The sequence below is a fragment of the Mucilaginibacter gossypii genome, from assembly GCF_017569325.2.
Lineage (GTDB): Bacteria > Bacteroidota > Bacteroidia > Sphingobacteriales > Sphingobacteriaceae > Mucilaginibacter > Mucilaginibacter gossypii.
In genome coordinates, this window is record NZ_CP071878.2 from 1,726,804 (window position 1) to 1,784,474 (window position 57,671).

Sequence of the window (57,671 nt, forward strand, 5' to 3'; positions counted from 1 at the left end):
CAATGGATGTTTGGTTCCCGGTTCAGATGGATCACATGATGGTTAATGAGGCCTACCGCGTATGGCATGGCGCGCCTTTCCTTGATGATGCCTTGCAGGCTCCTCCAAACCACCAGCATTTTGATACGTACCAGATGGGGCCAACTACTGATACCAAATATAAACCGCTTGAACGGATCCCCGGGCTTAATGTTGGCGGTTGGTTTGACGCCGGCGATTTTGATGTTGAAACGCCATCGCACTGCAGCGTTGTGCTGAATTTTGTTGAAGCCTGGGAGAATTTTAAAATCGATCGCGACGAAACATATGTAGATTACCCAACCCGATATGTAGATATACACCGCCCCGACGGAAAGCCTGATCTTTTACAGCAAATTGAACATGGTACGCTTAACCTGGTGGCGCAGGTCGTGAACATTGGCCACCCGGCGCGCGGAATCATAGTGCCTAATTTGCACCAGTATCATCACCTCGGCGACGCCGTTAACGAAACAGATAACCTGCCTTATAACGCCTCGCTGAAGCCCTACCAAACCGACGGTAAATCAAGTGGTACCATGGATGACAGATGGGCGTTCACTACAAGGAATATAGCACTGGACTACCAGGCTACCGCCGCCCTTGCCGCTGCCAGCAGGGCGTTAAAAGGGTACAATGATACGCTCTCTGCTAAAAGTTTGCAAAGTGCCTTGAAACTCTGGCACGAAGATGACAGCCTCAAAATGCACATGGACTCGGCTGCCCGGGCACGTAATAGGTTCCTTGCCGGTAACGAAATGCTTGCCGCGCTCCAATTGTATATCACAACCAAAGATCAGCAGTATGCAGACCATTTCAAAAAGCTGATTATGCCAATGCTTGATCGCTTTCCCGGCTTTGTTATGATAAGCGCGTTGCATGCTTACCATTACATGGATAAAGATTACCAGGATAAAATTGCAGTCTACATGCAAAAGTACAAGGCGTCATGCGATGAGTACGATAAACAGAACCCCTACGGTGTGCCGGTTACTCCGGGAGGCTGGGGTGGTAGCGGGCAGGTTATTAACTACGCCATTACCAACTATTACGCAAATAAGTATTTCCCTAATATAATCGGTCCGGAATATGTTTACAAAGGCTTGAATTATATCTTTGGATGTCATCCTTATTCCAACCTTTCGTTTGTATCGGCGGTAGGTGTACGTTCAAAAAAAGTAACCTACGGTAATAACCGGGCCGACTTCAGGTTTATTGCCGGTGGCGTAGTGCCCGGTATCCTGCTGCTTAAACCCGATTTTCCGGAGAATAAGGAAGACTGGCCGTTTTTCTGGGGGGAGAATGAAGTTACAATAGCCGGCTGTGCGCAGTACATAGTTTTGTCAGGAGCTGTTAATCAGTTAGGTCAGCATAATTAACAAGTTAAAGGAGCATTATTTCAATTAAACAATCACTTCCCCGATTTCGAATAGAAGGGATCGGGGGGGGGGATTTAGGTCAACCCGTTTATTACCAAGAAGCCCTGCCGGCAAAATGCCGGCAGGGCTTCTTGGTGTATGGCCATGTGAATGTAATTGGTATTTACTCTTTAAAAAGCAAAGGCGCAAGTTCGTAAAGACTACGGCGCCAGGTCAGGAACTCATGTGCGGTGTTTTCAGAAATGTAAGATACCGCGTCATATCCCGCACCTTTTAAAGCAACCACGGCATTTTTAACGCCATCGGGCCGTTCCTTGCTGCCGCAGCTTATGAATATTAGTTTAGGTTTGGCTTTGTCTTTAAGCTCATCCGGCGAATAAGTTCCGCCGCTAAGCAGGGCATAATACGCAAAAAGCTCGGGCTTGTTTAGTGTTATCATATGCGTTTCCATACCGCCCATTGATAATCCCCCCATCGCACGGTGAACCCTGTCTGCACGTGTGCGGAAGCTTGCATCAACATAGGGGATAAGCTCGTCAGTTAAAACTGTTTGAAAGTAGTCAATCTTAAAACTTTTAAATGCGCCAGGGCCGGGCTTCACGTCGTTGGTCATGCCGTAAGTCATTACAATAATGAATGGCTGTATTTTACCGGTTGCAATTAAGTTATCCATAATCAGGTTGGCATGGCCCTGGTTGCTCCATGCGGTTTCATCTTCGCCCCAGCCATGCTGCAGATATAGCACCGGATATTTTTTGATTTATCCTTTTCGTACCCTGGTGGCGTGTAAACAAAAGCCCTGCGCTGGGTATCGGTGCTTTTTGAAGGAAAAAGGATCTGCTGTACATTGCCATGCGGAACATCTTTAAGCGCATAAAAATCCTGGTCGTGTGCGGGGATCTCAATGCCGCTTTCCCAACGTGTGGATCCATAAAAATTTAATGTGCCCGGATCGTTAAATACCCCGCCATCGATGGTTAAATGGTAGTAGTGAAATCCTTCATCCATCGGTCCTTCTGTAGTGCCGGTCCAGAAGCCGTCAGCTCCTTTTGTGAGCTTAGTGCCCCCACGCCCGCCAAGACCAAGGCTAACTTTTATACTGTCGGACTGTGGAGCCTTAATACGAAAGCGCGCGTAGCCTTGCGAGTTTACCTGAGGGTACTCTTGTCCCGGCTGGTTAAAAGTTGATGGTTTGAAATCTTCGGCAATTGAAGCTGTTTGTGCCATGCAGAGACTGGAGGCACATGTAACGGCCAACAAGGCAAGTAAACATTTTGGTTTCATAATAGAATATTGAGGTTTATAAATTGTGGATATAGTAAAGTGCCAGGCTGTTTTGATCCGGTAAATACACGGAATATGATAAATGATTAAATTGTGATTAATTGTTATTGTTACACATATTAAGTAGTTGTTTTGTTTTGACTTTAACCGGAGCCAGTTTTCATTATTTATGAAAAGTTGATCCGGGATGAAATATTTAAAAATAATTTATAATGGCTCTCCTGTTGTTTTGGGCGGCTTTTTCTTATTATAAAAGTATTTTTATGTTAAAAAAAAGGCACGCAGTTTTTAGCATAATTTTACAACATTTGTCGATAGCAGGTCGGGCAATATCGTTGCCGCAAATTGGTCGATATGTACTTTTGTACAATAATTACCGGTTCAATTGAACAAGTGTGTTATTTCTTTGAACAAATGTTTGCCTGTTTCATCATCATAAAATGTAGATTTGGATAATGATGTTTGTTCGAAGACGTCAATCACACCAATTTTGAAACCATAGTTCATCAACAATTTTTTCCTGCGGATTACGCTCCGGAAAAAAGTAACCAGTTTGTTATGATGCATTCTGTACCCGATTTGTGTATGCGCAAAAAAATTAATTCAGTGCTGGCAGGCACGGTGCGCGTTATACTCACCTTAGTCGTTTTGGCCAACATCAGTGTCCTGGCAAATGCTCAAAAGCCTAACCTGAAATTTACCGCATTGACCACCAGGCAGGGGTTAATGGGTAACGCCGTAAACGCCATCGTAAAAGATAATAACGGGATGATGTGGGTAGGCACCTCCGAAAGCTTGAACAGATATGACGGAAGGAAGTTTAAAGTTTATACATTGGGTGCCAAAAGACAGGTAGAGCCAGGTTCCTACGAAATAAGCAGTATCAGTATAGACCGTGCCGGTACGCTATGGGTAGGCACTATCGGTTTTGGTTTATATTATTACGATAAGGTGGCGGATGATTTCAAAAGCTTTAGTTCGCCCTTAAAAGGACAGCGTTTAAGCCAGGGTGTTATTACCGCCGTTTGTGCAAACGATAAAAATGAGATTTGGGTGGGAACGGTAAACGGCCTTGATGTGATCAGTCCCGATCGTAAGCATATCAGCCATTTTGAAACCGGGACAGGCAAACCAGGGCTGATACCGGTTAAAAGCATGGGCTATATTTTTGAGGATAGTTACGGCAGGATGTGGGTTTGCACCAATTTAGGTTTGTATTTATATGATGATACACATAAAGATTTTAAAGCCTTCCGTCATCAAAAAAACGATTCCCGTAGTTTACCCTCGGATGTTGTAATGACAGTTTCACAGGATAAAGTGGGCAATTTGTGGGTAGGTACAGCAAATGGATTAAGCCGCCTGGATAAGGATGGTGAACACTTTGTTAATTACTGCTATAATGATAAAGATGAGCAATCATTATGTGGTGACATAGTTTACAGCATTGCCGCTGATGATAAAGACCACATCTGGGTTGGTACCGAAGGCGGTTTGAATGTTATGGATATCCACACCGGTAAATCCATCCGTTACCGTCATGATCCGCGAGATCCGTACAGTCTTAACAGTAAATCTATCCGCAGCATTTATATCGACCCTAAAGGCATTTATTGGGTGGGTACCTATATGGGCGGCATCAATAAATACGACAAAAACCTCACATTGTTTAATTATGTGCAACCAACCGAGTTAGACCCTTATGGTTTACGCGCGCCAATCGTATCATCTTTCGCGCAAAAAAATGACAATGAACTATACGTGGGAACGGACGGCGGCGGCCTTAGTATTTTCAACAACAAAACCAACCGTTTTACTCATATCGCAATCCAGCCTAAGGAAAAAATAAATTCGGCAGGCCTGCCTGTTTTGGCTATGTTGTTGGATCAAAAAAAACAACTTTGGATAGGAACATTCGGCCACGGGCTTTTTAAACTCAATACCGCAAACAATGGCTATACACAATTCACCAGCGGTACCGGAAAGCTAAATATCAGTCAAAATAACATTTTCTGCTTTAAGGAAGACCGCTTTGGTAATGTATGGATAGGTACTAACGGTGCAGGTATCGATATTTTTGACGCCAAGGTTGATAGCTTCCGGCGGTTTAAACCCGCTTTAGTGTCCGTAAAAGGCTATAAAATGCCATCAAATGGCTACATCAGGGCTTTTGAAGAGGATAACGACGGTAAGATGTGGATCGGGTCATATGGTACGGGTATCGCTATTTATAACCCGGCTACCAAAGTGTTCGACACACTTAATCCAATCAATACAGGTCTGCCTATAGCAGAGGTGTTGTCTTTAAAACGCGATACTAACGGCAATATGTGGATAGGTACCAATGGCGATGGCCTTTTCTTTTATGATCATCGGTTAAAAAAAATAACCCCGTTTAAATACAATAACCAGTTACCAAACGGTGTAATTTGTAAAATTTTGCAGGATAAAACCAATAATATATGGTTCAGTACAAACCAGGGTATCGGAAGAATTGATCCTGCTGATCAGAAACTTTATATTTATTGTAACGATAACGGACTTCAAAACAATGTTTTTTTAAACGGGTCGGGTATTATTGCCGCAGATGGCACGCTTTACTTTGGCGGGGTAGACGGGTTCAATTATTTTAAGGGGTCAGATGTAAGGCTTAATAAAAACCTGCCGCCGGTTGTGTTTACTACGCTAAGTATAGATAATAAACGTATTTCGCCCAACCGTGACAACCCTTTGCCTGTTAATATCAGTGAGACAAGAGAAATAACCATTAAGTATAAACAAGACATCTCCATAAACTTTGTGGCGCTTAATTATACACTTCCACAGCAAAATCGGTATTCGTACATTTTAGAGGGATTTAGCAATACCTGGAAAAATGCAGGAACATCCACAACGGCCAGTTATACCAACCTTGATCCGGGAGAATACACATTCAGGGTACGGGCATCCAATAATGATGGAAAATGGAATGATACCGGTACATCCTTGAAAATTATAGTGAAGCCGCCTTTTTGGAGGACTGTATATGCTTATGTGCTTTATGTTTTGCTGGCCTTTGGCGTGTTGTTGCTCATCCGCAGGCAGGGGGTTAAAAAGCTTAAAAAGAAATTGCACGATGAGCAGGAACGTAAAGCAGCTGAAGCCCGTCACGAGCTGGATGAGATGAAAATTAAGTTTTTAACCAACCTGAGCCATGAATTCCGGACACCGATATCTTTGATAATGGCGCCTGTTGATAAGCTTTTGGAGCAGCCTAACAGCGGGCCTGTTACCGAACAATTAGGCGTTATTAAAAGAAACTCGCGCAGGTTGCTTAACCTGGTTAACCAACTACTCGATTTTAGGAAACTTGAAGAGAATGAGCTTAAGTTGAATTTGGTTGAAGGGGAATTTATTTCTTTTGTTCGCGAAGTAGCGGATTCGTTTTATGACCTGGCCAATAGAAAAAAAATTGTTACAGTATTTAAAACTGCCGGTGAAAGGTTATTTGTAAAATTTGATCATGATAAGGTGGAGCGAATATTATTTAACCTGCTATCCAACGCATTTAAATTTACGATGCCTGGCGGGCAAATTACTGTTGAAGTTACCGCCCCTGTTATATCAGAAGACGGCAATTCATACCGCTTGGGTATTTCGGTTGCGGATACAGGTACCGGTATAGCAGCCGAGCAGGTTAGGCATGTTTTTGACAGGTTTTATCAGGCAGATGCCCAGCCTGCCATACTTAACCAGGGAAGCGGGATAGGCTTATCGATAACACGCGAGCTTGTGCAGTTGCATGGCGGCGAGATTGGTGTGAAAAGTGAATTAGGCAAAGGCTCAATTTTCTCCTTATCAATTTCGTTGCCTGTAATTAATCTTTCAGAGACAGCAATGCATGGGCAAAATACGCCCGAGGCTGCCCCAATCGTTATCGACGATGACAAGAACAGTAAACCGAAGACGGCGATTGCCACTGGTGTTAACCAGCTGCATGTCCTGGTTATTGAAGATAATGATGAAATGAGGCAATACTTGTCAGAAAGCCTGGCTGCAACTTACAAAGTTTCGGAGGCAGCTAATGGCCGTGAAGGGTGGCATAAAGCACTTGCCGTACATCCCGACCTCATAGTTAGTGATATCAGCATGCCTTATATGGATGGGATCCAGCTAAGTTGTAAACTTAGGGCTGATAAAAGGACCAGCCATATCCCAATTATATTATTAACGGCGATGACCAGCCAGAAGGAGCAACTCGCAGGGCTGGAGTTGGGCGTGAACGATTACCTGACCAAACCTTTCAACTTCGATATCCTGAATATCAAAATTAAAAACCTGCTTCATCTAAATAAGTCGCTTAAAGAAACCTATCAGAAGAAGATAAAAGTTATCCCGGCAGACATGGATATCGAATCCTCGTCAGAACGGTTCATTAAAGATGTGGTGATGTATATTGAGAAAAACATCAACAACCCTAAGTTTTCCGTCGAGGAGATCAGCCATCATTTTAGTATGAGCAGGGGATCATTTTATAGTAAGATCACCGAACTAACCGGTGAGCCGCCTGTGGAATTTATCCGCTCCATAAAACTGGACAAAGCAGCTATACTGCTCGAAAAAACCGATTTGACCATTGCAGAGATAGCATACTCCATCGGTTTTTCGACGCCGCATTATTTTACCAAATCATTCAAGGCAAAATATAATGTTCTGCCTTCCGAGTACCGGGTGAAAAAAGTAGATGTCAAAAGCGTTGCTTAAGCAAGCTTTCATTTTACCGGATAGAAAAATATCGATACTACCTGCCGGCATTCCCTGTTGCTTTAACAGGTACGGGATTGGTGGTGGCCGGTGCCTTGTAACCCAACAGATTGAGCATTTGTAATCCATATCGTGTGCCTAAAATTCGATAGCCATCAGCAGTGAAGTGCAGCTTATCTGATGCAGCCGGGCAGCCACTTGAATTAATCACATATGCGTTGGGGATAACTTCAGGAAGCTTATCAATTATGTGGTTCATAGCAGCGCACTTGCCGCCCTGATCTTCATTAACAAGTTGGCCAGCCAGCAAGGGAGCTTTTTTGGCCTTCAGGTGAAGATCTTTTAATAGCATATCATAAATGCCTTTCACTTTCAGTGTCCAAAGCGTATCATTCGGGTTAGATTCGCCCTGGTGCAGCAAGATGCCTTTAATCACGCCGGATTTTTGTGCCAGTTTAGCCATCTCGACCAAATGGCCATAGGGATTGCCTCCATATTCGTTAATCATGTTCACCATCCAGGAAGGTGCGGTGGCTGCATAGTCTTTATAACTGTCTTTTTGGAACAATTCAATTTTACAACCAGCTACCGATACGTTCACAATACCGACTGTTACATCATGAGGTAGAGTGGCTATTAGGGTGCGGCCAAAGTAGTCGGCAGGGGTGAGGCCGGTATTGCAGCGTGCCAATGGTGGTACGGCGGTATACCAGCTCCCTTTGGCGCGTTTAAGGTTAGGGCAGTCAACAGTTTCCAGTACTTGTAAACGCGGATCAACTACGGTATCCTGTGGTTGTATGCGTGCGTTACCTTCCATATTTGATTGGCCGAAGCACAAAAAAATATAAAACTTTTTGTTTTGGGCAGATGCATCACCAACAAATAATACGACGATTGCCAACAGGGCAAGAGAAAAGATCCTTAGATTCATTTGATGTTCTTTTAGGTTTCGCGGCAGTCAAAATTGGCGGCCGGCTTGCCGATAAAAATAGGTCAACCTATAGTCATACTATTACAACAATTGTTGAAGTTGTTATAACAGTTGTTTAGGGCATTTTGCAATAGTCTACAATGAACAGCAATAAGTTGGAAATGGGGGAGCGATTGTGCGTTTAGTAAACCAATGTGTTAACCTTTTCAACATGCGTGTCAGTTAAAGTTTACAACCCTTAATACATTTGATTGTTCGAGATGTACTAATCGTGAACTCCATAACCTTAACAAAGTTTACTGGTATGATCAACAATTATTTGTAGCATTTGCCTTAATGCGCAAATACTTTATCGGTGTACTTACAAGATATAATACCTCACCCTTATTACTTTTCTTTTTTTAAAATTGGTTGTAAGGACAGCGCGAGGCTGTCCTTATTTGTTTCCTGTAAGCTGGTATGCTGTAAATATTTATTATTTCTATCGCTATAAATCAATAAAATTTATTGTTTTAACAATATCTAAATATCGTATTTCGGGCACGCTCCGCAATCGATTGTTGTTGGCGGTATTTTTGTCTGCAAATTAACAAACCGGTGCCGGTTTCTGTTAACGAAAAGCATTTGTCTTTAACTCATTTTGGTTTTTATTTTGTATTTAAGTATTTGATAACCAATAATTTGTTATTTTTATTAATCCCAAAAACCGACGTTGGGAAGTGCTATATATCATGCCGGAAAAATGTTTTAACATTGAAAGGAAACCCTGTTATAGGGAACTTGCTTAAACAAATGTTGTAAGATTAAGATAAATACTGCGCTACCTGCCCAACCGCGAAAGATAATTTTACCCCTGTTATTACAACCTGCTTTTTGCCGGCTGTAACAATTAGTACTGTTGGCATTACAACGTACAGATTACCAATTATAAACATGTTGACCAATAATGGGCATTCGTGGCATTTGTTGTTTGCTGCCCGGTTCGACGTGGGATACCGTTTGAAATTGAAAACTAATAACACCGACATACCAATTATCAATCAATCAATTAACTAACAAGAAAAATTATGGAAAGACAAAAAAGAGATTTTCAGGTCCTGGATAAGTACGGAACAGCTAACAGATAGGTTTCGTCGTTCATTTAAATCTGGTAGTTACCATAAGGTGACACCAGGATAATTTTAGGCATATGAGCTTAAACGATGCAGGTAAATGTTGTGCTGAGCGCAAATCAGGCCAACGTTTTCCCAATCGAATCGAAAATTTAAAACCTTAATAACATGAAGTATTCTTTACAAAAAATTTATAATAACAAGTGGCATTACGCAACGCTCATCTTAACCGGATGTGCGCTCGCAATGCCATCGGTGTCAATTGCGCATAACCGTGGTTCGGCAGGTTCATTGAACGGCATTACCATTAATGAAAATGGCGCTTTGAAAATGAAGCCTGCATTCAACGTTTCGGGCAAAGTTACTGATGATGATAACCAACCCCTGCCCGGCGTAGCGGTTTCCATAAAAGGCACAACTCAAGGCGTAACAACTGACGCCGGCGGTAATTTTAAAATAGCAGTGCCCGGCAATTCAGCGGTGCTCGTGTTCAAGTTAATCGGTTTTGCCCAGCAAGAGATCACGGTTACCAATGGTACTGAGCTAAAAGTGCAAATGAAAAAAGATACCAAGAACCTGGAGGAAGTTGTTGTGGTTGGATACGGATCGCAAAAACGTGCCAAAGTTACCGGGGCGGTTTCATCAGTTAGCGGGAAAACCCTGGCCTCTGTACCTGTTGGTGGTATCGAAGCGCTACAAGGCCGTATCTCTGGTCTTACTGTTACCAACAATGGCGGTCCGGGAACCGGGGCTATTATATCGTTGCGCGGCATCAGTTCTGTAAATTTCGGATCTGATCCTTTATATATTGTTGATGGTTACCCGGGCAGCCTCACGGGCGTTGATATTAAAGACATTCAAAGTATCGACGTGTTGAAGGATGCCAGCGCCGCTGCGATCTATGGTTCGCGCGGTACCAACGGTGTTATCATCATCACCACTAAAAAAGGTAACAATAATAGCCGTACGGAGGTTACTATCGACTCATATTACGGTATACAAAACGTTATCAAGAAATATGACCTGCTTAACACCCAGCAATACCTGCAATACGAGCGCGCCCTTAACGGGTCTGCTGGAATAGCTTTACCGCCGCGCCTGCAGCCAGATAACTTTAATAAGCCGATTTACGCAGGTAGTTCTCAAACCTTTGCCCAAACCAATACAAACTGGCAGGATGCTTATTTTAGAAGCAACGCGCCAATACAGCAGCATAATGTGGCGTTGAGCGGCGGCAATGCGGTATCCCGATTTTACACCTCGGCCAATTACTTCGATCAGCAGGGTATTGCCCAGGGACTAAGTGCCTACCACAAGGCTTTCCGTGCTAATTCCGATCATACCATCAGTAAGTTCCTTTCATTTGGCGAAACATTCAACGTTATTGAAAACCATCAGCGCTATGGCGTTGACGCGGGTAACCGTACCGCTATTACCAATGTGGTGAGGATGCAGCCGTATCTGCCTATTTACAATCCCAACAACGCAGGAGGGTTTATGGGGCCGCAAAATAGCTTCGACGGATCGGATCCTACCAATCCAATTGAAGCTGCCAAACTTATCGATAATACCAACCACGGCTTCACTATCCATGGTAACGCTTATGCAACGCTTAAGTTTACCCCATGGCTTAACTTTAAATCAATTTATGGTATTGACTACAATACCAACCAAAACAATACTTACACGCCTATTTACGATGACGGTGGTACTTCAAAATCCACAACAGCAGTTATTAACTACGGTAGGAGTACCAGCACAACTCAACTGTATTCACAACAGCTTACCTTCGATAAAACATTCGGCAACAAGCACCATGTTAACGCCGTTTTAGTTTACGAGGCCCAGAGCTCGCGCGGCGATAACCAGGTATCTTCTGGTAATCAAAATACCAACACGGTAAGAACACTAAATGGCGCGACTAATCTTTACACTAATTACACTTATGGTACAAATCTCCTCGTATCGGAGGTAGCCCGTGTAGGGTACGACTTTGAAGGCAAATATTTGATATCTGGTTCTATCCGACGGGATGGTTTATCTGTATTTGCACCGGGACACAAGCACGAAAGCTTTCCTGCGGCGTCATTAGGCTGGAAGGTAGACCAGGAAAATTTCATGAAGGGAATCAAATCAATATCTTCATTAAAGCTTAGGGCGGGTTATGGTGTAACGGGTATTAATGGTACCGTACTGGGCAACTATCCTTATCTGCAGCCTATATCATCTAATATTGCTACCTATCCGTTCAACGGTTCATTGGCCGATCTTGGAAATGCATCATTTTACAGTGGTTTAAGTAACCTCGATCTGTCATGGGAGACAACCAAGCAAACAAATATCGGTTTGGATCTGGGTTTATTCCAGGAAGCGTTTACCCTATCTGCCGAGGTTTATAACAGGCAAACCGATAACCTCTTATTGACAGTACCTACACCGCCCAGCTATGGCTTTGGCGGGGCTGGTACATTAGCAAACGTAGGTTCGATGCGGAACCGCGGCTTTGAAGTTACTTTAGGCTATCATAAAACAAGCGGTGAGTTTAAATACGATATTAACGGAACCTTTGCCTTGAACAGAAACAAGGTTTTAACGCTTAATACTGCAAATGCCTCAATTACCGCCGGTGGCGATGCGGATTATGGTGGCGGTAACCCTCTAACCAATACGGTGGTCGGGCAACCGGTACAGTCATTTTACGGCCTTATTGTTGACGGAATTTTTCAAAACGCGGCCGAGGTTTCTAATTCGCCCACGCAAACAGGGGCGGCTCCGGGTGATATCAAATTCAGGGACGTAAACCATGATGGTGTTATCAATGATGCCGATCGTACCTTTATAGGTAGCTATCTGCCCAAATTTACCTATTCATTAAACTACAGCGCATCATATAAAAATTTCGACGTGGTGGTATTTTTCCAGGGTGTTTACGGCAATAAAATATTTAATGCCGAAAGGATTATCCTGGAAGGTATGCCAAGGCTTTTCAACGCGGGCACGAATGTTTTAAACGCGTGGACGCCTACAAATACCGGTACAAATATTCCGCGTGCCTTTTCCGGCGACCCGAACGGAAACAAAAGGCCTTCAACAAGATGGATTGAAAGTGGCTCATACCTCCGCGTTAAAAACATGCAGCTTGGCTATAATTTCCCCACGTCATGGTTAAGGGCAAAAACAGATAACGCGCTTAACAGGCTCAGGATTTATGTGGCTTCAACAAACCTTTTGACATTTACAAAATACAAAGGTCTCGATCCCGAAATAGGCTCACGTAACGGCACCCTCACCAACGGTATTGATTATGGCCAGTATCCGCAGCCAAGAGTAGTTCAGTTGGGTTTGCAGGCAACCTTTTAATGATTAATTTAAAAAGATACAGCGATGAAAAATAAAAAAATATTCGTGTGGTCGGCCCTTACAGCTATCATAGTAACGGCTACGGTTAATTCCTGTAAAAAGGGATCCCTCAACACCAGCGACCCTAATAACGTAACAACCAATCAGTACTATAAAACCAGCGACCAGCTAACCAAAGGCGTGAATGCTATATATGTTGCTATTCATTCGCTGGGGCTGGTATCAAGGGAATGGTTCTTTATTCACGATCTCAGAAGCGATGAGGTTGCAAGCGGCGGCGGACAGCTTGAAGCGCCCAGGGGCCAGATGCTTAATGGCAATGCAGACCCTGCCAACTCAGTATTGAACTCGGTGTGGAATGCCTGGTACACAGCAATATTCAGAGCGAATGTAGTTATTCAAAACGGACCAGCTGTAACCGATAATGGACCGTTGCGCGACAGACTGGTTGGCGAAGCTAAATTTTTGCGTGCATGGGCTTACTTTGACCTGGTTTCGCAATGGGGAGGAGTGCCGCTTCTTACGACACCCGTTAAAACTGCCAGCGATTTTCAACCCCGCGCGTCTGAATCTGAAGTTTATTCACTAATCATAAAGGACCTTCAGGATGCGGCCGCCGTTCTACCTGAAAAATCAGGTACTGACAAGGGACGGGCGACTGCCTCTGCAGCAAATGCCATGCTGGGCCGCGTACTGATGCAAAACGGCGACTATGCAGGTGCAAAGGCTGCGCTCTTAAAAATTCCTACAACCGGAGTAAACGGCTATACGCTTACCAGCAGATATCTTGATAACTTTGAAGAAGAGACCGAATTCAATAGCGAATCCATCTTCGAGATCGTTTTTGTTGACAAAGGTGACGGCGGGTTTAACTGGGGCGGCGATAGCCCTACTGAAGCACAATCTACTGTGCGCAACCAGGAGTATAACCCAATTGCCTGGAGAAACCTTATTCCTTCAAATAAATTAATTAATGAGTTTGAAAATACGGCTACAGGTGCTGCCAAATCTGATCCCCGTTTTCACTACACCTGTTACCAATCGGGCGACACTTATAATAAAGGTGCGTCGGTACTAACTGACGGCGACCAGAACGGCAACTCGTCAGTGATGAACGGCGTAACCAAAAAGATCAGTTTCCGTAAGTTTATGATCATTTACAAGGAAGGTTTGCCGGCAGCAGGTTTCCACCCGGGAGGCAATAATCAACGCATTATTCGTTATGCCGAGGTTTTATTGATGCTGGCCGAATGTGAAAATGAGCTGGGTAATACTGCCGCCGCAGTTAATTATCTTAATATGATACGGGCCCGTGCAGATGTTGCGATGCCGCCTTATCCAACTGCACAATATCCGGTTGGCTCAAAAGCTGATGTTGTAAAAGCAATTATGCACGAAAAAATGGTAGAAATGGGTTGCGAAGAAATAAGAAATATCGACATTCTTCGCTGGAGGAAAAAGCAATACTTTACAACCGATCCCTTCCCTTATTTCAAGAAAGGCCGGGATGAATTATTGCCAATTCCTCAGGCCGAGCTGGATAATAACCCTAAGGTAAACGGACATCAAAACCCTGGCTATTAATACTTAACTTGCTTATATAGCAGTTAAAAAGTATAAAGTTCGGACTTGTTAAAAGAGATAGGTTGCGCATAGCAGCCTATCTTTTCCATATAAACCAATTTATAAATGAAGAAATTTTACCCGGCTTTATTGCTCGTTGGTGTTGTTCTTTTTTCATGCGCTAAAAAGAAAACAGCACTGTTCGAATTGATACCGTCTTCACATTCGGGCGTTACTTTCAATAATTTAATTACCGAGAACGATTCAATCAACCCGATTGATAATGCCAATGTTTATAACGGCGGCGGAGTTGGCATAGGCGATTTCAATAACGATGGCTTACAGGATATTTACTTTTCGGGTAACATGGTATCAAACAAGCTGTACCTAAATCGCGGCGACTTTAAGTTTGATGATATTACAGATAAAGCCGGAGTTAATGGTTTAGGAAAATGGGGCAGAGGGGTTGCTGTTATCGATATTAATAATGATGGCCTTCAGGATATTTATGTATGCAATTCGCTGCTGCAAGATAGCGTCAAAAGGCAAAATTTGCTTTACATAAACCAGGGGACAGATAAAAAGGGGATACCGCACTTTAAGGAAGAAGGCAAAGAATATGGCCTTAATATACACGCATATTCTACTATGGCAACCTTTTTTGATTACAATAATGATGGCAAGCTGGATATGTATCTTACCGTTAATAGGCCTGGGGACGGCTATTATGCAAACCAGTTTCGCCCGATAATCGCGGACGGCAGCGGTAAGAGTACAGGGAGGTTATATGAAAGCAAATGGGATGCCCAGCTTAAACACCCGGTGTTTAGCGATGTATCCAAAAAAGCCGGTATATCCATTGAAGGCTATGGGCACGCGGCAACTATTGTGGATATAAACAAAGACGGTTGGAAGGACATTTACGTTACCAACGATTTTATATCGCCCAATATTCTCTACATCAATAATGGTGATGGTACATTCACCAATAGATCTAAAGAATACTTTAAGCACACCTCGATGAACTCGATGGGGCAGGACATTGAAGATTTGAATAACGATGGTTTGGCCGATGTATTTGAACTGGACATGTCACCACCGGATAATTACCGGAAAAAAATGATGTCGATGCCGGAAAGCTACCAGTCGTATGAGTTATTTAATCATTATGCATACCAATATCAATATGCACGTAACACCTTGCAGATAAACCAGGGGCCGGGATTGGGGCAGAATGATTCTATCAAGAACCCCATATTCAGTGAAACCGGGTTCTTGAGCGGAGTTACAGAGACCGACTGGAGCTGGACGCCTTTGATAACGGATTTCAACAATGATGGTTACCGTGATATCATTGTAACCAATGGATTTCCGAAGGATGTTACTGATCATGACTTTATCGTTTACCGAAACAATCCTTATTCCACAGCCTCAAAAAAAACTGTTATTGACCAGATTCCTACGGTCAAGATCCATAATTATGCTTTTCAAAATAATGGTGACCTAAACTTTGGTGATGTTTCCAACCAATGGGGATTGGATTTACCGACTTTTTCAAACGGTGCCGCTTATGCTGATCTGGACAATGACGGGGCAATGGATATGGTGATCAATAACATTAATGACCAGGCTCTTATCTATAAAAACAATAGCCGCGCACTTACCTCCAAACCATCAAATTACTTGCAGGTAAAATTGAATGGCAACAACTTTAACAGGGATGGCATTGGTGCCTGGGTAGATATCTATTATGCAGGCAAGCAACACCAGGTATACGAGAACAATCCTTATCGTGGATATTTATCTTCTATCCAAAACGTCGCGCACTTTGGCCTCGGCAAAGTCAATAAGCTCGACTCTGTAGTAGTGAGATGGCCGAATAATTATAAGCAGGTATTAAAAAATGTAAGCGCTAACCAAACGCTGAAAGTAAATATCAATGATGCGCGTCAGCCTTATAGTTGGGTTATACCCCAAAAAAACAGGGGGGCACTGTTTACTGAAGTTACAGGCACGGCAGGTATTAGTTACAGGCACAAGGAGGATGATTTTCCGGATTTTACCATCCAGAAATTATTGCCCCATAAATTTTCAGCGTACGCTCCGGCGCTTGCAGCCGAAGATATTGATGGCAACGGGCTTGATGATATCATTATTGGCGGTAACAAGAAATTTCCCGCCCAGGTTTTCCTGCAGCAGGCTAACGGTAAATTTAATCAGCGAAATTTAATTAATGGAAAACCGGATAGCACAAATTATAAGGATGAAAGTTTATTGTTCTTTGATGCCGATGGCGATGGGAAGCCAGATCTGTATATGGCCAGCGGGGGATATGAAAGCGCGCCGGGTTCAAAAAACTATGCAGACCGCATCTACCTTAACAATGGCCGTGGACGTTTTAGCGAACAAAAAGGTGCCTTGCCCGGTAATTTTACAAGTAAGCTATGTGTCAGGGCATTTGATTATAATAAAGATGGCAAGCTCGATTTACTGGTAACCGGCCGGGTTGATCCATGGCATTATCCCAACCCCGTATCCTGTTTTATCTTACGTAACGACAGTAAACCTGGAAAGTTGCAATTTACAGATGCAACGGCATCAGTTGCGCCTTGTTTGAAAAACCTCGGGTTAACCTGTGATGCCCTGGTTACAGATTATGATAATGATGGCTGGCCCGACCTAATTATCGCCGGCGAGTGGATGCCTATAACTTTTATCAAAAATGTTCGTGGCAAATTTGTCAATTCCACGGCGGCATCGGGTATTGCTGATAACATCGGATGGTGGAATTCTATCGCGGCCGGCGATTTCAGGCATTGCGGTAAGATAGACTATATTGTTGGCAACCTGGGAAAGAATAGTTTTTTCAAAGCCAGCGATAAAGAGCCTGTATATATCACGGCAGGCGATTTTGATAAACGTAAAACCACCGATGCCTTTCCATCCCTCTTTCTTCCCGACACTGATGGGGTGAAACGTGAATTTCCATCTTTTGTTCGCGACGATGCTATTAAGCAAATGATCAGTCTCCGAAAAAAGTTTGTGAATTACCGCTCTTTTGGCCAAGCAACGTTGCAGGATTTGTTATCGCCAGAACAACTGAAAAATGCCTTGCGGTTAAAAGCCAATACGCTTACTTCATGTTATCTCGAAAATTTAGGAAACGGGAAATTTAAAATGTACCCTCTGCCAAACTATGCGCAGGTTTCTGCCATTAACGGAATGGTAGTGGATGATTTTGACGGTGATGGCAATTTAGACGTAGCCATTAACGGGAATGATTACGGCACAAATGTTTCGGTAGGCCGGTACGATGCCTTAAACGGATTGCTTTTAAAAGGCGATGGTAAAGGGAGATTTAAGCCATTAACGATTTTGCAAAGCGGGATCTGTTTTCCCGGCGATGGAAAAGCCCTGGTAAAACTTAAGGGGAAAGATAACCGGTATTATCTCGCTGCCAGTGAGCATAACGGCAGTTTGAAGTTATTAAAGCTTAACATACCGGCTAAAACTATCAAAATTGAGCCGCAGGACGCGTATGCGGAAGTATCTGCAAAAGACGGTTCGGTTACCAAGCAGGAGTTTTATTACGGCTCGTCTTTTTTATCACAATCGGCAAGGTTTCTGAAAATAAGCCCGGACGTACAGAAAGTTAAGATTGTATCTAACGATGGCCGGTGTAGGGAAATTAAGCTTTAATAATCCGCTTGTGGTATTCAAAATGTAATACCTTCAATATTGATCGGGATCTTAAGAGAAAATAATGCGTAGCTAATTTTACAGAAGGAATGCCGAAGAATGTAATTATCAATTTTGCTTTGAATTTGACCCGTGGAAAAGCGTCGTTAAATATTTATGCAAAATTTTTGCTTTTGATACCGGCCATGTCATTTGTTATCTCATGCCGCGATTCATCGGAGAGTAAAATGATCCGGATCATTGCCGGTCTGAACCAAAAGGATTACAACAGCCGCAATCCGTTTTGTCCCGAAGCGAAAGTGGCGCAGTGCGATAGCTTACTTAAACTGCCGGGCAGGGAAAATGATTTTTATTTTTTAAATACCAAGGCTAAGCTTTTATTGGAAACCGGTGACGAAACACAGGCTGTTGCCATCTACGAAAAAATGATGATGGGTGCCGATAGCTCAAAGCGTGATTTATTTGAACCGGATATGGCACTGGCCTACATGCGGTTAGGCGAGCGAACTAATTGTATGTTGAACCACAACCGGATGTCATGTACCTACCCAATAAGGGATAACGCGATTCATGTAAATCAAACCGGTTCGCGACATGCTATTGCAGTTTATGAAAGTATTTTGAAGAAGCATCCGGCTGACCTTGAATCCCGCTGGATGCTCAATATCGCTTACATGACACTGGGGCACTACCCCGATAGTGTGCCCAAGCCGTTTTTAATTCCAGATCTCGATAAAACATCCGCGACAAAAATAAAGCCGTTTATCGATATGGCTGCCGATGTTGGTATTAAACTGAAAAGCAGGGCGGGTGGCGTTATAGCAGATGATTTCAATAACGACGGTTACCTTGACATAGTAACTTCAGGAACGGAACTTGATGATCACATGCATTATTTTCAAAATAACCAGGACGGAACATTTATTGACAAGTCTGAAACAAGCGGGTTGCGGAAGTTTACCGGTGGGCTGAATATTCAGCAAACTGATTACAACAACGATGGGAAGATGGACATTTTTGTACTGCGGGGTGCCTGGAAAAAGAACGGTTTTGGTAACCAGCCTGCTTCACTGCTGCGTAACAATGGCGATGGCACATTCACAGATGTGACGATACCCGCCGGGCTACTTTTTTATCACCCTACACAGGCGGCAGGCTGGGCTGATTTTAATAATGATGGATGGCTCGATGTATTTGTAGGAGCGGAGGGTTTTAACAACGGCGACAGCGTCAATATCCACCGGAGCATGCTTTATATAAATAACCGGAACGGTACCTTTACTGAGGTTGGCCATAAAGCGCACTGCGATGTAATGTCATACGTAAAAGGGGTTACATCGGCAGATTTTAACCATGACGGATGGCCGGATGTTTTTATTTCGACAATGGACGGGCGCAAATATCTGTTAAAAAATAAAGGTAACAGCGAAAATACCCCCGACTTTGAAGACATTACAAGGCAATCGGGGATCCTGGCAAACAGCAACAGTACTTTTACTACCTGGTTTTTTGATTACAACAATGATGGCTGGCAGGATATCCTGATTGCAGATTACAAATTCGAGGCCCCGCTGGGATATTATTCAGCTGCCGAAGCGCTCGGAAAACCCATACCCAATGCGGGAAACATTTACCTGTATAAAAATAACCATAACGGCACTTTCACCGATGTTACCAAACAAACGGGCCTTGATAAAGTAGTGTTCAGCATGGGCGCAAACTTTGGTGATATTGATAATGACGGCTTTCCCGACTTGTATTTTGGCACAGGCAACCCGGATTTTGGCTCCCTTATACCCAATAAGATGTTCAGGAACGTAGGCGGGCAGCAGTTTGAGGACGTTACGGGCGTGTCCGGAACGGGAAACCTGCAAAAAGGCCACGGTGTCGCATTTGCAGATTTCAGGAACCGTGGCTTACAGGATATCTTCATTGAAATGGGCGGGGCTTACGCCGGCGATGCCTATACCAGTGCCTTGTACGTAAACCCTGGGCAGAACGATAATAACTGGATAAGTATAAAGGCAGAAGGGATAAAAAGTAATAAAGCTGCCATTGGCAGTCGGTTAAAAATAACATTTGTTGACAATGGTGTTAAAAAAAATGTTTACCACGACTTAAACTCGGGTGGTAGTTTTGGTTCATCGCCCATACAGGCGGAAATAGGGGTAGGGCATGCAGGGCTTATCGAAGAGCTTGAAATAACATGGGCTGGCAGCCATAGCGTTCAACGATTTCGTAATTTGAAAGTAAATCAGTTTTACCACATTACGGAAGGAAATGGAAAGGCTGCTTCGGTTCAGTTAAAAAAGCTTAATTTCAATGGAATGGCGGGGTTGGCGATGAAAATGTGAGCTATTCGCCCGAGATGGTTGATTGATAATAACCCCGAGCAGTGCTGTCAATTTAATTCATCATTTTAACGAAGAGATTGCGTTTGGCCAATTGTTTATTCCTGAGCGATGATTACCATGTTCAGTTGTAGATTGGTCATATCCGTACGGTCTGTGTTCGTTTATAGTACAACTGCCTTCTTGGTTTATTATAAGTCACTTATATTTAAGATCTTACTACATTGGAATGTGGATTGATGTAGTGTGTTGATTTGAGCTCAACTATTTTAGATATTAGCCTTACTAACCTGCTTTTTATTGGAGCAGTGTTCACCGGTTGTACTGTAGCTTTAATTTTATGGTTTGCAAAAAAGGCACACGGCGCTGCAAATCGATATTTAAGTTTAGCCCTGAGCGTTACGATATTGCAGCTGGGCGGCGTCACACTTTCTATACTATTGGCTTTAGGCCCCTTCATTTATTTTTATGTCTTTCAGTTAATCGAGCCAAGCAGGCGGTTTACTTGGAAGGATTTGCTGCATTTTTTTTCTTTAATTTTTATTCCAATTGCACCAAACTGGCTAACGTTGAGCGTAACGACTGCTTATTTAATGCTATCACATCGTGCAATACAACGTTATAACAGGGAGCAACAGCCGGTTTTGATGGACAGGCCGCGATTTGCTTTTGGCAGGTTGGACAATGTGCTTAAGTTACTCATATTGTTTACCGCTCTTAGATCGATAAATGAATTGTTTGGTGTTTGCTTATCAGTAGTGCTGATTGCTACGGCGGTCAGCGACATTCTAAAATCAGAAAGATGCATTTTGCCGGTACCGGTAATTCCTAAATCCGATGGGTTACGCGAAAAAGGCAGGTGGTTGAAAAGAGTTGTTGTTACAGAACGGCTTTACGAGGATGCCGACCTTACTTTAGCTTCGCTGGCGCAAAAATTAGGTCTTCATCCGCACGAGGTGTCGCGTATCATCAACCTGGCACTCAAAAAAAATTTTAATGATTTTATCAATGAGCTGCGGGTGCGGGACGTTATCCGGAAAATGCATGATCCCGATTACGATCGTTACAACCTGCTGGGAATAGCTTACGATTCGGGGTTTAACTCCAAAACCAGTTTCAATCGTGTTTTTAAAGAAATAACAGGCCAAAGCCCGGCCTCATTTAAAGAAAGGTCAAAAAAAGAAGTGCCAAATGATAAGTTGGTACTTCCGACCCTGGTAAAGCCTGTAATCTTGCGTAAGAAAAGCCCGTTGGATTGGGCCACTGAAATTTCTAAACGCAGCATCATGATCAAAAATTATTTAAAAATGGCTTTCCGAAGCCTGCTTAAAAACAGGGCATTTACCTTACTGAATGTGTTTGGCCTCTCGGTGGGCCTGGCGACATGTCTGCTTATTGTTTTTTATGTTACTAATGAGCTTGGATACGACAAATACAATGAGCGTGCCGACCGAATATACAGAATAGGCCTTGATGTAAAATTGAATGGTAATGCTAATCAGTATGCTACTTCTGAAGAGCCTTTGCCCGCTGCTATTAAAGATGTTTTTCCGGAAATCGAGCAAATGACCCGTATGATAGATGTTCAGGGGCTGTTCCTTTCGCCTTTGAAGTTCTATATCCGTAAAGGCAATGAAAATATACAGGAAAAAAGGGTGGTGTTCACCGAATCATCAATTTTTAAGGTTTTTACCCTGTCGATGATCGATGGTAGCCCTGCCAGGGCACTGGATGCGCCCCATAGTGCCGTAATCACAGAAAGCACAGCGAAGAAGTACTTTAACCGTATTGATGTTGTTGGCCAGATGCTGACCATCAATGACACCAGCACATACAAAATCACCGGCGTTATCAAAGATGTTCCTCAGCAATCACATTTTCATTACGATTTTTTCCTGTCGTACAGTTCACGCGCGGAAAGTGCCCAACACGGATGGGGTTACGGTGGCATGCATAATTATTTGTTGCTAAAACCCGGCGCTGATGTACATCGGCTGGAAAAAAAGATAGCCGCTATCGAAATCAAAAACTCTTATAATGCAGACGCCTGGACCAGCGGCGACAATTACCTGAAAACAGTTTTAATGCCCGTAACTGATATCCATCTTCGCGATCGTGCAACATACCAGTTGGAAGCGGGTAGCGACATTCAATACATTTACATATTTTCAATGATTGCCGCATTCATCCTGCTCATTGCCTGCGTTAATTTCATGAACCTCAGTACAGCCCGTTCAGCTAACCGGGCTAAAGAAGTAGGGGTTAGAAAAGTATTGGGTTCGGCGCGTAAATTCCTTATCGCTCAATTTCTGGCCGAATCAATGTTGGTGACAATGGTCTCAGCAATCATTGCTGCTTTAATGGCCTGGGGGATGTTGCCATTGTTCAACCAGCTGGCCGGAAAACAGTTGATACTTAGTTGGGACCAGGCAGCCTGGCTTCTGCCTGCGTTGTTCTTGATCACCATAGTAGTTGGTCTTTTGGCAGGAGCCTATCCCGCCTTTTTCCTTTCTGGTTTTCAACCTATAGATGTATTGAAAGGAAAGATCGCCAAAGGTTTTAAGAACAGCTTTCTGCGAAGTTTTTTAGTGGTATTTCAGTTTTCAATTTCCATTTTCCTTATCATAAGCACCATGGTGATCTTTAAACAGCTGACTTTTATTCGGAACAAAGGCCTGGGTTTTGATCGTAACCAGGTATTGGTTATTAAAAATACCGATGTATTAGGCACCAATGCTGCACTGCTTAAAAACGAATTGAAGCAAATGACCGGGGTAGTAGATGTGAGTATGACTGCTTTCCAGCCTACAGGCGATCTGCGCTTAAAGACAGGGCTTTTCCCTTCCTTACCTATTGACGTCAGAAGTGTATTGCTAACCGAATTCTGGCCCGTGGATGAGGACTATCTGCGCACCATGGGATTGACGCTTTCAACAGGCCGGAATTTTTCAAGAGAAATGCCTACAGACAGCGCGGGTATGATCGTGAATGAAGCGTTTGCCCGAAAGTTTGGCGCAAAAGATCCATTGAATAAAACGCTATACCGTAATTCATATGGCATTCAGCCTTACCACATTATTGGCGTGGTTAAGGATTTTCATTTTGCTACACTGCATGAGGAAGTGATGCCGTTGGCCTTGTATTACGCACCTGACAACGGCGCTATCAACGTACGGCTGCATACCGCGGACATTTCCAGGGCGCTCAGGCAGATTGAAAAGAAATGGAAACAATTTTCGCCAAACCAGCAGTTTAATTATTCATTTATGGATGCCGATTTTGATGCAAGTTATCGAACAGAGCAGCACGCGGGAACCATTTTTCTGTGTTTTAGTACCCTGGCCATATTAATAGCTTGTCTCGGCCTTTTTGGACTGGCTGCTTACGCTGCCGAACAACGTACGAAAGAAATAGGTATCCGCAAGGCGCTTGGGGCGAGTGTTTCCAGCATTACAGGCATGTTATCTGCGGATTTTGTTAAGCTGGTATTGATTGCCATTTTGATAGCTACCCCGCTTGCCTGGTGGGCAATGCAGAAATGGCTCCAGGATTTCGCTTATCGCACCACAATCGGGTGGTATTTGCCGGTTATAGCGGCGGGGGTAGCAATAGCAATTGCACTGATAACGGTAAGTTTCCAATCTGTTAAAGCTGCTTTTGCGAATCCGGTGGATAGTTTGCGTAACGAATAACTCGCCGACAAATCCCAAAGACGACTTCGCTTATGGACTATTTTCCGCTCATTCGGTCCTGAGCATGACCGCCGTAGTTCGTTAATAATAATCCGGAATACAAACCACGCTACGGTTATATGACCGCAGCGGCCAAACCTGGCGGAAAATCCATCCAATTATTGTTTGCCTGGTCCATACGTTAGTGCTAACACACCATTTTCCAGTTCCGAAATTGATCTAAGTTTCAACGGGATATTAGCTCCTTCTTTCAATAAACGGGTACCGGTACCCATCATATGCGGTTGCACAAGCAGTTTCAGTTCGTCTACCAGGCATGCCTGCAGTAACGTTGCTACCAGCTGTCCGCTGCCCTGAACAAGTATTGCGCCTCCATCTTGCTGTTTTAAAGCGTTTAGCTGCCCGATAATATTATCGCTAATGATGGTAGTGTTTTGCCAGTCGCCATTTTTCATGGTAGTTGAAACCACATATTTTTTCGCCCGATTCATTTTGTCGGCTACGCCCATTTCATTGTTCTGAAACTGTGACCAATAAGGATACAGCATTTCATAAGTATGGCGGCCATAAAGCATAATTTCGCAGTTGTTAATAACTTCCTGTATGTATCCGGCACGGCTATCACTGTGGTAGGGATTAAACCATTGCTCCATATGCGCCGAATCAAAGACGCCATCTAATGACGTCCATTCTGATACAATTAATTTTCTCATCGTATTGGTTTTTTTATTTAACACAAATCTACCAGCGATAAGTAAGGTAAAATAGAACAGACCCGACAGCCCCTAAAATTTAGGGTTAAAAGGCTTATTAATGTTGATATATTCCTTAGGAGTAATGCCTGTAAACTCCTTAAAAACCCTGATGTAATGACTTTGATCCGCAAATCCATTACTGTAGGCAAGCTCTGTTAACGAATTGAACTTACCATCAGTAAGTTGTTTAAACGCCCTGTCAAACTGCGAAATACGTTTATACATTTTCGGCGAGATTCCGACATTGTTTTCAAATAAGCGTTGAAGCGAGCGTTCGGATATGTTTAATTCTGTTTGTAAAGTCGATAAAGCGCTGGTGTGTATGTTAGTCTTAAGATATTGCAGGGCAAATAAAACCCTGGGGTTAAAATCATCCGCCTGCTTAGCCAGCCATCTGATAAAGCCGTTAAGGATTTCAAGGCGTTCATTGATCAGGGGCTGTGCTAAAAGCCGGTCGATGAGGCCGGTATCCTTTATTGGCTTTATATCGCTTAAGTCGAGATAGTTATCGGTTAATTCACGGGCACTTACACCAAATAGGCTCTGGACGATATGTGGGCGCATAAAAAAGGCAATCAACGTAAAAGGCTGCCTGATCATGAGCGTTTCCGGTTTGATTGTTTGTCCGTAGAGGTTAAGATATCCGGTATCCGATCCAGAACGCTTTCCCACTGCCGTTTGAAACACCAGTGTAGGGCAGCCATTGGCATAAAGCGGCAAAATAAATTCGGCACTGAAGGTTTTGCTTTCAATGGTCAGTATACCAGTGACATATTCGTCAAGGTCGGGAGGCGGAAACAACGTAATTATATTCACCGATTTCTAAATTACTTCTTTCAATTAATAAAATAAAATTATCTTTGTAACTAAGATAATCAAAGTTATAAAGATATTGTGAAAAGCGAAGCTATTACCCGGATAAGAAAACTAAGCCAGTTGTATGCTTATACATCCATTCAAATGCATGAAAATATTGCGCGAAAAGCCGGGCTATCAGGTACCGATCAGAAATACCTGGGCTTTTTCCTGGTGAAAGGCGCCATGACAGCCGGCGAGCTTATGGAAGTAACCGGGCTTACCAGCGGCGCTGTTACAGGTTTGATTGACCGGTTTGAGAAAAAAGACCTGGTCAAAAGAGAATTTTCGAAAACGGACAGGCGAAAAGTACTGGTTGTGCCGGATACTGAAAAGATAATGCAGCTTTTGGCTCCGCTTTACAAGGATTATCGCAGCCATTCGGAGCAATTGATCGGTTCTTTCGCTGAAGAAGATTTAAAAATCATCGAAAAATTTTTGGAAGGATCGATTGCAATTATGAGTGAAACGGTCAATCAGTTTAAAGACAAGTAAAGTATAATGAAAAACAGAAGTTTATACATTGTTGATTTAAAAAAGGCCGATAAAACGTTTAATAGATTAATCGGGGGCAAGGGGGCAAATCTGGCAGAATTATACACGATTAAGGCGCTTAATGTGCCTGACGGTTTTTGTATAACTACTGAAGCTTTTAAAGAAACTGTTGGGAACGATCAGGAGTTTAACTCACTGCAGGAGCAGTTAGCATTGCTAACCGAAAACCAAAGGAACGAGATCAATGAAATGAGCAAAAAGATCAGAACACTAATAGAATCGATAGCTCTTTCTCAGGAACTGAAAAGCCAGATCGTTGCGCGTATGGACCAATATGGTGGTGATTATGCTTACGCCGTTCGTTCAAGTGCGACAGCGGAGGACTTAGCCACCGCGTCGTTCGCCGGACAACAGGATACCTACCTGAACGTTATCGGCGAAACCGCTATTTTAAAACATATCAGCAAATGTTGGGCATCTCTTTTTACAGAACGTGCCATCATCTACCGGCTTCAGAATGGCTTTGACCACCGCAAGGTTTACCTGGCTGTTATTATACAGCAAATGGTAGTTGCAAAGGTAGCCGGCGTGCTATTTACGGCCCATCCTGTTACTGGTAACAGGAAAGTGAGCTCGATAGATGCGAGCTTCGGCTTGGGGGAAGCACTGGTTTCTGGTTTGGTTAACGCCGATAATTACCAGGTCCGTGCTTCAAGAATTATTGAAAAGAAGATTTCGGAGAAAAGGATTGCTATTGAGATCATTAAAAATGGCGGTACTGAGCAAAAAGAGATAGGGCCGGAGCAACAACATAAGCAAGCACTAACTGACGAGCAAATTTTACAACTCGAACAAACCGGCAGGATGATCGAGGCACATTTCGGCCATTCCCAGGATATTGAATGGTGTTTAAGTGACAATAAATTCTATGTTGTACAAAGCCGGCCAATCACCACATTATATCCTGTGCCAGCGGCAGACGACCTGGAGAACCGGGTTTATGTATCTGTAGGACATCAACAAATGATGACTGACGCATTTAAACCACTCGGCATATCCGTTTGGATGTTAACCGGAAACCGTGCGATATTCAAAATGGCTGGCGGAAGGTTATTTGTTGATATCTCGAAGGGCCTCGCTTCGCCGGCGGGCAGGGAAAATCTGTTGAATGTGTTAGGGCATTCAGATCCGTTGATAAAAGATGCGCTGATGACTGTAATCGATCGAAACTTTATAAAAGAGGGCCCTGAAGCCAATATTCCCGGACAGGTTAAAGGTCATCACGGGATGTCGGCGGCGGATATACTTGCGGAAGCGGGAGCCGATACCGGGATTGTGGCCGATCTCATCAGCAGCAGCGAAAGGTCGGTATCAGCATTGAAAGATAACATCCGGATAAAAACAGGACCCGATGTATTTGCTTACATCCTCAATGATATGGAGCAGCGGAGGCAGCTGTCTTTAGAAAAGAAAAATCTGAACGTGATCATGGCGGCCATCCATGCTTCGGCCTGGATCAATGACAAGATGAAAGAGTGGCTTGGTGAAATCAACGCAGCAGATGTTCTGTCGCTTTCTGTTCCAAACAACATTACCTCAGAAATGGGCCTTGAACTTTTGGACCTGGCGGATGTGATCCGTCCCTATCCGGAGGTCGTCGCCTATCTGCAGGGGGCAAAACAGGATAATTTATTGAATGGGTTATGCCAGTTGGAGGCCGGATGGCAGGTACGCGACGCCATCAACGCTTATCTTAACAAGTATGGTATGCGTTGCGCCGGCGAGATCGATATTACCCGTGCCCGATGGAGGGAAAATCCAGGTGCGCTGGTTCCGATGATCTTGAGTAATATCAAAAACCTCGAACCAGGGGAGAGCACCCGAAGATTTAAGCAGGGGAAGCAGGCAGCCTTAGAAAAAGAACAAGACTTAATGTTGCGCCTGAAACAATTGCCCTACGGTGAAGAAAAAGCCCGGGAAACGAAGCAGATGATTGACCTGTTGCGGAATTTTATAGGCTACCGCGAATACCCGAAATACGATATTGTGAGCAGGTACTTTATCTATAAACAGGGTTTGCTTCAGGAGGCCGAACGTCTTGTAAAAGCCGGTGTGCTTCGTGATGAAAAAGATAGCTATTATCTTTATTTTGAAGAGCTGCAGGAGGTGGTGCGAACCGGAAAAGTGGATTACCAGCTTATTGACCAGCGCAAAACGGATTATCAATTTTATGAAAAGCTGACACCGCCACGAGTTATTACTTCTGAAGGTGAGGTGATAACCGGTCATTACAGCCGTGAAAATATCCCGGTAGGGGCTCTGGCCGGCCTCGCCGTTTCTTCCGGCATAGTTGAAGGGCGCGCACGCGTGGTGCTAAACGTAGAAGGTGCTGATCTGGAAGATGGCGATATCCTGGTTACAACCTTTACCGACCCAAGCTGGACGCCTTTATTCTTAGCCATCAAAGGACTGGTTACAGAAGTTGGCGGACTAATGACACATGGCGCGGTAATAGCCCGTGAGTACGGTTTGCCGGCGGTTGTTGGCGTGGAAAATGCAACCAAACTGATTAAAGACGGTCAGCGCATCCGTGTGCATGGAACCGCAGGGTACGTGGAGATTATGAGCGAAGTGGAGGTGTAAAGATATAATCTTGTCGCGAATTACCCCCGGGGTTGTCGCTTTTGCACACTGCGAAACACCGGCGTGTATCCCATCTTTGTATCGTTGATTAAGTTTATAATCAATATGGATCGAGTTACGAAAAACAACAAAGTAAACCGGCAACCGTACAGGATTTTTAAACAAGCAAATAACAATGAGTACAATACAAATCACAAGCTCAAAGCTTTGGAACGCCATTAAGCTTTCTCTTAATGGCGAGCAGCAGGATTATACCCAAGGCAGTATCCCGAAAGCCATCTTTTTACTGGCTATCCCAATGATCCTGGAATTAAGCCTGGAAAGCGTTTTTGCGGTGGTAGATATGTTCTTTGTAGGTAAACTTGGGCAAAACGCTATAGCCACGGTAGGTTTAACGGAGTCGGTGATCACCATTGTCTATTCCATCGCTATTGGCTTAAGCACCGCGGCCACGGCAATCGTAGCGCGAAGGATTGGTGAAAAAAAACCGGAAGCCGCGGCACATGCAGGAGCCCAGGCGTTGGTAATCTGCCTGATTACAACTATAATAGTAAGCATGGCTGGTGTTTTATATGCACCTGAGATCTTAAAGCTAATGGGTGCAAGCGAAGAAGTGGTGAGGGACGGAGCTATTTTTACCCGGATCATGCTGGGCAGCAGCCTTATTATTATCCTGTTGTTTCTGATCAACGGAATTTTTCGCGGCGCGGGTGACGCCGCTATGGCGATGAAAAGCCTTTGGATTGCAAGCATTATCAACATAATTCTCTGCCCGGTTTTCATCCACTTTTTTGGGTTGAAGGGCGCTGCCATGGCCACCGTAATTGGAAGGAGCTGCGGGGTGACCTTCCAGGTATATCACCTGTTTAAAGGCAGCGGCATTCTGAAGTTTCGCAGTGCTCACTTTAATTGGGATCCCGCTGTGGTAAAAACCATCATCGCTGTAGCCTGGCCGGCAACCTTTCAATTTATCATTGCAAGCGGCAGTTGGATCATCTTGACGCGGTTGGTTGCTGAAACCGGCGGTACAGCAGCTTCAGCCGGTTACCAGATCGCTTTCCGGAATTTTGTTTTCTTTATTTTACCATGCTGGGGGTTAAGTAATGCTGCGGCAACCCTGGTAGGGCAAAACTTAGGTGCAGGCCATGTTGACAGGGCAGCTCAAAGTGTGCTGCTTACGGCGCGATATAATGCTGTATTGATGAGTTTCGTAATGCTGCTGTTCCTGTTCTTCGCTCGTCCCATCATCAGCATTTTTACAACCGAACCGGTTATTTTGAACTTTGGCACTACGGCACTCCGGATTATCGGTTCTGGATTTATTTTTTATGCTATAGCCATGGTCATGAGCCAGGCCTTAAACGGAGCCGGCGACACCAAAACGCCTACATGGATCAATTTTGGGTGCTTTTGGCTTTTTCAGGTCCCTTTAGCTTACTTACTCGCCAAAGGCTTAGGGTTGCATTCGGCAGGCGCCATAGCAGCGGTACCTGCGGCCGAGGCGCTTTTAGCCCTGGTTTCCTGGTATTACTTCAAAAAAGGGAACTGGAAAAAGGTGAAGGTGTAAGGCCATTCATTGAATTGCTAAAAAACAATTAAATCACATAAAGTAATGAAAAAGAAAATCTTATTTATTGCATGCCTGTTATTCGGGCTGATGTTTATCAATGCAGGCCTGAACAAGTTTTTAAATTACATGCCTGTACCTAAAGACATGCCGCCAAATGCCATGGCCATGTTTGGCGCAATTATGCAGATCAAATGGCTGATGCCCCTCATCGGTATTGCCGAAATTATCGGGGGGATCCTGGTGATTATTCCCCGTTTCAGGGCTTTAGGCGCGGTAATCATTTTTCCCGTTATGGTTGGCATATTGTTAACTGTTATTTCTTTATCTTCGGGAATACCGATGGTGCTTGTGCTTTGGGCGGTGCTCATCTGGGTGCTATTTGAAAACAGGGAGAAATATTTTCACATGATCCGGTAGCGGATGGCATAGTCTGGCTATTCCGCAACTAAATAATAACCGTCCGGTGAATTGGAAATTACAAATGATTATAGGCAAGTGGTGTTACGTAGTTGAGAGACTTTATTAAAAATCATATGAAACTTTTTGAAAAAGAAACGGGCAAAACAAACTGTGTCGGGGTAACAGGCGCTTCTGCAACCGGAGCATCAGCAATCGCTGTGTTAGCATTGGGATCTATGGCTATTGGCGCGATTGCTATAGGCGCATTGGTGATTAGCCGAATCATGGTTAAAAAAGCTGTAATCAGAAACCTCCATGTTGGTAATCTCAGCGTAGATAACCTTGTAATTAAAAATCGGGAAGATTAGAAGTTCCTGGGGATCCGGTTAGTTTGGATTGAGGTGGAGTAAAGTTTTATTGGAGTCGTTTCTGAGTCTGCCGTGCTCCCGTGATAAACTTCACCCGGCAGTCAATGTCCAACAACGTAGCTCGCACACATTGACCGGCGCGCATCAGGACCTTACCGGTCTTAACATCCGTCTTTTTGCTGTGTTTTTGAAATAAAATTCGGAACGGCCATCTCAAATTGCGGGAATATGGCAGCCAGGGAGCCCTTGCTATCATTTTCCTGGGAGGATTATATTTCAAATATAGATCTAAATGAGTTGTGGATGTGATTCTCTGACCAAATCGAGCTGAATCCAACCCATACATCTTTGGTGGCGGGAAGACAGATTACGCATCGATAAAATAAATGTTGTTTTTAAGCGTTACATTCATCATTTAGTGCATGAAAAGAGCGTGTTTGGGAATTGTGTTAGCTGCGCTGTTATTATTGACGGTCGACGGTTGCGGCGTAGTCAAATCTTTGGGTAAAAATCCGGATGGCGAAGAACTTACCCGGTTAGATTCTTTACCAAATTATAAAAATGGAGCTTTTATAAATTTGGCTGAACTTTCCGATTCTACGGTCAAACGTAAATTTCTTTTTCTGAGCAGACGTCCTGAAACCATCAGGCCATCTCATGCACTTCCGTGGATTAAAACCGATCTGAATTCATTAGCTGCTCCTGCACCTACGATCGTTTGGTTTGGACATTCATCTTTACTTATAAAAAGCGGGCAGTTTAATATGCTCATTGATCCGGTTTTTAGCAATCATGCCGGACCGGTGCCCGGATTGATTACCGCATTCCCGGGTACAAAGCATTATCACGCCGATGATATGCCTCAAATAGATGCGCTGATCATTTCTCATGATCACTACGATCATCTGGATTATCGAACTTTGAAAAAATTAAAAGATCGTATTAAAATGGCTATCGTGCCGATGGGAGTAGGCGCTGATCTGGTATACTGGGGGTTTGACCCTAAAAAGATCATCGAACTTAATTGGAACGAATCGATTACGTTGTCCGGTGGTATTCGGATTACCGCCACCCCAGCCCAACATCGCAGCAATCGTACGTATAAGAATGAGAATAAAACATTATGGGCCTCTTACGTTTTTCAGATTGGCAATTATAGGCTGTTTTACAGTGGCGATAGCGGGTACGGTCCGCATTTTAAACAAATAGGCCAGCAATTTGGGCCATTTGATCTGGCGTTTTTGGAATGCGGGCAGTATAGCCCCAATTGGCCATGGACGCACCTGTGGTTAGGGCAACCCGCACAGGCTGCTGCTGACCTGCATGCCCGTTTGTTACAGCCTATTCACTGGGCTAAGTTTATTGAAGCTAACCAGCCCTGGAACGAACCGATAAAGAGGCTTGTGCCTGCAGCAAAGGAGTTGGGTGTCGAACTAAACGTTCCGCGTATTGGGGAGCCTTACACTTTAGGCGGCCCCATCAAACAGGCTGCGTGGTGGAATTTTGAATAACTGCTTTTGTGATATTGAACAGTTAACTAAGAAGGATCATGTCGGATGGCAGGATAACCATTTGAACAACCGGCAATCAGTATACAAGGCCAGCTTAGCTAATCAATTTTTCAGGTGCCTCCAGATGATATCATGAATGTCGGTCGCTATCAGGTCCTGTTTTTCCAATGGGTTATCGGTAATGATCACCGGCTGATATTCTGACGGTACATCCACCCGGCCATGAGAGCCTTTAATCAGGGCGGCATCCAGGGGAATGACATCCATTACATACCTGAAACCCGCCTTTTTGCGAAGCAATTTGTAGCCGGCGCGGAGCTTTGAACTCATAAACATCTCAACAGGATCATAACCCGGTTTTTTATGGATGTCAACTACGCGCGCGTAATCCGGGGCAAGCGCGTCATCCAGCCAAAAGTAATAAGTGAACCAGCTTCTCTCATCAGCGATCAGGACGAGGTCTCCGGCCCGGGGATGGTCGATGTGATACGCGGCCTGCTCTTCCCGGGTAAGCACCCTTTCAACACCAGGTACGGCTTCAAGCAGCGCTTTGACCTTTGCCGTTACGCTCGCATCGTTGATGTAGACATGTGCCAATTGGTGATCAGCTACCGAAAAGGCTTTTGAAGCGCCAGGGTCAAGTATCTCCAGTCCACGCTCAATCCTGATGCCTAACAAGCCGTTTTGCCTCAATACCCGGTTTAAATGAACCGGGCGGTCCACCGGGGAGATACCATATTCGGAAAGGATAATGATCTCGGCATCTTTTTTCCTGTAAAACGAAACCAGATCTTCGATAATTTTATCAATATCATTCAGGTCTTTGGCAATAATTGGTAAATCCGGACCGAATTTTTGCAGGCAATAGTCCAGATGAGGCAGGTATATCAGTGTTAGCGTCGGGTCATGCAGCGTATCTGTTTCCATTGCAGCGTCAGCTATCCAACGGCTTGATTTGATATTGGCGCCGGGCCCCCAAAACTGAAAAAGCGGAAACTGCCCCAACTTCGCCTGAAGGTGGTCACGCAGGTCGGCGGGCTCCGAGTAACAATCCGGTATTTTTCGTCCGTCGGCAAGGTAGTTTGGCCTGGGCGTCACGGAGTAATCCGCCGAGGAGTACATATTGTACCACCAAAACATTATCGAGCTCGTGAAAGATGGATCTTCGCTCTTGGCCTTTTCCCATATTTTCTGTCCTTCAACGAGTTTGTTTGACTGCTTCCAGAATTTTACTTCACAATCCGCGCGGTCATACCACCCATTACCTACAATGCCATTGTCAACAGGAAATTTGCCGGTGACGTAGGCGGACTGCATGGCGGTGGTAACAGCAGGCAATACAGGCGTTATATGCGTCAAATGTCTGTCTTTGATGTAAGATTTAAGAAATGGCGTATGCTCGCCGATCAGAGACGTGGATAAACCCACTACATCGATAACTACCGTTTTATTCATATTGGCTTCTTTCTTATGATATTTGCGCTTTAACCCAATCCAATTCCCGGATGATCGATTGTGTTAAGGGGGCTTTCAGCTCATCCGGTAATACACTCCAGGTATATGTTTCCACTTCCAGGTGTTGTGTAAAAGCAGCGTTCCTGAATTTGTTGAGCACCCTGACAATATCGTTTTGTGTTGATTGCACCACACCCATATCCTCAACAAAAACAGGCACATGAAAGTGCGCACGCCATTCATTGACTGCCGGGTTCTGGTTATCTGCCAGAGCTTCCGGTAAATCCGGATAACGGATCAATTCTCCCTTTGCGGTTTTCGCGATCACCTGGTGCAGATAGGTTGGCTCGTTGAATCTGGCAAGCGCGTCGGTCACCTCGTCCCTCATTGCCAAATCCACCGGAAGATGGGCCTTCAAGGCAGCACTGATTTGTATCTTGCCTGCCTGGATACCTTTCGCGGCCAGTTCATCAATGACGCACTCATGTTCCTCATAGCCGATAGCAAAATGGCAAACGTCATAGCATAGGTTAATGTGTTGTTTGACAGATTCTTCTGCATCAGCCGGAGACAGGCCAAACTGTTCTCCCAACAATAAAATACCACGCGGCAACAGGTCGTTTTCAAACCAATCTATAAACTCCCGGCCTGATTCCAGGAACCCATCCGGCTCGGGTTCGATATCCAGGTGCATCAGGACCCCGGCCGAGCGGTGTATTTTAAAAAGTGCAGCCATCACTGTTAAAATATTCTCCGTGGCGATCGCCCTTGCAGTGTTCCTGGCCTCACCGGCCGCATGCCATGGTTTATAGCTTAAGGGTGAGGTTGAAATCCCTCCCTGCAAACCTTCAGGAAGTAATTCGCCCAATATATGAAACAGGCGTAAGGTATAATCCACGCGCTCAACTGTTGTCCAATCCGGCGCATGCACTTCGTCCTTAACTACGGTGTTATGGAAACCGCCATAGGGGAAACCGTTCATCGTGAAAACATAAGCATCATGATCAGACAGCCATTGTTTAAACTCCGCTAAGTTATCTTCCTCTGCCAGCAAACCCAGGCTGGCCATATTAGAAAGGCGCAGGCCAATACCCATTTGTTCCTTCCCCGCAAGGGCAGCCCTGATTGCCGGGAAATGGTTTTTCAGGGCCCCGAAAGTTTCCGGCCAGTTCTCCGCGGGATGGATATTCGTACAATAGGTCAGGTGCGCTGCATTTATTTTCATGAGGGCAGATGTTTGTATTGTTTAAATTTGCGTTTGCTGAAGTTCGAATTGCCGGTTGTATAGTTCAATACTCGCTTGTTTCAAAAGCTGGGTATCAATTTCATGCACCTCGGCACCTTCGCCAATAGCATTGAGTAACGTAATGGTGAGCTCCCCGCCTAAATGCTCGCGAAACTCCTCCAGGCCCTGCAATAATGGGCTGTCATCTCCGTTGATCTTTAAGAGCCCATGGCTGATTTCAAAACCTAAGTTTTGGATCAGGCTTACCACGCGCTCACTGTCCGCAACGGTTAAACGGCCGCAAAGGCAGGAATAAACCGTATCCAGGGCTATCCCCATGGCTACTGCTTCACCATGTCGAACGTCGAAACCGCTAAGATATTCCAGTTTGTGCGCGCTCCAATGCCCGAAATCCAAAGGGCGTGATGAGCCGCTTTCAAAGGGGTCGGCGCCGGCAATGTGCTGCATGTGCAGCTGCGCGCAGCGCCAAATCAGGTAATTCATTGCTGTCGCGTCGCGGCTCACAAGGGCGGGTGCGTTCTGTTCTATCCAGTTGAAAAAAACAGGGTCTTTGATCAGGGCAACTTTGATAGCTTCGGATATTCCGGAACGCCAGTCTCGGTCGGTCAGCGTGGTCAAAAACTGGTCATCATTAAAAACAGCGGCAGGCGGTGCGAATGTGCCCAGAAAATTCTTTTTCCCGAAATAATTGATGCTGTTCTTCACCCCGATCCCTGAATCGTTCTGAGACAGCACCGTTGTTGGTATGCGGATAAGCTTTACTCCCCGGTGGGCTACAGCAGCGGCATAACCTGCCATATCCAATACGGCCCCGCCACCGATTGAGGCGATGTATGAATGCCGGTCTATACCGTAATTATTTACCGCTTCGAGGATCATATCAAAATAGCGTTCGTCATTTTTTACGTACTCGCCGCCGTGTATCAGCAAGATCTCGGGCACCAGCTGAACAGCAGTATGCGTCTGAAAATAGGAATTAATATCAGAGCATAAATCCCCATGGGCGTCAGCAACCCCCTGATCCACCACAAAAAGAATCTTCCTTAACGCGCCTGAAGTAGCAGCGTTTGTCAGAAAATCGTTCAGAAGGGGATTGTCCTTTGCGAATAAAGCCGAAGTAAAAAAGACGTTATAACTATATTTTACGCTGAAGTTCTGTTGCAAATGTTCCATCGGGGGAAGATCTATTGTTATTGAAATTAATTAGGTGACTGCAAAGGTTTTTGACAGCCACATGGAGAGTGGTAAGAGGCAGGCGATCATCAGGGCGAATGTAAGTGAGCTGAATGTGGCAGACCACGAAGCGTCCATCAATATCAGGGAGATCACCCCGGCCTTTACGGCATTACCAATATTTTTGCCGATAGGCTCTCTTATAGCTATAAGCAGCGGTTTGAATATCATCCAGGTAAAGGGTAAGATGAAAAGCAGTGACCATAGCAGCCGGTTATTAACGTACGAAAAGTAGCTGATAAAGGCGATGACCGCGGCGTACAAAAATGCCGCTACATACAAGTTGTTCCTTTTGCCCCCATGAACTTCGCCACGACTGGTCAGGGTGATCGAGAATATGTAAACCACAGGCACCAATGCTAACATTGACCAATGGTTGAGGGCATCCGGTATGATGCTGACTCCGAGCAACAGGTTTAATCCCCGGCACATCCCCATATTAAGCGGCCCGAAAAAGGGATGATGCTTGCCAAACTTGTCGTAGAGCAGCGCGCAGAGCGCGATAGCTGCCGCGAGCATACCCGATGCCGCCGAAACGAGAAACGCCAATAGGATACCTGCGCTTAACAACAACGTGCCGAGCACTGAAGCTTCCGGTAAACTAACCCTGCCTGAGGGGATGGCCCTTTCAGGCCGTTCAATCTTATCAGTCTCCACATCGAAAATATCGTTAAAAACAATACCGCCGCCGTAGAGACAAGCTGTGGAAAGGCAAAGGAGGAGGGCCGTTGGCCAGGCTCTTTCCGTTAAAGTACCTGGGGCACTGGCTATAGCGATCCCTGCCAGAATATCTGCGACCGAAGTAACAATATTGGCGGGCCGCATGAGCTGAAGATAAATGTACAGTTTCCTCAAGATCACGATTAGCTAATGATGATGGATGATTTATCGATTCTCGGTTGCTGGCCGCCTCGCAATATACTGTTACCTTCAAATTTTACGCTTTGATCAACGTTCCTCACCGTGGCGAAATCAGTTTCATCGAGCTGTCCGCTTTGGGCAAAAGCGGTAATTGCGTTACCGTAGGTGATCAATTGGATATCTTTGTCACTGATACCGCGTATTTTCATTAGTGCAGCGGTTTTCGGCACCGCCAGGGGATCACTGATGCCCCAATCAGCAGCCGAATTGACCATGATCCGCTCCGGGCCATATTGTCTGGCGATTTCAACCATGCGCTCATTACCCATTTTGGTGAAGGGATAAATCGTGAATGCAGCCCAAAAACCCCGGTCAAGGACCTCTTTAACGGTCTCCTCGTTGTTATGATCAATGATGACCTTATAAGGATCGATGCCATGTTCTATCGCGATGTCCATACTACGGCGTGTGCCGTTTTTCTTGTCGCGGTGCGGGGTGTGGACCTGTACAGGCAGGCCGGCTTCCCTGGCCAGTTCCAGTTGCAAGCGGTAATATTTTTCTTCAGCCGCGGTTTGATCGTCGAAACCTATTTCACCGATACCCACAACTCCCTCTTTATAAGCAAACAGCGGAAGTATTTCCATCACCTGTTCTGCAAGGCTTTCATTGTTTGCCTCGCGGGAGTTAAGCCCTATGGTGCAATAATGTTTAATGCCAAACTGCGATGAGCGAAATCTTTCCCAGCCAACCAGACTGCTGTAATAATCGCGAAAGCTGTCAATACCCGTCCGGGGCTGTCCCAGCCAGAAAGCCGGTTCTATCAGCCCAACCACGCCCGCATCAGCCATAGCCTGGTAGTCATCAGTAGTACGGGATGTCATATGTACATGCGGGTCAAAAAAACGCATACCTTTTACGGCGGTTATGTCAAATGACTCTGGTTTTTCGCCAGGTATTTGCTCTCTGTTTTCAAAATTGCTGCAACACATATCCCAAAATTAATTTTTTGTATCGTTAATAAATTCGTTCCAAATCGTTTTTCTGCCCGCCGCCATCTTTAAAGGATCAACTTTCAACAATTCTTTTGCTGGCTGAAAGCCACTTTCGGCAATAGCTAATGCCACCGCTTCCCTTTCAAGTTCGCTTAAACCCGGTAATCCTTCCCTGATGTCCTGCAGTATCGCTTCATCCATAAAGTGACTTACTAATCGCCATAGCATAGGATCTGTACTCCGGCCGGCTGACCAGCGCTCTCGCGCGTAATCGATCAATGTATGTGCAAGGCTGGCATTGGCACGCTGGTCCAATCCCGTGATCAGTTCCAGCTTTTTTTCGGTGAAAAGTGCCTTTAGCACCATTTGGTTCCAGGCCGGCTCGGGCAGGTTTTCCGCAGGGTAAGGGTTGCGATACATGATCGCTTCGAGCACAACGCCCAGGTTGCTGCGGTTACCTTCCGTACAGCGTTGTACCCATATCGGGGCGTAAGCAAGCAGAGGCAAAGCCGAATATAAAGCCACCAATTCGTTCATTTCAGCAGCCAAAAATAGGTTTTCGATATTGCGTTGATAACGCTCCTTATCGGTGGTATCAAGCGTTAACAACAGCCATACCCTGGCAAGTCTGTCAACCGACCATCCTGCGATCGAAAAATCTTTACGGATAGCCGATAAATCGGCTTCATTTTCAGGACCGGCATTGACCGGTGCTTTTCCCGTCTTACGCGGCAAAGCAGCGAAGGCAGCGTTAAATGCTGCGGCAGATGCGGCGTGATTCCCCTGGGCCAGCAGCCAGTCTTTGGCATCCGGGCTTACATGTCTTGCAATGAGATCTGTAAGCAGAGGCTTAAATTTTTCTATATCATAAGTGAACATATCTTCAAATCATCAGGGTTGACCGAGCCATGTTGCTCAGGCCGCGATATAATTGATGAGCAATGCGCCGGCAATGATCAGCAGGCCAAAGAACTCTCTCGTTTTTTCTATATAAGGCTTGTCTGCCTGCATCGTTTCTACCAAACTTGGCCTGTTATATTTCGTTATCCAGTCGCGTACACCATCTTTAGAAAAATAAATGGTGCCTGCGTGAACAAGGTATATCGCGATCAGGCATAGATACAACCTCGGATAAACCAAGTGAAAAACTACCAGCCCGCAACATACCGCCGCACTAAGGTAGATTGGTACCCAAAGCCACGGATCGACATCGTTCAGGTTAAGGTAAGCGAAAACCAGGAAAGAAAGACAGAAAATGATATTTATAATAGCAATCATATTGAACAGATCGGAGCCAGGCAAATTAATAAATGTAATGTAATCTAAGGCTCATATATCAATATAAATTTTCTTACGCTTGACAACTTGAAGATGGGCAATGTTTTTGGATTTGCAGCCGGGCGAAAATGCTCACATATAAGAGTTGATGAGTTTTGCAGAGCCGGGGGGCACCGGCCGGAGGTCGTTTTTGTATAAAATAAAGTCTGGTTTAGGTAATTCTGCATCGCTGGCTTTAATTAATTTAGCGTGGCGTATACCTTAATTATTAAACCGCCCTGAAAAACGTTGGGTTTATTATAATACAAAAGGTTTAAACCATCGCTATTTGCCTGAATTGTTACTGTTTGAAAACCCTAATTATGTTTAACCGAAAGACCACGATCAAGGCAGCTTGTTTGCTGCTAACACTATTGAGCCATTCTTTTATGGTAAAGAGCCAGCAAATGAGCGACGCAGAAAGAAAATCAATGGAAAAAGGTAAGGTGTACCCCGCATTAAAGGGTGCAGGGCAGGGTGTATCGGGCCCGGGTTCTAATCTTCCGGCCGAAAAGATGCAATGGTGGGAGGATCAGAAATTTGGGATGTTCATACATTGGGGCTTATATGCAATTCCAGCCACGGGTGAATGGACCATGTTCAATCAAAAGATACCGGCAGAGGAATATGCCAGGTTAGCCGATCAGTTTAACCCAAAACATTTTAGCGCCACAGAATGGGCTAAGGTAGCCAAGGAGGCAGGTATGAAATATATGGTAATGGTTAGCCGCCATCATGATGGCTTTGCCCTTTGGAACAGCCCCTCAAGTTACCGGCATTTTGATAGTTGGGAAACTGCCGCTCACCGTGATTTTGTAAAGGAGTATACTGATGCGTGCCGTAAAGCTGGCCTCTATGTAGGCATTTATTATTCTCCTCTGGATTGGCGTTTTCCTGGTTATTTCGACCATAAGGGGCTTCCCGACAATGCTGCCTTGCTCAAAAAACAAACATATGGGCAGGTAGAAGAGCTAATGAAAAATTACGGCAAAATAGATATTTTGTGGTACGATGGCGGCTGGCTGGCGCATAAAGGTACAGATGCCGACGCAGCCTGGTTTTGGGAGCCGTTAAAACTGAATGCTATTGTACGTAGCTACAACCCGGATGTGGTCATTAATCCAAGATCAGGGATGGTGGGAGATTTCCAGACCGACGAAGGTGGCGCGGATGTTAAAGGGCCTATTATTCCCTTCCCATGGGAAAAATGCTTGAACCTTAACGAAACCAGTTGGGGATACAATAAAGCACAGCGATTGATGCCGCTGAAAAAGATCGTAAACATGCTTGTTAATACCGTTGACCGCGGTGGAAATATGTTATTAAATGTTGGGCCGGATCCGGACGGTGTTATTCCCCCAGCTCATGTGGATCGCCTGAGAGAAGTGGGGCAGTGGTTAGCAAAAAATGGCGAGAGCATATATCAAACGCGTCCGGGACCTTTTCAACCTGTTGATGATTTTTACGGGGCCACAAGCAGGGGAGATAAAATATATATCCACGTGCTGAAAATGCCGGCGGGAGATACTAACATAAAATTACCGCCTGTTAAACAAACTATTACACATTGCAGGGTACTGCATGGTAAAAAAGTTAAATTTGATCAAGATTCAACGGGTATCAGTCTTGACTTAGCCACAGTAAAACTCGATTCACTGGTAACCACTTTGGAGTTAAAAACAAAAGGTAACTAACTGTTTCAAATATCCTAAAGTTGAGCTAAAACCGGGGCTGTAAAATAAACTGTGTCAATCCCAGCGCGGCCCCGGCCACCCTGTTAATTTATTGACTATACCGTTGTTGCAAATCAGAAATAGCGTCAAATTCATCAGCGACTTTTGTTATCAGGCTTTCGAATACTTTAAAATATTGTGCGTAGACCTGATGATTTTCGGCGTTTGGCAGATAGGTCTGATGCATGGTTACCGTTTTGGAGGCTTCTTCTAAAGAGGGATAAATGCCCATCTCGGTAGCGCTTAGAAGGAATGCTCCCTTGCCGATGCTGTCGGCATGGCTAATTGTGCTCACCGGCTTGTTGAACAGATCTGCAATGATTTGAGCGCAAAACGGTATAGATGCAAAGCTGCCGTTGATAGACAGAGTTTCAATATGCCGATGTGGCTCAAGGGTACGGCCAATACTGTACATTTCATATAAAATACCCTCTATGGTAGCCCGTATAAAATGTTTACGCTCGTGCCTGATATTAACACCGAAATAGCACCCTCTGGAATTTGGGTTCCAGATAGGCGCTCGTTCGCCATGCAGGAAGGGAAGAAAGATCAATCCACCAGACCCCACTTCAACACCGGCGGCTTCCTCTATTAACATTTCCATCGATTGGTCGATATCAAAAGCTTCTGTAAAATCACCGAATTGTTTAGCAAACCAATTGAATATCACACCTCCATTACTTGTTGGACCGCCGGTGATAATATGTTTTTCAGTAAGCAGATAATTGAAAATCTGTTGTTTGGGATCTTCTATTATTTTATCGCCAATGATCCGGAATGCGCCGCTATCTTCAATGGTAATCGTTGCCATACTGTTTTCCCACACGCCGGCACCTAGGGTGGCCAGGCATCCGTCGCTTGATCCGATCAGGATTTTAACCGTTGGTGACAGTTTCAAAACCCTTTGGTATTCTTTTTTTAAAGTTACTCCCGAGTAAAAAACCGGATGCAGGTCTGGGAGCTCCTCCGGCGTGATTCCTGCAAACTCAAGTGCTGCCCGGTCCCAGGTTAAATTGTGGATGTTCATTAACCCGGTTGCTGAGGCTATGCTGTAGTCTATCACACATGCGCCGGTCAGTTGCTGAATGATATAGGTTTTTATAGGCATAAATTTCTTCGCCAGCCTGAACTTTTCAGGGTCGTGATTTTTCATCCATGCAATTTTTATTAGTGACGACATCGGGTGAATGGGTGTTCCGGTGGCTTTGTAAATCTCCTCACCCAGGCTGCTTTGTTTAAGCTCGGCCGCCTCTTTTTTGCCCCGGTTATCCGCCCAGGTAATGGCGTTGCCTAATGGTATGCCATCCTTATCCACTGCCAGTAAACTGTGCATAGATGAGCCAAAGCAGATACAGGTTACGGTATATTTTTTAGGGTAGATCTTTTCATTAAGAAGATTTTTCAAAATATAAAGCATTGTAATAAACATCTGCTCAGGGTCTTGTTCGCTATGGTCGGGTTGTTCATGAAAGGTGGGATAATGCCCCTTCGACGAACTGATTAAATTACCGGAAAGATCAAAGGCGAAGACCCGTACAGCGGCCGTGCCCATTTCTATAATGATGATACAATTCATAATGTATGCTGATAAGCTGGTGTTTTATTTTTTTTGAACTCGCTTGGGGTGTACCCGGTAAGTTTTTTAAAAGTTGTAGAGAAATGCTGAGACGAATAAAAGCCGGTACTCAGTGCTATGTCGGTGACATTTACCTCGTTTTTTTTAAGCAGTTTGGTAGCTTCAGTTATCCTGATATTGATCAAATAATTCAGAGGTGAAAAGCCGGAATAGTTTTTTACTTTTTCGGTAAAAGCTGTAGTTCCCATACCTATTAGCGCAGCCATTTCTTCCACCGTCCATTGATGGGCAAGATTTTGCCGCAACGTTTGCTCCAGCTTCAGGAATGTTTGAGGGAAGTCTCTTCTGGAATTGTTTTGCCTGATCAATTGCCTGCTCACCAACACAAAAAGCTCGTCAAGTAGCTGGTTTACACGTGTGTAAAAGCCTACTTCCTCATTTTGTAATTCAAGTTGTAAATTATGCATTAAAACCTGCGCTTCTTTCAGTTTCAAAACAAGCTGTTGCTTATTTACGAGCAAAATCTGATTGATGGATAGTTTTTCTTTTTTAGTAAGACCGCTCCATTTGCCCAGCAAAATCTTCCCGCAATCTTCGGCAGAGATCTTTAACCCAAACAGAGCGCCGATATTTAATATTCCGTTTTCGCCGCCAATGCGTTGCCCGGGCAATACAACGGCAAAATCGCCAGGATATAAGGTATGTTGTTGTAAATCAATCATCCAACCGAATTTTCCCTCTAAAATATAATACATGCAAATACAGTCTGTAACGTTACTGTTAAAGGAGTTGAGTTGGATAGTATTGTTCTTTTTGTGGGTAAACTCCAGAATATGCGGAAAATGCATAAGTTCTTGAGATATGCCCTGCTGAAGTATCAATTGATTCATTCAGTATAATAATTGGTATACGTTGCTGCCACCTCTGTACTGCAACGGTTATCGGGCATCCAATAGTGTGCACCCATTGAAAGCAAGTTTACACATTACAAAACTAAAATTTGTATAAAAACCAACGCTGTTTTTTAATGGTATTTTCCGGGTTAAATATTATGATACTTTGTAAGTATTATAACCAGTTACAACCAAAACCAAAGACGCTATTCCCCTTAATAGTGTGCGTTTTAAATTTATTACGATGAGAAAATGTTTTCTTCTTTGCCGTATTGCGGGTATTGTATTGCTGCAATGCTGTTTGTTTTTTCATAACGCCTTCGCGCAGCAAATTTCCAGGGATGAGTTGATATTCCTTACTCCGGAGTGGAAAGGTGAGCGCTTTGCCGATGGCCGCCCCAGGGTGCCGGATGCAATTTTGGCTCGGATGAAGCAGGTGAGTATTGAAGAAGCCTGGGCCGTTTTAAAAAACGCAGGCTACGGCTACCAGTTAACCGAAAACTGGCTGGTAATAAACCCGGATAGCGTTTTGGTTGGCCGCGCAGTAACTGCTGTTTTCATGCCCGCCCGCCCCGATGTATGGAAGGCGATTGATGACAGGGGCAAAGCTCAGGGCAAAAAAGGGCAAAACACCTGGCCTGTAGACTTGCTGGTAAAAGGAGATGTATATGTTGCCGATCAGTTTGGCGCCCACAAAAACGGACCTACTATTGGCGACAATGTGGGCAATGCCATCTACGCGAAAACCGGTAACGGTATAGTTTATAATGGTGCGGTGAGGGATTTGCGGGGATTAAAAGAGATTGGCGGCTTTACCTCCTTTGTAGAAAGTTATGATCCATCGTACCATAACCCGCCCGGCGACCTGAACACCATGATTGTTGGCATCAATCAACCCACCAGGATCAAGCAGGCCACTGTGATGCCCGGAGATGTGGTTTTGGGCGAGAATGGCATAGTGATATTTATCCCGCCGCACCTGGCCGAGAAAGTGGTAACCACTTCTGAAGTGGTTAGGTTAAGGGATATGTTTGGCCACCTGCGGTTAAAAGAAGGTAAATACACAGCCGGGCAAATAGACGCGCGCTGGAGCGCAGATATCGAAAAAGATTTTTCAGCGTGGCTTAACGAGCATATTAACGAATTGCCGGTACCCAAAGAGCAGATCCAAAATATCCTGAAAAACCGGACCTGGTAAATAAATCTATCCTAAATACAAAATATGTCAAACTATCAAAACAGGCGCAGTTTTCTTTCAAAAACTGTATTAGCCGGTGCCTCCGTACTGGCAGCACCATTAAATAAAACATTTGGGCAAGGGCTGATAGACGCCAAAGAGCGTACCCCGCAGGCATCGTCTCCATCCGACCTTAAAATTACAGAAGTTAAGTGCGCCTACGCGGGCGGGGGGCTTTTTGTAAAAATATACACCAACCAGGGTATCTGGGGCTCGGGCGAAGGTGTTGATGCCATAGCGGGAACATATTACCTGGTTAAACGGCTGGAATGGATGTTGAAAGGCCGCAGCCCCTTAAATCCAAACCGGATAGCGGAGGAGATCAGGAAAGCAAACTTTTTTTCCGGTGCACAATCCGGCATGTTTGTGGCGGTGCTTACCGCGGTTGAGGCAGCCCTTTGGGACCTTACAGGCAAAGCTTTGGGCTTGCCGGTTTACCAGTTGTTAGGCGGCAAATACCGCGATAAATGCCGTGTTTACTGTGATACGGAATTATACACAGCTACAAACCCGGTGCCTGATGATTATGCAAAGGCTGCCCGCGGAGCGGTTAATCGCGGATATACTGCCGTGAAATTTGATATTGATGATGCCCGTGACCCCAATAAATTTGACCGTTATAACTGGACTGCCAGTAATGCCGAGCTCGACAGGATGTATAATGCCATAGCCGCCGTGCGGAAAGAAGTAGGGCCCAATATTGATATCTGCGTAGATATGCATGGCCGTTACGATGCTACAACTGGCCGCAGGGTTGCAAAAATGATGGAACCTCTTAATTTAATGTGGCTGGAAGAACCAGTACCTGCAGATAATATTGATGTGTATAAAACAATAACTCAGGAAACAAGCACACCAATTTGTGCCGGGGAAAATTTTTACCTGGCCTATGGTTATACCAGGCTGCTTTCGGAAGCCGGAATTGATATTGTAATGCCCGATCTTCAGAAATGCGGCGGGCTGGGTGAAGGACAACGGATAGCCAACCTTGCCAATTTATATTATGTGCCTTTTTCGCCGCATATGGTAGGCTCCTTTCTCGGTGCGATGGCAACCGCGCATGTTTGTGCCTCGGTACCCAATTTTCATATCCTGGAATGGCAAACGTTGAGCGATACCGAGCCAAAATGGAAGGAAATAGTGCACTATGATAAACCCTTTATTGAGAAAGGTTTCCTGGTGTTATCTGATAAGCCCGGAGTGGGCGTTGAGATCAACGAGGAAGGGTTGAAGAAGTACGCGATGCCCGGAGTCCCTTTCTTTGCTTGATCAATGCCGGGTATGAAATTTTTTTACAAAGTTACCATCGCGTTAACCATCGCTGCATTGGTTGCGGTATTAATCATGCTTTCTAAAGGTTTGGAGCACACCGGGCCTTATGTACTTACATTTTTTGTACTGCTTGCCATAAGCCTTTGTTCCTCCCCAAAAACCAAAAGTTTTGCATATACGGTACTGATTTTCGGAGCTGCCGCCATGGCGCTTTATTATCCTGAGTTTTTTATCAGTTATGGCAATTTTAAATATGCTACGCTTATTATCCCGCTAATACAGCTCATCATGTTTGGTATGGGCACTTCCATGCATTACCAGGATTTTCTCGGCGTATTAAAATCGCCCGGGGGAATCATCATAGGGGTGGTGAGCCATTTTATTATAATGCCCTAACTTGGCTTCAGTATTGCAACCCTCAGCGTAAAATTAACCGGAATGCCTGCCGAGATAGCAGCTGGTATTATACTAATTGGTTGCTGTCCTAACGGCATGGCATCTAATGTGGTATCCTACCTGGCCAGGGCAAACCTGGCGCTATCGGTTACTATAACCAGCATTTCCACCATGCTATCGCCGGTATTGACACCATTTTTAATGAATTTACTTGCCGGTCCGCTTATTAAAATAGACCCCTGGTTAATGGTGGTGGATATTTTTAAAATGGTCATGATACCTATTGCTTTGGGTGTGCTGTTTTCATCGATAGCCAAAAAACGCAGCAGTTGGCTAAAAAGGATAATGCCCGTCATATCAATGGGAGGCATTATCTGTATCATTATTATTATAACAGCTGCCGGAAGAGAAAGCCTGCTAAAAGTTGGCCTGCTGCTGGCCTTTTTGGTGTTACTGCATAATATTGGCGGCTATTTACTTGGCTTTTGGTCGGCAAAGGCATTTGGAATGGAAGAACGTGACTGTCGCACCATCGCTATAGAAGTAGGGATGCAAAACGGGGGGATGGCCGCCGGGCTTGCCAAAGGGATGGGCAAAATTGCTACGCTGGGCCTGGCGCCGGTTATCTTTTCAACCTTCATGAATATTACAGGTTCTTTGCTGGCTTCTTACTGGCACAAAAGAAAGCCTGGTTACGCACACAAGGCTACTTTGCAAAATCCTGCTGAGAACTGAGAAGCTGTTTAAAAACGAATGAAATGAATGTTTTTTTGTAGAGACGCACCACATGCGTCTCCCGTAGGACAAGCCATGTTCAATAAGCGAGCAAGCGTAAATTGCATGCGGGAGACGCATGTGATGCGTCTCTACATTTGGAAATCATCGTTTTTAAACAGCCTCTTAGAAGCTGTTTAAAAACGGGTGAAAGAAAATGTTATGTGTTGAAAAGTTGATAAAAAGGCCATCGCTGATAGCTTGAATAAATACTAATTGTGAATAACCACAAACCCAATTAGAATGACAAATTACCCAAGCAACTTAAGCGATAGCCAATGGCAATTTATATCAAAATACTTTGATACACAACGTACCCGTCGTTATGAACTGAGAGAAATCATAAATGGTATTCTTTACCTGGTAAAAACGGGCTGTCAATGGCGTATGCTACCAAAGGATTTTGCACCCTGGCAACTGGTTTATTACTATTTTAACACATGGAAAAATCAGGAGATCTTTGAAGTAATTCAGGAGAGCCTCGTTCAGCAAACGAGGTTAAAGCAAGGGAAAACCGAGCAACCAACGGTTGGTATAATTGATGCTCAATCTATCAAATCAACACTTGTAAGCAGCGAAAGCAGGGGTTTTGACGCAGGAAAAAGAATAAAAGGGATCAAACGTCACATTATTGTTGATACGCTTGGGATGGTGCTTGCTGTGGTTATTCAAAGTGCTTCGGTTCAGGATAGGGACGGAGCGATGGATGTAATCGCTAAGCTATTTGAAACATGGAACAATATCATTAAAATATTTGCCGATAATGGTTACCGGGGCGCGCTAATCGATAAAGTGAAAAACAAATTCAAAATAGCTTTTGAGGTAATAAAAAGAAGCGAATTACACATCTTTAAAGTATTACCAAAGCGCTGGATCGTAGAACGGACATTTGCATGGATCGATACTAACAGAAGAGCCGCTAAGAATTATGAGCGTTTTAACAATACAAGTACTGCCATCGTTCATTTATCTGCCATAAGAATTATGTTGAACCGTTTTTAAACAGCTTCTAAGATGGCGCTGGGTTTTTCTGCTAATTTTTTTTGTGCAAAAATCAACGCTGTGTTTTTTTGGAAGCTTAAGCGATTTGCTTTAGCATTCTTTGTACATAACCAAGTAACCTATTTGTTACATTTTTAATAAACGAGTAACTACCGCACAAATGCAGGTAGTACAAAATAGCTATGCATATATTTAAAACCACTAACAAAGTTATTGTAAAACATAACAGCCTGCTTTACAGTTCACCGGATTGGAACTGGGACAGTTTTATAAACCGTAAAACGTTGCACAGTGAGGTTTTAAGAGATCTTCAAAATATTACAGCCAACCCGTTACTGGCCCATGATCTGGAAAACATAAGCGCACCTATTGCCAATCAGGAGATATGGGCGTCGGGTGTCACTTATCTGCGCAGCATGGATGCCCGGATGGAAGAATCTAAAGATGCCGGTGGCGGCGATTTCTATGCAAGGGTTTACAGCGCCGAACGCCCCGAGATCTTTTTCAAATCTTCGGCACCTCGTGCGGTTGGCCCCGGCGGTTCTGTTCGCATCCGTAAAGATTCGAAATGGAACGTTCCTGAGCCAGAATTAGTGCTGTTCATCTGCAGTGCAGGTACTATTGAGGGTTATATGATTGGCAATGATATGTCCTCAAGGGATATCGAAGGAGAAAACCCCTTATACCTTCCTCAGGCTAAATCGTACGACGGCGCAGCGGCCGTTGGCCCGTGTCTTTATGTACCCGGTACACCTATTTCGCCGGATACCGAAATTCAAATTGAAATAAGTAGGGGTGACGATCAGGTGTTTACTGACGCTATATTGATCAGCAGGATGAAGCGTACACACCAGGAGCTTGCCGATTACCTGTTTATGGAGATGTCTTTCCCTGCTTAATGACTGGTACCGGTATAGTGCCGCCGGATTCTTTCACACTTAACTATGGCGACGTGATAAGTATTACAATAAGTAATATAGGAACACTTACAAACCAGGTAGGCAAATAATTGCACCAGGGCAACGATATCAATTAAAATTATAAAAGAAAATAAAATGTCACAGTTCAGAAGTGCCGATTGGTTTGGAAAAACAGGTAAAATGGGGTTCTTATACAGGAGCTGGATGAAAAACCAGGGTATGCCGACAGACCTTTTCGACGGAAGACCGGTTATCGGGATCTGCAATACATGGTCGGAGCTAACTCCTTGCAATGCACATTTGCGAGACCTGGCCGAAGCTGTTAAACGCGGGGTGTATGAAGCCGGCGGTTTCCCGGTGGAATTTCCTATCATGAGTTTGGGCGAAACTTTGCTTAAACCTACAGCTATGCTTTTCCGCAACCTGGCCAGTATGGATGCAGAAGAGTCAATCCGGGGCAACCCGATAGATGGAGTGGTGCTGCTAACCGGCTGCGATAAAACTACACCATCTACCATGATGGGAGCGGCCAGTGTAGGCCTGCCCACTATCGTGGTTCCGGGTGGGCCTATGCTGAACGGTAAATATCGCGGTACTGATATCGGATCGGGCACCGCCGTGTGGAAACTGACCGATGACCTTAAAACCGGTAAAATAACCAACGACGAATACCTTGCGGCCGAAAGCTGCATGTCGAGAAGTGCAGGCCATTGTATGACAATGGGCACTGCTTCAACTATGGCTTGTATGGTAGAGTCGCTTGGCATGTGCCTTTCACAGGCCGCGGCCACCCCGGCGGTTGATTCAAGGAAAAAAGTACTTGCTCAGCTATCAGGCAGGCGTATCGTTAAAATGGTAAAAGAAGGGTTAACAATATCAAAAATACTTACACGTGCTGCTTTCGAAAACGCCATTAAAGTAAATGCGGCAATTGGAGGGTCAACCAATTTCATTATACATCTTACGGCAATTGCCGGGCGTATTGGGGTAGACTTATGCCTGGACGATTTTGACAAGCTGGGCAGTAAAATACCCTTATTGCTCAACCTGATGCCGTCTGGTAAATACCTGATGGAAGATTTTTACTACGCAGGCGGCCTGCCGGTGATATTGAAAGAGCTAAGTAATGAGTTGGATATGGATGCGATAACCGTAACGGGTAAATCGCACGCGGACAACATAAAAGATGAAGGGATATGCTATAATAACGAAGTTATTGCAGCATATAATAGTCCCATTATCCCTGAGGCCGGTATAGCCGTTTTAAAAGGGAACCTCGCTGTTAATGGTGCGGTTATTAAACCTTCGGCGGCAACGCCATCGCTGATGCAGCATACTGGCAGGGCAGTGGTTTTTGAAACTATTGAAGACTATCACGCAAGGGTTGACGACCCGCAACTTGATATCGACGAAACCTGTGTGATGGTGCTTAAAAATGTTGGCCCGGTGGGTTATCCCGGTATGCCTGAAGTTGGCAATATGGTGCTGCCAAAAAAACTGCTGGATAAAGGTATTACAGATATGGTAAGGATCTCTGACGGAAGGATGAGCGGCACCGCATACGGCACAGTTGTACTTCATGTTTCACCGGAGTCTGCCATCGGCGGCAACCTGGCACTTGTTGAAAACGGGGACCTGATATGCCTTGACGTACCGGCCAAAAAAATAGAGCTGCTTGTAGATGAAGTTGAACTGCAAAGACGGCGATTGTTATGGCAAAAACCTGCTTATCATACCGATAGGGGGTACGTGTCTATGTACCAGCGCCATGTGCAGCAAGCTGATAAAGGAGCCGATCTGGATTTCCTGGTTGGGAATTCAGGATCTGTTGTGACCCGCGATTCGCATTAAATTAACCTGATTGTAAATGACAATATTAATACTGATTTTTTGTATTTTATTGCTAGTAGTGCTGATAACATGGGCAAAAGTGAATGCATTTCTTGCCTTTATTATTGTAGCACTGTTGGCGGGCTGCTTTTTCGGCATGCCATTTACAGCGGTTATCGCGTCGGTAAATAAAGGGCTCGGCGACACTTTAGGGTCGGTAGCAATTATTATAGTATTGGGTGTCATGCTGGGTAAATTGGTTGCTGAAAGCGGCGCCGCCCAGCGCATAGCACATTTTATGCACGACTTATTTGGTGCTAAATATGTAAGCTATGCTATGGCCCTTACAGGCTTTATTGTGGGCATCCCTTTGTATTATAATGTCGGGTTTATACTCTTGGTGCCTATCATTTTTTCGGTTGCTTCCAGTTATCGTTTGCCGCTGTTGTATGCAGGTATGCCTATGCTCACGGCGCTATCGGTAATGCACGGCTTTTTACCGCCTCATCCTTCGCCAATGACACTCATCAGCGTTTTTCATGCGGATGTAGTAAAAACATTTGGCTATGGGCTGATCATTGCTATTCCTGCTATAATAATTGCGGGACCGATGTTCTCGGCTACCCTCAAAAAGATAGGACCTAATGGCTTGCAATTTACCCATAGTTCGGCCGCCTTGCCTGTTCATGAACTACCGGGTATTGTTAACAGCATACTGTCATCTCTTTTACCTGTAGTATTGATTTGCCTGGCCCATTTGCTGCCTGTGCTTTTTAGGGATAATCCTTTGATAAAGAGTTTATCTGAATGGCTCGCCGAACCAATTATTGCGATGCTGGTCACCGTAACTGTAAGTACGTATACGCTTGGTTTGCGTAGAGGCAGGTCATTAGCAAAAATAATGGATGGTTATATGGGTGCGGTAAAAGATATAGCCATGGTATTACTCATTATTGGCAGTGCGGGTGCACTGAAGCAGGTCTTTACAGATAGCCACTTAAGTAATACCCTTGCTGGTATGCTGGTCAGCAGCACCATGCATCCCTTGTTGTTGGCGTGGCTGGCAACGGCTTGTTTACGAATTTGCCTCGGCTCGGCCACTGTGGCTGGTGTAACTGCCGCAGGCGTGTTGTTCCCTATAGCTCATCATGCGGGCGTAAATACCAATTTACTGGTGTTGGCTATCGGAGCGGGCAGCTTGTTTGGCTCGCACGTAAACGATACCGCTTTTTGGCTATGCAAAGAATATTTCGGGTTATCAGTAAAGGAAACACTTCGCTCATGGACGGTAATGGAAAGCCTGGTAGCTGTAATAGGGCTTGCCGGCGTCTTGTTGTTAGACTGTTTACTATAAATAGATTATACCAGTACACGTACTATAAACCAATTTTAAACCAAAACCCTGCATAACATGAAGAAAAAGTGATACTAAAACTAAAAGCGGCTTTTAAAGTTACCGCTCCGAGCAGCTCTTTCGCAATTACCAATTTTGAGAAAGAAGTTAAAGTAAGATTTGCCAATTTGAATTAACCCTAAAATTATGGAAAAAGAAATCAAAGTATCAGGAATGATGCTGTCCATTGCAATAAGTGTTGTTTTTACACTTATAATTGCAGGGAATGTGCAGGCGGAAAGCGCCGTCGCAGCCCGAACCAGCCCCGAAGTGGGGGTACAAATAGTTACCGGTAAAGTGACCGACGAAAAAGGCGGCCCGCTTATCGGCGTTAGCGTAAGCGAAAAAGGAACAAAAAACGGCGTTTTGACCGACGCAAACGGTAATTACAAACTCCAGGTATCTGCCGATAACGCGGTATTGTTATTCAGCTACGTAGGCTACAATCCAAAAACCGAGCCCCTTAACGGGCGCACTACGCTGAATGTAACGCTTGAGCCAAAATCAACTGCTATCAGCGAGATTGTAGTAACAGCGCTAGGTATAAAGCGCGAGTCTAAAAAATTGGGATATGCGGCAGAAAACATACGCGTTGGTGAAATAACAACCAACCGTTCAACAAACTTTGTTAATTCTCTTGAGGGAAAAGTTGCCGGTTTAGACATATCTCCTCCGGCAAGTGGCCCGGGAGGTAGCACTAAGATCAGGCTGCGCGGGCAATCTGCATTCCAGGGAGATAATGCGCCGCTGATCGTATTAAACGGCCTTCCTTTATCACAAAGCCCGTCAAGCACCAACGGTTATACCCAGTCGGTGGATTTGGGCGATAATATGCAGCAGATAAACCCGGATGATATTGAGTCGATGACTGTATTAAAAGGAGCTACAGCCGCGGCGCTTTACGGTTCAAGGGCAAGTAACGGCGCGTTGATCATCACTACCAAAAGCGGTAATAAAAACGGCGGGATAGGTATTGAGTTTACCTCCAACTTTACTCAAAATCAAGCTCTTGATTTTACCGATTTTCAGTATGAGTACGGACAGGGCGAAAACAATGTACGCCCTAAAACACAGGGCCAGGCCCAAAGTTCCGGTGCGTGGAGTTTCGGTGAAAAATTTGATAATGCACCTACCTACCAGTTTGATGGAGTACAACGCCCTTATGCACCAGAAAGAAACCGGATCAGCAAATTTTTCAGACTGGCCAATGCATGGACTAATACTATTGCGTTTTCGGGCGGTAATGATAAAGGGAGCTTCAGGTTTTCTTATTCAAATCAGGATGCACAAGGCATAATACCGAATAATGATTATCACAAAAAGATATTCAATCTTGGGTTAAACTACAATTTTACCCCCAAGTTGTCTGCCCAAATTTATGTGAATTACGACCACGAGAATAATAATAACCCTCCGGTAATTGGTATTCAGGGCTCATCGGTCACTAATTACATGTACCGTTATAGTAACTCGGTTAGTTTGGATGTATTAAAAGCCGCCGCCATTGATGCCAACGGCAACGAAACGCCTACATCTCGTTTCACCACGCTTACCAATCCGTATTGGATTATGCAAAAGCAATTTACAAAGCAAACTAAAGATCATCTTTTAGGTACTGCGACCCTGCGATACCAATTTTTTGACTGGCTTTATTTGCAGGGCCGCGTAAATATGGAATATAGTCCATCTTACTACGAACAAAATTCGCCAACAGGTACTTTAGCAAACGCGGCTGCACCCGTTGGCCTTTATAATGGTAGTTATAACTCAAATGATAATACCTACCGTGCGCTTAACGCCGACTTCTTATTAGGCGGTGGCCACAAATGGGGCCCTTTTTCTTTTGATGCCACGGTAGGAGGAAATACATTCCCATCCTCATCACAAGGATATACTGTTACCGCTACAAATTTCTACGTCAGGGATTTTTATACCCTTGGCAACGGCGTAACCAATACCTCTGCCTTTGCAGTTTCCAAATCAACAGTAAACTCGCTTTATGGTACCGCGGAGTTTGGATATAAATCTTATTTGTTTTTAAATGTTACCGGCCGTAACGACTGGTTCTCGGTGCTAAGCCCCGAACATAACCATTATTTTTATCCATCAGTAAGCGGCAGTTTTGTTTTTTCGGAGTTTTTAAAGAACCCGCCCTCATGGCTAACTTTCGGAAAAATCAGGGCGACCTACGCTAACGTGGGCAGTGCCAACGGTATCAACCCTTACAGCAATTCACTTACCTTTACGCTTTCACAAAATGCGTTCAACGGTGTCCCGCTTGGGAGTATCAGCAATGTTACTACGCCAAACCAGGCAATTAAGCCATACAGCGTAAAAGAAAAAGAAATTGGGCTTGAACTGCGTATGTTCAGCAGTCGTGTAAACCTGGATATTGCCGCATACGATAAGCATACCACTAACCAAATCTTAAGCGTTGCCATCTCCAACGCATCGGGCTATACCGGTACCATTGTAAACCTTGGCGAGCTGCAAAACCGTGGTATGGAGTTTTTGCTGGAGTTAGTACCTATCAGGAAACCAAATTTTAGCTGGCGTTCAGCATTTAATACAGCTATAAATACCTCTAAAGTTTTGGCGCTGGCAAATGGTCAAAAACAATTGACACTGGGTGCAGGGGAGTTTTTCGGCTCCATTGTTGACCAGGTTGGTCTTCCGTTAAACCAGATCCAGGGTTCAACCTATCGCAGAGATTCCAATGGCAAGATCATCGTATCAGGCGGTAAACCAGTGGCAAGTACATCTCCTGCACTTTTTGGCAGCGCATTGCCTAAAGCTACAGGTGGTTGGGTAAATACATTTACTTACAAAAGGTTTACCCTGATGGCGCATATCGATTATAAAAAAGGTGGTAAAATATTGTCAAGTTCTAACCTGAATTTCCTGAGAGAAGGTTTGTCAAAAGAGTCGCTGGTGGGTAGGGAAGGAGGTGTAAAGTTTGACGCGGTGAATGCCGATGGTACACCTAACACAACAGCAGTAAATGCCGAGGACTTTTATGCCAATTATCGCTCACAAGGTATCCTGGATCCTTTCGTTTATAAATCGGACTTCATTAAGTTGCGAAACCTTTCAGTTAGCTATGATTTTTCGAAAATGATGAAAACCAAATTTATTAAAGGGCTTGTGCTTTCTGCAGTGTGCCACAACGTGCTTATCATTAAAAAATACACACCTAATATCGATCCGGAGGCTATCTCATCAAGTGGTGATATTTTAACCGGTTACGAGCAAAGTTCGCTGCCTACCACGCGGACTTATGGTTTTAACCTAAACGTCAAATTTTAAAAGAGTACGATCATGAAAAAATATATAAAGATCATATTGTCGGCCGCCTGCCTGTTTGCTGTAACAGGTTGCGATAAAGGATTCAGAGAGTTGAACGTTAATCCAAATAACACTACCAGTCTCGACCCGGTGTTTTTGTTTTCCAACGCGGAAGTTTTAACGTACGCGGCATTAATGGAAACTGAACCAACAGTTGTTCAGCAGTTTATTGATCCTTTTGGTGGGGTTACCTCTGCGTTTAACTTCAACGTATTAAATCAAACCTATACAGTGATGCGGTGGAATAACGCTTATCCAAATACTATAAAATTGCTTGAGCACATTTTGCCGGATTTAAAAGGCAACGCTTCCAGGTCTAACTTGTATAACGAAACCAGGATATGGCGGGCCTATAATTACATGATGCTGGTTGACACTTACGGCGATGTGCCATATAGCCAGGCTGGCCAGGCTTACCTCAATTCTGCTTTTTTGCCTAAATACGATAAACAACAGGATATTTATGCCGACTTGGTAAACGAATTGACAACAGCCACCGCGGCGTTAGACCCTGCGAAGGATCTTGTTAAGGGAGATGTGTTTTTTGGCGGAGATATTCCTCAATGGAAGCGGCTTGGCTATTCATTGTTGCTTCGGATAGGGATGCGCTATTCTAAGTTAGACCCGGGCAAGGCAAAAACTATTGTTCAGGCAGCTGTGACCGGAGGGGTAATGCAATCTAACGCCGATAACTGTTACCTGAAATATAACAATACGTACCCCAACCTGGTTACCCAGCAAATTCAACAGCTAACCAATACTTATTATTTGGCCGAGCCTTTTATAACGCAATTAAAATCCACGGGTGATCCAAGGCTGAAGTACATATCGGCTATGTACGCCGACCCCGGAAAAGCATTATCCCTCGCACCTGATACTGCTTCAGCCAACCAGTTTGGTTTGCCGATAGGCTATGATAGCGGTACATTGCCAACAGCACCGGGCTTTCGCGGGGTGAGTGGTTCTGGCTTTAAGTATTCGCAGGTGAACTATAGTGTATTTGGTAAAATAACCGCGCCGCAATTCTTTGTAACGTATGCTCAAACGCAGCTATTACTGGCTGAGGCCGCTTTCAGGGGATATATAGCAGGTACCGCAAGTACTTATTATAATAACGGTGTAAAGGCGGCCATGGATCAATTTACCACCTACGATGCTACTGCTGTCATCAGTAGCGATGCACAAAACGCCTATTTAAATAACCCGGCAATTGCATATTCTGATGCCAATGCCCTGAAACTGATCAATACACAATATTGGATAACTTCGTTTGGAAACGGCGCAGAAACATGGGCTAATTTCAGGAGGAGTGGGTACCCTGCATTAGCGCCAAACACATATCCCGGCAGGCAAATCAAAGGCAACTTTGTACGCAGGTACACCTACCCGCAAACAGAAGCGGCCATTAATGCCGATAACTACAGAGCGGCGGTGGCCAGCATGGGTGCGGATGACCTGGATACACCTG

At 44.5% G+C, this 57,671-nt stretch carries 36 protein-coding genes and 1 pseudogene (2 of these 37 only partly in view); 23 read left to right on the top strand and 14 right to left on the bottom strand.

Annotated features, from left to right (window positions below; genetic code table 11):
* Positions 1–1,397, top strand: partial view of a glycoside hydrolase family 9 protein gene (locus tag J3L18_RS07320; protein ID WP_208102487.1) — the 3' portion only. 1,156 nt of this gene lie to the left of the window's left edge; only the last 1,397 of its 2,553 coding nucleotides appear in the window; the start codon falls outside the window, past its left edge; its stop codon occupies positions 1,395–1,397.
* 163 nt (positions 1,398–1,560) lie between these two features.
* Here J3L18_RS07320 and J3L18_RS07325 read toward each other — a convergent pair whose 3' ends face one another.
* Positions 1,561–2,142 (bottom strand): alpha/beta hydrolase, encoded by a 582-nt coding sequence (locus J3L18_RS07325; protein ID WP_208102486.1) that lies wholly within the window; start codon positions 2,140–2,142, stop codon positions 1,561–1,563.
* A complete protein-coding gene (locus J3L18_RS07330) occupies positions 2,073–2,624 on the bottom strand; it encodes a hypothetical protein (protein WP_223266244.1) in 552 nt (183 codons plus the stop codon). The genes J3L18_RS07325 and J3L18_RS07330 overlap by 70 nt, the downstream gene beginning before the upstream one ends.
* A 642-nt stretch (positions 2,625–3,266) precedes the next feature.
* Between J3L18_RS07330 and J3L18_RS07335 the strand changes: the two genes are divergently transcribed.
* Complete coding sequence (locus J3L18_RS07335) at positions 3,267–7,424, top strand: hybrid sensor histidine kinase/response regulator transcription factor (protein ID WP_208102484.1); 4,158 nt, start codon at positions 3,267–3,269, stop codon at positions 7,422–7,424.
* A 37-nt stretch (positions 7,425–7,461) separates the two neighbouring features.
* Here J3L18_RS07335 and J3L18_RS07340 read toward each other — a convergent pair whose 3' ends face one another.
* Positions 7,462–8,355 carry a sialate O-acetylesterase gene (locus tag J3L18_RS07340; RefSeq protein ID WP_129570855.1) on the bottom strand — a complete coding sequence of 298 codons (894 nt, stop codon included), beginning with the start codon at positions 8,353–8,355 and terminating at the stop codon, positions 7,462–7,464.
* 1,280 nt (positions 8,356–9,635) lie between these two features.
* Here J3L18_RS07340 and J3L18_RS07345 point away from each other — a divergent pair.
* The 5 genes from J3L18_RS07345 (at position 9,636) to J3L18_RS07365 (ending at position 24,132) form a co-directional block, all read left to right on the top strand.
* Entirely contained in the window at positions 9,636–12,827 is a 3,192-nt protein-coding gene (locus J3L18_RS07345) for a SusC/RagA family TonB-linked outer membrane protein (protein WP_223266245.1), read from the top strand.
* A gap of 24 nt (positions 12,828–12,851) precedes the next feature.
* Positions 12,852–14,411: a RagB/SusD family nutrient uptake outer membrane protein gene (locus J3L18_RS07350; protein WP_129570856.1), complete on the top strand. Its 1,560-nt coding sequence runs from the start codon at positions 12,852–12,854 to the stop codon at positions 14,409–14,411.
* 105 nt (positions 14,412–14,516) lie between these two features.
* Positions 14,517–18,089, top strand: a complete 3,573-nt coding sequence (locus J3L18_RS07355; RefSeq protein WP_129570857.1) for a VCBS repeat-containing protein — start codon at positions 14,517–14,519, stop codon at positions 18,087–18,089.
* A gap of 185 nt (positions 18,090–18,274) precedes the next feature.
* Entirely contained in the window at positions 18,275–20,443 is a 2,169-nt protein-coding gene (locus J3L18_RS07360) for a CRTAC1 family protein (protein ID WP_189549376.1), read from the top strand.
* A 590-nt stretch (positions 20,444–21,033) separates the two neighbouring features.
* On the top strand, positions 21,034–24,132 hold the full coding sequence (locus tag J3L18_RS07365) for an ABC transporter permease (protein WP_129570859.1): 3,099 nt from the start codon (positions 21,034–21,036) through the stop codon (positions 24,130–24,132).
* A 158-nt stretch (positions 24,133–24,290) separates the two neighbouring features.
* Here J3L18_RS07365 and J3L18_RS07370 read toward each other — a convergent pair whose 3' ends face one another.
* Positions 24,291–24,845, bottom strand: a complete 555-nt coding sequence (locus tag J3L18_RS07370; RefSeq protein ID WP_129570860.1) for a dihydrofolate reductase family protein — start codon at positions 24,843–24,845, stop codon at positions 24,291–24,293.
* A 72-nt stretch (positions 24,846–24,917) separates the two neighbouring features.
* On the bottom strand, positions 24,918–25,703 hold the full coding sequence (locus tag J3L18_RS07375) for a helix-turn-helix domain-containing protein (protein WP_129570861.1): 786 nt from the start codon (positions 25,701–25,703) through the stop codon (positions 24,918–24,920).
* A 78-nt stretch (positions 25,704–25,781) separates the two neighbouring features.
* Between J3L18_RS07375 and J3L18_RS07380 the strand changes: the two genes are divergently transcribed.
* From J3L18_RS07380 to J3L18_RS07405, 6 genes are all read left to right on the top strand, one after another.
* On the top strand, positions 25,782–26,237 hold the full coding sequence (locus J3L18_RS07380; protein ID WP_129570862.1) for a MarR family winged helix-turn-helix transcriptional regulator: 456 nt from the start codon (positions 25,782–25,784) through the stop codon (positions 26,235–26,237).
* 6 nt (positions 26,238–26,243) lie between these two features.
* Positions 26,244–28,880, top strand: coding sequence for a phosphoenolpyruvate synthase (ppsA, locus tag J3L18_RS07385; RefSeq protein WP_129570863.1), 2,637 nt, complete (start codon positions 26,244–26,246; stop codon positions 28,878–28,880).
* A 175-nt stretch (positions 28,881–29,055) separates the two neighbouring features.
* The gene (locus tag J3L18_RS07390; RefSeq protein ID WP_129570864.1) at positions 29,056–30,447 is read left to right on the top strand and encodes an MATE family efflux transporter; all 1,392 of its coding nucleotides are present in this window, start codon (positions 29,056–29,058) and stop codon (positions 30,445–30,447) included.
* A 45-nt stretch (positions 30,448–30,492) separates the two neighbouring features.
* A complete protein-coding gene (locus J3L18_RS07395; protein WP_112653748.1) occupies positions 30,493–30,867 on the top strand; it encodes a DoxX family membrane protein in 375 nt (124 codons plus the stop codon).
* Positions 30,868–30,983: 116 nt separating this feature from the next.
* Complete coding sequence (locus J3L18_RS07400; protein ID WP_090526116.1) at positions 30,984–31,217, top strand: hypothetical protein; 234 nt, start codon at positions 30,984–30,986, stop codon at positions 31,215–31,217.
* 422 nt (positions 31,218–31,639) lie between these two features.
* On the top strand, positions 31,640–32,728 hold the full coding sequence (locus tag J3L18_RS07405; protein ID WP_129570865.1) for an MBL fold metallo-hydrolase: 1,089 nt from the start codon (positions 31,640–31,642) through the stop codon (positions 32,726–32,728).
* Positions 32,729–32,830: 102 nt separating this feature from the next.
* Here the strand turns inward: J3L18_RS07405 and J3L18_RS07410 are convergent, their stop codons facing one another.
* From J3L18_RS07410 to J3L18_RS07440, 7 genes are all read right to left on the bottom strand, one after another.
* Positions 32,831–34,183 carry an alkaline phosphatase family protein gene (locus J3L18_RS07410; protein ID WP_129570866.1) on the bottom strand — a complete coding sequence of 451 codons (1,353 nt, stop codon included), beginning with the start codon at positions 34,181–34,183 and terminating at the stop codon, positions 32,831–32,833.
* 13 nt (positions 34,184–34,196) lie between these two features.
* On the bottom strand, positions 34,197–35,408 hold the full coding sequence (eboE, locus tag J3L18_RS07415) for a metabolite traffic protein EboE (RefSeq protein WP_129570867.1): 1,212 nt from the start codon (positions 35,406–35,408) through the stop codon (positions 34,197–34,199).
* 21 nt (positions 35,409–35,429) lie between these two features.
* Positions 35,430–36,602 carry a 3-dehydroquinate synthase gene (locus J3L18_RS07420; protein WP_129570868.1) on the bottom strand — a complete coding sequence of 391 codons (1,173 nt, stop codon included), beginning with the start codon at positions 36,600–36,602 and terminating at the stop codon, positions 35,430–35,432.
* A gap of 30 nt (positions 36,603–36,632) precedes the next feature.
* On the bottom strand, positions 36,633–37,517 hold the full coding sequence (gene eboC / locus J3L18_RS07425; RefSeq protein WP_223266246.1) for a UbiA-like protein EboC: 885 nt from the start codon (positions 37,515–37,517) through the stop codon (positions 36,633–36,635).
* An 8-nt stretch (positions 37,518–37,525) separates the two neighbouring features.
* Positions 37,526–38,431, bottom strand: coding sequence for a TatD family hydrolase (locus J3L18_RS07430; RefSeq protein WP_223266247.1), 906 nt, complete (start codon positions 38,429–38,431; stop codon positions 37,526–37,528).
* A gap of 90 nt (positions 38,432–38,521) precedes the next feature.
* Entirely contained in the window at positions 38,522–39,394 is an 873-nt protein-coding gene (locus J3L18_RS07435) for an EboA domain-containing protein (RefSeq protein ID WP_189549379.1), read from the bottom strand.
* Positions 39,395–39,430: 36 nt separating this feature from the next.
* Complete coding sequence (locus tag J3L18_RS07440; RefSeq protein ID WP_112653740.1) at positions 39,431–39,793, bottom strand: transmembrane 220 family protein; 363 nt, start codon at positions 39,791–39,793, stop codon at positions 39,431–39,433.
* 446 nt (positions 39,794–40,239) lie between these two features.
* Between J3L18_RS07440 and J3L18_RS07445 the strand changes: the two genes are divergently transcribed.
* Positions 40,240–41,526, top strand: a complete 1,287-nt coding sequence (locus J3L18_RS07445; RefSeq protein ID WP_189549381.1) for an alpha-L-fucosidase — start codon at positions 40,240–40,242, stop codon at positions 41,524–41,526.
* A gap of 88 nt (positions 41,527–41,614) precedes the next feature.
* On the opposite strand, the gene J3L18_RS07450 is transcribed toward J3L18_RS07445, so the two are convergent.
* Together J3L18_RS07450 and J3L18_RS07455 are read right to left on the bottom strand one after the other, a co-directional pair.
* Positions 41,615–43,141, bottom strand: coding sequence for a gluconokinase (locus tag J3L18_RS07450; protein ID WP_129570870.1), 1,527 nt, complete (start codon positions 43,139–43,141; stop codon positions 41,615–41,617).
* Complete coding sequence (locus J3L18_RS07455) at positions 43,138–44,031, bottom strand: AraC family transcriptional regulator (RefSeq protein WP_129570871.1); 894 nt, start codon at positions 44,029–44,031, stop codon at positions 43,138–43,140. Before J3L18_RS07455 ends, J3L18_RS07450 begins: the two co-directional genes overlap by 4 nt.
* Positions 44,032–44,278: 247 nt before the next feature.
* On the opposite strand from J3L18_RS07455, the gene J3L18_RS07460 reads away from it, so the two are divergent.
* The 9 genes and pseudogenes from J3L18_RS07460 to J3L18_RS07500 form a co-directional block, all read left to right on the top strand.
* Positions 44,279–45,232, top strand: coding sequence for an RraA family protein (locus J3L18_RS07460; protein WP_129570872.1), 954 nt, complete (start codon positions 44,279–44,281; stop codon positions 45,230–45,232).
* A gap of 24 nt (positions 45,233–45,256) precedes the next feature.
* Positions 45,257–46,540: a mandelate racemase/muconate lactonizing enzyme family protein gene (locus J3L18_RS07465; protein WP_129570873.1), complete on the top strand. Its 1,284-nt coding sequence runs from the start codon at positions 45,257–45,259 to the stop codon at positions 46,538–46,540.
* 207 nt (positions 46,541–46,747) lie between these two features.
* Positions 46,748–47,674 (top strand): annotated as a pseudogene (locus J3L18_RS07470) (bile acid:sodium symporter family protein).
* 282 nt (positions 47,675–47,956) lie between these two features.
* Positions 47,957–48,715, top strand: a complete 759-nt coding sequence (locus J3L18_RS07475) for an IS5 family transposase (protein WP_129571991.1) — start codon at positions 47,957–47,959, stop codon at positions 48,713–48,715.
* A gap of 182 nt (positions 48,716–48,897) precedes the next feature.
* Positions 48,898–49,614, top strand: coding sequence for a fumarylacetoacetate hydrolase family protein (locus tag J3L18_RS07480; protein WP_223266188.1), 717 nt, complete (start codon positions 48,898–48,900; stop codon positions 49,612–49,614).
* A 156-nt stretch (positions 49,615–49,770) separates the two neighbouring features.
* Positions 49,771–51,486: an IlvD/Edd family dehydratase gene (locus tag J3L18_RS07485; RefSeq protein ID WP_129570014.1), complete on the top strand. Its 1,716-nt coding sequence runs from the start codon at positions 49,771–49,773 to the stop codon at positions 51,484–51,486.
* A gap of 16 nt (positions 51,487–51,502) precedes the next feature.
* Positions 51,503–52,819, top strand: a complete 1,317-nt coding sequence (locus tag J3L18_RS07490; RefSeq protein ID WP_129570015.1) for a gluconate:H+ symporter — start codon at positions 51,503–51,505, stop codon at positions 52,817–52,819.
* Between the two features lie 186 nt (positions 52,820–53,005).
* Positions 53,006–56,164, top strand: coding sequence for a SusC/RagA family TonB-linked outer membrane protein (locus J3L18_RS07495; protein ID WP_129570016.1), 3,159 nt, complete (start codon positions 53,006–53,008; stop codon positions 56,162–56,164).
* Positions 56,165–56,176: 12 nt separating this feature from the next.
* Positions 56,177–57,671 carry the 5' portion of a SusD/RagB family nutrient-binding outer membrane lipoprotein gene (locus J3L18_RS07500; protein WP_129570017.1) on the top strand. The gene runs 17 nt beyond the window's last position, so only the first 1,495 of its 1,512 coding nucleotides appear in the window; its start codon is at positions 56,177–56,179; the stop codon falls past the right edge of the window.

Bases quoted from the DNA above. Each gene is read 5' to 3' on its own strand.
- J3L18_RS07420 (WP_129570868.1), bottom strand. From the start codon at position 36,602: ATGGAACATTTGCAACAGAACTTCAGCGTAAAATATAGTTATAACGTC.
- J3L18_RS07390 (WP_129570864.1), top strand. From the start codon at position 29,056: ATGAGTACAATACAAATCACAAGCTCAAAGCTTTGGAACGCCATTAAG.
- J3L18_RS07435 (WP_189549379.1), bottom strand. From the start codon at position 39,394: ATGTTCACTTATGATATAGAAAAATTTAAGCCTCTGCTTACAGATCTC.
- J3L18_RS07445 (WP_189549381.1), top strand. From the start codon at position 40,240: ATGAGCGACGCAGAAAGAAAATCAATGGAAAAAGGTAAGGTGTACCCC.
- J3L18_RS07455 (WP_129570871.1), bottom strand. From the start codon at position 44,031: ATGAATCAATTGATACTTCAGCAGGGCATATCTCAAGAACTTATGCAT.
- J3L18_RS07335 (WP_208102484.1), top strand. From the start codon at position 3,267: ATGCGCAAAAAAATTAATTCAGTGCTGGCAGGCACGGTGCGCGTTATA.
- eboE (WP_129570867.1), bottom strand. From the start codon at position 35,408: ATGAAAATAAATGCAGCGCACCTGACCTATTGTACGAATATCCATCCC.
- J3L18_RS07350 (WP_129570856.1), top strand. From the start codon at position 12,852: ATGAAAAATAAAAAAATATTCGTGTGGTCGGCCCTTACAGCTATCATA.
- J3L18_RS07400 (WP_090526116.1), top strand. From the start codon at position 30,984: ATGAAACTTTTTGAAAAAGAAACGGGCAAAACAAACTGTGTCGGGGTA.
- J3L18_RS07495 (WP_129570016.1), top strand. From the start codon at position 53,006: ATGGAAAAAGAAATCAAAGTATCAGGAATGATGCTGTCCATTGCAATA.
- J3L18_RS07345 (WP_223266245.1), top strand. From the start codon at position 9,636: ATGAAGTATTCTTTACAAAAAATTTATAATAACAAGTGGCATTACGCA.
- J3L18_RS07330 (WP_223266244.1), bottom strand. From the start codon at position 2,624: ATGGCACAAACAGCTTCAATTGCCGAAGATTTCAAACCATCAACTTTT.
- J3L18_RS07340 (WP_129570855.1), bottom strand. From the start codon at position 8,355: ATGAATCTAAGGATCTTTTCTCTTGCCCTGTTGGCAATCGTCGTATTA.
- J3L18_RS07405 (WP_129570865.1), top strand. From the start codon at position 31,640: ATGAAAAGAGCGTGTTTGGGAATTGTGTTAGCTGCGCTGTTATTATTG.
- J3L18_RS07480 (WP_223266188.1), top strand. From the start codon at position 48,898: ATGCATATATTTAAAACCACTAACAAAGTTATTGTAAAACATAACAGC.
- J3L18_RS07440 (WP_112653740.1), bottom strand. From the start codon at position 39,793: ATGATTGCTATTATAAATATCATTTTCTGTCTTTCTTTCCTGGTTTTC.
- J3L18_RS07465 (WP_129570873.1), top strand. From the start codon at position 45,257: ATGTCAAACTATCAAAACAGGCGCAGTTTTCTTTCAAAAACTGTATTA.
- J3L18_RS07370 (WP_129570860.1), bottom strand. From the start codon at position 24,845: ATGAGAAAATTAATTGTATCAGAATGGACGTCATTAGATGGCGTCTTT.
- J3L18_RS07460 (WP_129570872.1), top strand. From the start codon at position 44,279: ATGAGAAAATGTTTTCTTCTTTGCCGTATTGCGGGTATTGTATTGCTG.
- J3L18_RS07355 (WP_129570857.1), top strand. From the start codon at position 14,517: ATGAAGAAATTTTACCCGGCTTTATTGCTCGTTGGTGTTGTTCTTTTT.
- J3L18_RS07365 (WP_129570859.1), top strand. From the start codon at position 21,034: ATGCTATCACATCGTGCAATACAACGTTATAACAGGGAGCAACAGCCG.
- ppsA (WP_129570863.1), top strand. From the start codon at position 26,244: ATGAAAAACAGAAGTTTATACATTGTTGATTTAAAAAAGGCCGATAAA.
- J3L18_RS07430 (WP_223266247.1), bottom strand. From the start codon at position 38,431: ATGCGTTTTTTTGACCCGCATGTACATATGACATCCCGTACTACTGAT.
- J3L18_RS07360 (WP_189549376.1), top strand. From the start codon at position 18,275: ATGTCATTTGTTATCTCATGCCGCGATTCATCGGAGAGTAAAATGATC.
- J3L18_RS07490 (WP_129570015.1), top strand. From the start codon at position 51,503: ATGACAATATTAATACTGATTTTTTGTATTTTATTGCTAGTAGTGCTG.
- J3L18_RS07485 (WP_129570014.1), top strand. From the start codon at position 49,771: ATGTCACAGTTCAGAAGTGCCGATTGGTTTGGAAAAACAGGTAAAATG.
- J3L18_RS07475 (WP_129571991.1), top strand. From the start codon at position 47,957: ATGACAAATTACCCAAGCAACTTAAGCGATAGCCAATGGCAATTTATA.
- J3L18_RS07450 (WP_129570870.1), bottom strand. From the start codon at position 43,141: ATGAATTGTATCATCATTATAGAAATGGGCACGGCCGCTGTACGGGTC.
- J3L18_RS07410 (WP_129570866.1), bottom strand. From the start codon at position 34,183: ATGAATAAAACGGTAGTTATCGATGTAGTGGGTTTATCCACGTCTCTG.
- J3L18_RS07395 (WP_112653748.1), top strand. From the start codon at position 30,493: ATGAAAAAGAAAATCTTATTTATTGCATGCCTGTTATTCGGGCTGATG.